Source organism: Desulfitobacterium dichloroeliminans LMG P-21439 (assembly GCF_000243135.2).
GTDB lineage: Bacteria > Bacillota > Desulfitobacteriia > Desulfitobacteriales > Desulfitobacteriaceae > Desulfitobacterium > Desulfitobacterium dichloroeliminans.
In genome coordinates this window covers 1021762-1079432 of record NC_019903.1, presented here as the reverse complement: position 1 = coordinate 1079432, position 57671 = coordinate 1021762, and the positions used below count along the sequence as shown (strand labels likewise).

General features: G+C 44.0%; 56 protein-coding genes, 2 pseudogenes and 1 riboswitch (2 of these 59 only partly in view). Of the genes and pseudogenes, 10 read left to right on the top strand and 48 right to left on the bottom strand.

Translation table 11 applies throughout. The annotated features are described in order from the left end of the window. From cydB to DESDI_RS04900, 19 genes are all read right to left on the bottom strand, one after another. Window positions 1-902, bottom strand: the 5' portion of a protein-coding gene (gene cydB, locus DESDI_RS04990; RefSeq protein ID WP_015261547.1) for a cytochrome d ubiquinol oxidase subunit II. 103 nt of this gene lie to the left of the window's left edge; only the first 902 of its 1005 coding nucleotides appear in the window; it begins with the start codon at window positions 900-902; the stop codon falls past the left edge of the window. Further along, window positions 893-2281: a cytochrome ubiquinol oxidase subunit I gene (locus DESDI_RS04985; RefSeq protein ID WP_015261546.1), complete on the bottom strand. Its 1389-nt coding sequence runs from the start codon at window positions 2279-2281 to the stop codon at window positions 893-895. The genes cydB and DESDI_RS04985 overlap by 10 nt, the downstream gene beginning before the upstream one ends. 108 nt (window positions 2282-2389) lie before the next feature. Next, window positions 2390-3517, bottom strand: a complete 1128-nt coding sequence (cobD, locus tag DESDI_RS04980) for a threonine-phosphate decarboxylase CobD (RefSeq protein WP_015261545.1) — start codon at window positions 3515-3517, stop codon at window positions 2390-2392. After that, window positions 3486-4463 (bottom strand): GHMP family kinase ATP-binding protein, encoded by a 978-nt coding sequence (locus tag DESDI_RS04975; RefSeq protein ID WP_015261544.1) that lies wholly within the window; start codon window positions 4461-4463, stop codon window positions 3486-3488. Before DESDI_RS04975 ends, cobD begins: the two co-directional genes overlap by 32 nt. Further along, a complete protein-coding gene (locus DESDI_RS04970) occupies window positions 4463-5023 on the bottom strand; it encodes a cob(I)yrinic acid a,c-diamide adenosyltransferase (protein WP_015261543.1) in 561 nt (186 codons plus the stop codon). Before DESDI_RS04970 ends, DESDI_RS04975 begins: the two co-directional genes overlap by 1 nt. A 2-nt stretch (window positions 5024-5025) precedes the next feature. Continuing rightward, window positions 5026-6501 (bottom strand): cobyrinic acid a,c-diamide synthase CobB, encoded by a 1476-nt coding sequence (locus tag DESDI_RS04965; protein ID WP_015261542.1) that lies wholly within the window; start codon window positions 6499-6501, stop codon window positions 5026-5028. A 29-nt stretch (window positions 6502-6530) separates the two neighbouring features. After that, a complete protein-coding gene (cbiB, locus tag DESDI_RS04960) occupies window positions 6531-7487 on the bottom strand; it encodes an adenosylcobinamide-phosphate synthase CbiB (protein ID WP_041219277.1) in 957 nt (318 codons plus the stop codon). Between the two features lie 5 nt (window positions 7488-7492). Next, window positions 7493-9064: a cobyric acid synthase gene (locus tag DESDI_RS04955; protein ID WP_015261540.1), complete on the bottom strand. Its 1572-nt coding sequence runs from the start codon at window positions 9062-9064 to the stop codon at window positions 7493-7495. A 32-nt stretch (window positions 9065-9096) separates the two neighbouring features. Continuing rightward, entirely contained in the window at window positions 9097-9735 is a 639-nt protein-coding gene (locus DESDI_RS04950) for a precorrin-8X methylmutase (RefSeq protein ID WP_015261539.1), read from the bottom strand. Beyond that, window positions 9732-10151 carry a sirohydrochlorin chelatase gene (locus DESDI_RS04945; RefSeq protein ID WP_051015663.1) on the bottom strand — a complete coding sequence of 140 codons (420 nt, stop codon included), beginning with the start codon at window positions 10149-10151 and terminating at the stop codon, window positions 9732-9734. The genes DESDI_RS04950 and DESDI_RS04945 overlap by 4 nt, the downstream gene beginning before the upstream one ends. Continuing rightward, window positions 10090-10890: a precorrin-6A reductase gene (gene cobK / locus DESDI_RS04940; protein ID WP_015261537.1), complete on the bottom strand. Its 801-nt coding sequence runs from the start codon at window positions 10888-10890 to the stop codon at window positions 10090-10092. The genes DESDI_RS04945 and cobK overlap by 62 nt, the downstream gene beginning before the upstream one ends. Then, window positions 10887-11573 (bottom strand): precorrin-3B C(17)-methyltransferase, encoded by a 687-nt coding sequence (gene cobJ, locus DESDI_RS04935; RefSeq protein ID WP_015261536.1) that lies wholly within the window; start codon window positions 11571-11573, stop codon window positions 10887-10889. The genes cobK and cobJ overlap by 4 nt, the downstream gene beginning before the upstream one ends. A gap of 26 nt (window positions 11574-11599) precedes the next feature. Beyond that, entirely contained in the window at window positions 11600-12703 is a 1104-nt protein-coding gene (locus DESDI_RS04930; protein ID WP_015261535.1) for a cobalt-precorrin 5A hydrolase, read from the bottom strand. Further along, the gene (cobM, locus tag DESDI_RS04925; protein WP_015261534.1) at window positions 12700-13494 is read right to left on the bottom strand and encodes a precorrin-4 C(11)-methyltransferase; all 795 of its coding nucleotides are present in this window, start codon (window positions 13492-13494) and stop codon (window positions 12700-12702) included. Before cobM ends, DESDI_RS04930 begins: the two co-directional genes overlap by 4 nt. Beyond that, window positions 13478-14224: a precorrin-2 C(20)-methyltransferase gene (cobI, locus tag DESDI_RS04920; protein ID WP_015261533.1), complete on the bottom strand. Its 747-nt coding sequence runs from the start codon at window positions 14222-14224 to the stop codon at window positions 13478-13480. Before cobI ends, cobM begins: the two co-directional genes overlap by 17 nt. 36 nt (window positions 14225-14260) lie before the next feature. After that, window positions 14261-15493, bottom strand: coding sequence for a bifunctional cobalt-precorrin-7 (C(5))-methyltransferase/cobalt-precorrin-6B (C(15))-methyltransferase (locus DESDI_RS04915; protein WP_015261532.1), 1233 nt, complete (start codon window positions 15491-15493; stop codon window positions 14261-14263). A 75-nt stretch (window positions 15494-15568) separates the two neighbouring features. Beyond that, a riboswitch (cobalamin riboswitch) is annotated at window positions 15569-15745 on the bottom strand. A 35-nt stretch (window positions 15746-15780) separates the two neighbouring features. Then, window positions 15781-16926, bottom strand: coding sequence for a cobalt-precorrin-5B (C(1))-methyltransferase CbiD (cbiD, locus tag DESDI_RS04910; RefSeq protein ID WP_015261039.1), 1146 nt, complete (start codon window positions 16924-16926; stop codon window positions 15781-15783). Between the two features lie 44 nt (window positions 16927-16970). Further along, on the bottom strand, window positions 16971-17426 hold the full coding sequence (locus DESDI_RS04905; RefSeq protein ID WP_015261040.1) for a MarR family winged helix-turn-helix transcriptional regulator: 456 nt from the start codon (window positions 17424-17426) through the stop codon (window positions 16971-16973). Between the two features lie 256 nt (window positions 17427-17682). Beyond that, complete coding sequence (locus DESDI_RS04900) at window positions 17683-18945, bottom strand: IS1380-like element ISEcp1 family transposase (RefSeq protein ID WP_000608644.1); 1263 nt, start codon at window positions 18943-18945, stop codon at window positions 17683-17685. Window positions 18946-19246: 301 nt separating this feature from the next. On the opposite strand from DESDI_RS04900, the gene cls reads away from it, so the two are divergent. Then, window positions 19247-20776 carry a cardiolipin synthase gene (gene cls, locus DESDI_RS04895; protein ID WP_015261531.1) on the top strand — a complete coding sequence of 510 codons (1530 nt, stop codon included), beginning with the start codon at window positions 19247-19249 and terminating at the stop codon, window positions 20774-20776. A gap of 92 nt (window positions 20777-20868) precedes the next feature. Here cls and DESDI_RS04890 read toward each other — a convergent pair whose 3' ends face one another. From DESDI_RS04890 to DESDI_RS04825, 14 genes and pseudogenes are all read right to left on the bottom strand, one after another. Continuing rightward, window positions 20869-22281 (bottom strand): 4Fe-4S binding protein, encoded by a 1413-nt coding sequence (locus DESDI_RS04890; protein ID WP_015261530.1) that lies wholly within the window; start codon window positions 22279-22281, stop codon window positions 20869-20871. A 17-nt stretch (window positions 22282-22298) separates the two neighbouring features. Next, window positions 22299-24575: a molybdopterin-dependent oxidoreductase gene (locus tag DESDI_RS04885; RefSeq protein ID WP_015261529.1), complete on the bottom strand. Its 2277-nt coding sequence runs from the start codon at window positions 24573-24575 to the stop codon at window positions 22299-22301. Between the two features lie 33 nt (window positions 24576-24608). After that, the gene (locus DESDI_RS04880) at window positions 24609-24905 is read right to left on the bottom strand and encodes a hypothetical protein (protein ID WP_041219274.1); all 297 of its coding nucleotides are present in this window, start codon (window positions 24903-24905) and stop codon (window positions 24609-24611) included. Window positions 24906-24939: 34 nt separating this feature from the next. Then, entirely contained in the window at window positions 24940-25479 is a 540-nt protein-coding gene (locus DESDI_RS04875) for a 4Fe-4S dicluster domain-containing protein (RefSeq protein ID WP_015261527.1), read from the bottom strand. Window positions 25480-25503: 24 nt separating this feature from the next. Beyond that, a complete protein-coding gene (locus DESDI_RS04870) occupies window positions 25504-25755 on the bottom strand; it encodes a chaperone NapD (RefSeq protein WP_015261526.1) in 252 nt (83 codons plus the stop codon). A 229-nt stretch (window positions 25756-25984) separates the two neighbouring features. After that, the gene (locus tag DESDI_RS04865; RefSeq protein ID WP_015261525.1) at window positions 25985-26689 is read right to left on the bottom strand and encodes a response regulator transcription factor; all 705 of its coding nucleotides are present in this window, start codon (window positions 26687-26689) and stop codon (window positions 25985-25987) included. Next, window positions 26686-28374: an ATP-binding protein gene (locus DESDI_RS04860; RefSeq protein ID WP_015261524.1), complete on the bottom strand. Its 1689-nt coding sequence runs from the start codon at window positions 28372-28374 to the stop codon at window positions 26686-26688. The genes DESDI_RS04865 and DESDI_RS04860 overlap by 4 nt, the downstream gene beginning before the upstream one ends. A gap of 106 nt (window positions 28375-28480) precedes the next feature. After that, entirely contained in the window at window positions 28481-28969 is a 489-nt protein-coding gene (locus DESDI_RS04855; RefSeq protein WP_242825441.1) for an iron reductase, read from the bottom strand. Window positions 28970-29024: 55 nt separating this feature from the next. After that, window positions 29025-29840 carry a dimethyl sulfoxide reductase anchor subunit family protein gene (locus tag DESDI_RS04850; RefSeq protein WP_015261522.1) on the bottom strand — a complete coding sequence of 272 codons (816 nt, stop codon included), beginning with the start codon at window positions 29838-29840 and terminating at the stop codon, window positions 29025-29027. A gap of 193 nt (window positions 29841-30033) precedes the next feature. Beyond that, on the bottom strand, window positions 30034-30873 hold the full coding sequence (locus DESDI_RS04845) for a dimethyl sulfoxide reductase anchor subunit family protein (RefSeq protein ID WP_015261521.1): 840 nt from the start codon (window positions 30871-30873) through the stop codon (window positions 30034-30036). A 2-nt stretch (window positions 30874-30875) separates the two neighbouring features. After that, window positions 30876-31454 (bottom strand): DMSO/selenate family reductase complex B subunit, encoded by a 579-nt coding sequence (locus DESDI_RS04840; protein WP_015261520.1) that lies wholly within the window; start codon window positions 31452-31454, stop codon window positions 30876-30878. Beyond that, entirely contained in the window at window positions 31454-34051 is a 2598-nt protein-coding gene (locus DESDI_RS04835; protein ID WP_015261519.1) for a molybdopterin-dependent oxidoreductase, read from the bottom strand. The genes DESDI_RS04840 and DESDI_RS04835 overlap by 1 nt, the downstream gene beginning before the upstream one ends. A gap of 9 nt (window positions 34052-34060) precedes the next feature. Continuing rightward, window positions 34061-34636 carry a 4Fe-4S dicluster domain-containing protein gene (locus DESDI_RS04830; RefSeq protein WP_015261518.1) on the bottom strand — a complete coding sequence of 192 codons (576 nt, stop codon included), beginning with the start codon at window positions 34634-34636 and terminating at the stop codon, window positions 34061-34063. Between the two features lie 17 nt (window positions 34637-34653). Further along, window positions 34654-35469 (bottom strand): annotated as a pseudogene (locus DESDI_RS04825) (molybdopterin dinucleotide binding domain-containing protein); the annotation flags it as partial. Here DESDI_RS04825 and DESDI_RS04820 point away from each other — a divergent pair. Then, window positions 35468-35692 (top strand): annotated as a pseudogene (locus DESDI_RS04820) (winged helix-turn-helix domain-containing protein); the annotation flags it as partial. The pseudogenes DESDI_RS04825 and DESDI_RS04820 overlap by 2 nt on opposite strands. Before the next feature lie 260 nt (window positions 35693-35952). Here the strand turns inward: DESDI_RS04820 and DESDI_RS04815 are convergent. The 5 genes from DESDI_RS04815 to DESDI_RS04795 form a co-directional block, all read right to left on the bottom strand. Then, on the bottom strand, window positions 35953-36579 hold the full coding sequence (locus tag DESDI_RS04815; RefSeq protein ID WP_015261517.1) for a GyrI-like domain-containing protein: 627 nt from the start codon (window positions 36577-36579) through the stop codon (window positions 35953-35955). Between the two features lie 106 nt (window positions 36580-36685). Further along, a complete protein-coding gene (locus DESDI_RS04810; RefSeq protein WP_015261516.1) occupies window positions 36686-37303 on the bottom strand; it encodes a DUF3786 domain-containing protein in 618 nt (205 codons plus the stop codon). A 93-nt stretch (window positions 37304-37396) separates the two neighbouring features. After that, a complete protein-coding gene (locus tag DESDI_RS04805; RefSeq protein WP_015261515.1) occupies window positions 37397-37849 on the bottom strand; it encodes a hypothetical protein in 453 nt (150 codons plus the stop codon). A 42-nt stretch (window positions 37850-37891) separates the two neighbouring features. After that, complete coding sequence (locus DESDI_RS04800) at window positions 37892-38140, bottom strand: DUF2164 domain-containing protein (RefSeq protein ID WP_015261514.1); 249 nt, start codon at window positions 38138-38140, stop codon at window positions 37892-37894. A gap of 77 nt (window positions 38141-38217) precedes the next feature. After that, complete coding sequence (locus DESDI_RS04795; RefSeq protein WP_015261513.1) at window positions 38218-39288, bottom strand: methionine synthase; 1071 nt, start codon at window positions 39286-39288, stop codon at window positions 38218-38220. A 256-nt stretch (window positions 39289-39544) separates the two neighbouring features. Between DESDI_RS04795 and DESDI_RS04790 the strand changes: the two genes are divergently transcribed. Both DESDI_RS04790 and DESDI_RS04785 read left to right on the top strand, forming a co-directional pair. Continuing rightward, window positions 39545-40666 (top strand): GIY-YIG nuclease family protein, encoded by a 1122-nt coding sequence (locus DESDI_RS04790; protein WP_041219733.1) that lies wholly within the window; start codon window positions 39545-39547, stop codon window positions 40664-40666. Window positions 40667-40732: 66 nt separating this feature from the next. After that, a complete protein-coding gene (locus DESDI_RS04785) occupies window positions 40733-40999 on the top strand; it encodes a DUF1905 domain-containing protein (protein ID WP_015261511.1) in 267 nt (88 codons plus the stop codon). Window positions 41000-41067: 68 nt separating this feature from the next. On the opposite strand, the gene DESDI_RS04780 is transcribed toward DESDI_RS04785, so the two are convergent. The 8 genes from DESDI_RS04780 to DESDI_RS04745 form a co-directional block, all read right to left on the bottom strand. Then, window positions 41068-42528: a catalase gene (locus DESDI_RS04780; protein ID WP_015261510.1), complete on the bottom strand. Its 1461-nt coding sequence runs from the start codon at window positions 42526-42528 to the stop codon at window positions 41068-41070. Between the two features lie 197 nt (window positions 42529-42725). After that, window positions 42726-43505: a phosphate ABC transporter ATP-binding protein PstB gene (gene pstB / locus DESDI_RS04775; protein ID WP_015261509.1), complete on the bottom strand. Its 780-nt coding sequence runs from the start codon at window positions 43503-43505 to the stop codon at window positions 42726-42728. Between the two features lie 14 nt (window positions 43506-43519). Beyond that, window positions 43520-44413, bottom strand: coding sequence for a phosphate ABC transporter permease PstA (gene pstA / locus DESDI_RS04770; RefSeq protein ID WP_015261508.1), 894 nt, complete (start codon window positions 44411-44413; stop codon window positions 43520-43522). Then, window positions 44413-45336, bottom strand: coding sequence for a phosphate ABC transporter permease subunit PstC (gene pstC, locus DESDI_RS04765; RefSeq protein WP_015261507.1), 924 nt, complete (start codon window positions 45334-45336; stop codon window positions 44413-44415). Before pstC ends, pstA begins: the two co-directional genes overlap by 1 nt. A 93-nt stretch (window positions 45337-45429) precedes the next feature. After that, on the bottom strand, window positions 45430-46434 hold the full coding sequence (locus DESDI_RS04760; protein WP_015261506.1) for a PstS family phosphate ABC transporter substrate-binding protein: 1005 nt from the start codon (window positions 46432-46434) through the stop codon (window positions 45430-45432). Between the two features lie 519 nt (window positions 46435-46953). After that, on the bottom strand, window positions 46954-47613 hold the full coding sequence (gene phoU, locus DESDI_RS04755; RefSeq protein ID WP_015261505.1) for a phosphate signaling complex protein PhoU: 660 nt from the start codon (window positions 47611-47613) through the stop codon (window positions 46954-46956). A 102-nt stretch (window positions 47614-47715) separates the two neighbouring features. After that, window positions 47716-48420: a response regulator transcription factor gene (locus DESDI_RS04750; protein ID WP_015261504.1), complete on the bottom strand. Its 705-nt coding sequence runs from the start codon at window positions 48418-48420 to the stop codon at window positions 47716-47718. Between the two features lie 256 nt (window positions 48421-48676). Next, window positions 48677-49270, bottom strand: coding sequence for a superoxide dismutase (locus tag DESDI_RS04745; protein ID WP_041219269.1), 594 nt, complete (start codon window positions 49268-49270; stop codon window positions 48677-48679). Window positions 49271-49591: 321 nt separating this feature from the next. Here DESDI_RS04745 and speD point away from each other — a divergent pair, with 321 nt between their 5' ends. Then, window positions 49592-50422: an adenosylmethionine decarboxylase gene (gene speD / locus DESDI_RS04740; RefSeq protein WP_015261502.1), complete on the top strand. Its 831-nt coding sequence runs from the start codon at window positions 49592-49594 to the stop codon at window positions 50420-50422. A 99-nt stretch (window positions 50423-50521) separates the two neighbouring features. Here speD and DESDI_RS04735 read toward each other — a convergent pair whose 3' ends face one another. Together DESDI_RS04735 and DESDI_RS04730 are read right to left on the bottom strand one after the other, a co-directional pair. Beyond that, the gene (locus tag DESDI_RS04735) at window positions 50522-51502 is read right to left on the bottom strand and encodes a LiaI-LiaF-like domain-containing protein (protein WP_015261501.1); all 981 of its coding nucleotides are present in this window, start codon (window positions 51500-51502) and stop codon (window positions 50522-50524) included. Window position 51503: 1 nt separating this feature from the next. Further along, window positions 51504-51962, bottom strand: coding sequence for a PspC domain-containing protein (locus tag DESDI_RS04730; protein ID WP_015261500.1), 459 nt, complete (start codon window positions 51960-51962; stop codon window positions 51504-51506). A 171-nt stretch (window positions 51963-52133) separates the two neighbouring features. Here DESDI_RS04730 and DESDI_RS04725 point away from each other — a divergent pair, with 171 nt between their 5' ends. From DESDI_RS04725 to DESDI_RS04705, 5 genes are all read left to right on the top strand, one after another. Beyond that, window positions 52134-53099, top strand: a complete 966-nt coding sequence (locus DESDI_RS04725) for a substrate-binding domain-containing protein (protein ID WP_015261499.1) — start codon at window positions 52134-52136, stop codon at window positions 53097-53099. After that, complete coding sequence (locus DESDI_RS04720; protein WP_015261498.1) at window positions 53099-54568, top strand: sensor histidine kinase; 1470 nt, start codon at window positions 53099-53101, stop codon at window positions 54566-54568. The genes DESDI_RS04725 and DESDI_RS04720 overlap by 1 nt, the downstream gene beginning before the upstream one ends. Then, a complete protein-coding gene (locus DESDI_RS04715; RefSeq protein ID WP_015261497.1) occupies window positions 54552-55199 on the top strand; it encodes a response regulator in 648 nt (215 codons plus the stop codon). Before DESDI_RS04720 ends, DESDI_RS04715 begins: the two co-directional genes overlap by 17 nt. A 244-nt stretch (window positions 55200-55443) precedes the next feature. Continuing rightward, window positions 55444-56358 carry an NrfD/PsrC family molybdoenzyme membrane anchor subunit gene (gene nrfD / locus DESDI_RS04710; RefSeq protein WP_015261496.1) on the top strand — a complete coding sequence of 305 codons (915 nt, stop codon included), beginning with the start codon at window positions 55444-55446 and terminating at the stop codon, window positions 56356-56358. 122 nt (window positions 56359-56480) lie between these two features. Continuing rightward, window positions 56481-57671: the start of a molybdopterin-dependent oxidoreductase gene (locus DESDI_RS04705; RefSeq protein WP_015261495.1), read on the top strand. 1341 nt of this gene lie beyond the right edge of the window; the window shows 1191 of its 2532 coding nt (coding positions 1-1191); its start codon is at window positions 56481-56483; its stop codon lies off the right edge, out of view.

The following is a 57671-nucleotide window of genomic DNA, read 5'->3' as shown; positions in this document are numbered from 1 at the left end:
ATAATTTTTAGAGTATAGGGACTTGATGAAGCATTATAGATATTCAGGCTCCACTCTGGATTTAAGTTAGAGACCATAACCCTCGGAAATAAGCCTAGGAATACTGAGATTACTAACGAAGCAATGGTCACCCCGCTGGTGATAAATGCTTTACCGCTCTTTTTCTGATAGGTAAACATCACGGTTAGTATCATGGCCACTGCACAGATGACAATTCCTAAGGTCGCCCCAAGACTTGCATAAAGATCCGTCTGGAAATAGGTCATGACTGCCAAGATCACAAGAACTACCAACGCCGCACCACTTACCGTTTTGGCAATTCCCCACGCCCGTTGAACCATTCCCCCCTCAGTCTTTAAGGTAAGATAGAGAGCCCCGTGCAAGGTAAATAAGAGAAGAGTCGTCAGGCCGCCAATCAGGGTATAGGGTGAAAGCAAATCAAAGAAGGTTCCCACATATTGCATTTCCCCATTGATGGGTACACCCTTAAGTAAATTGGTTACAGCCACTCCCCAAAGAATAGCGTTGAGAAGACTGCCGACAAAAATTCCCACATCCCATGTGGAACGCCAGCGTGGCGAGCGATCGCTACTACGAAACTCAAAGGCTACCCCGCGAATGATCAAGGCCACAAGAATAAAGAAAAGTGCGAGATAAAAACCACTGAAGAGTGTAGCATACCAGTTAGGAAAAGCTGCAAATATGGCACCGCCAGCGGTAATCAACCAGACTTCGTTTCCATCCCAGACAGGGCCAATCGTATTAATGACTATTCTTCGTTCAGAGTCATTTTTACCCATGAAGGGAAGAAGAATCCCCACCCCATAGTCAAAGCCTTCCAAGAAAAAGAAACCTACAAACAATACGGAAATCAGGATAAACCACAAAATGTTTAAGTCCATAATGATGCCCCCTTCCCTACATCTGTGGAGGAATCTTCATCCTCAGCCTCTACAGGCCCCCGTTTGACGAACTTTAGGATCAAATACACATCAGCAATGGCTAAGATACCGTAAAGTAAAGTAAATCCAATCAAACTGGTCCAGATGTATCCTGCCGACACTGCCGTGGAAACCCCATCCGCGGTTTTCTGCAAACCATACACGATCCATGGTTGTCGTCCAGCTTCTGTCATATACCATCCCATCAGATTCGCGAGATAAGGAAGGGGAATCATCCAAGGAAGAAGTCTTAAAAACCAATGGGCATTGGCAAATCGCTTTGTCTTGAACAAAAAGGCACCTACCAAAACAACCAATACCAATAAACTACCCACACCCACCATGATGCGGAATGACCAAAAGAGTGAAGTGACCGGCGGAACATAATTGCCCTCTCCATACTGTTGGACAGCCTCTTCCTGCAAATCGTTAATCCCTTTCACTTCCCCGGTAAAGGTCCCATAGGACATAAAACTGAGCATTCTTGGTACTTTAATTTCAAAACTATTTTCCTTATTTTCATTGTCTACAATGGCTAATAGGCTTAAGCCAGCGGGGTCTTCTGTCTCCCAATGGGCCTCTGTTGCCGCCATTTTCATAGGTTGAGATTCTACTAGATGCATACCTTGTGAGTGACCTATCCCAGTCACACCGAAAACACTAATAATCCCGAATACCAAGGCAAACTTGGCTGAGCGCAGAAAAATATCAGTGTATTGTTTCTTTAAAAGATGATAAGCGCTAATCCCTAGGACAAAAAAGGCTGCTGTGGTAAATCCACTAAGTACGGTATGAGGAAATTGATAGAAAATATGCGGATTGGTTATTAACGCTAAAAAATCCACCATTTCCGCACGACCATTGCGAAGCACATAGCCCACCGGCTCTTGCATAAAAGAGTTGGCAATCAGAATCCACAAAGCTGATAAGTTGCCGGCAATAGCGACGAGCCAAATGCTCAACAAATGGACCTTCTTGGATAGTTTATCCCAGCCAAAGATCCAAACCCCTAAGAATGTCGATTCAATAAAAAATGCTAAGAGAGCTTCAATCGCCAAGGGCGCCCCGAAGATATCCCCCATAAAACGCGAATACTCAGACCAGTTCATCCCGAATTGAAATTCTTGAACTAGTCCTGTAGCCACACCCATGGCAAAGTTAATTAAGAAGAGCTTGCCCCAAAACTTGGTCATTTTCTTGTAGGTCTCATCACCAGTCTTCACATACCAAGTCTCCATGAGCGCAATTAAGACTGCTAATCCTAAGGTGAGCGGGACAAATAAAAAGTGATATGATGTGGTCACCCCAAACTGTAACCTAGATAAGATTAGTTCGCTCAACTTTGTTTCCTCCCATCGCTATCTTTTCTATAACTTTATACAACCCACGTCTTCTTTATACTTATTATAAGTCTAAGCGTTTTGGAAGTCTAGACATTTGTGAACTATTTATTTTACCCTCATCTGGAGGCCTTCCAATAGTGCCTCCATACTTTCTTGCGCTTTAATGGCCACACGGATAAACTCACCGCTAAGGCCTTGGAAATTATCACAGTCTCTGACAAGAATCCCCTTTTGCCCAAGCCTTTGGAGGATTTCCTTTTTCCTAAGCTTTGCTCCCAAACTATCTTTAGCACCTTGCGTATCGAGGATTTCGATCAAGGCAAAATTCACAGTACTAGGATAGACTTCGATACCTGATAACTTTCCTTCCTTTATCCTGCTCTGAAACTCCTTATAAAAAAAGGCCTTACTCTCCCCTAGACGTTCCCTGACTTGCTCAGCATAGCTTTCATCTGTCAAAGCCGCTAGCCCTGCTTCCTCAGCCAAGGCATTCACAGCCCAAGGATCTCTCTGCTTTTTCAGTCGGCCAAGAAGGCTCGGATCAGCAAATATGCACCCTAGGCGGAGTCCCGGTATCGAATAAAACTTGGTTAAGGAATATAACACCAGCAAGTTTGGAAAGTCACTTAAATATTCCTTTCCGGACCAGCGAATTTTATCCTCCAGAAAGTCAACAAAGGATTCATCAAGAACAACCCATGTTTTAGATTTGTGGGCTAAGGCAATTATCGTCTCGAATTGCTCTCTTCTTAAAGAGCTTCCTGTTGGATTATGGGGAGAATTGATAAAAATAAGGTCATTCTCAGCCATTGCTTTTTCCCACGCCCTTTGGGTTTCAGGGCGGTCAAAATCCAGCGAATCCCATCCTTCAACCCCTAGAAAAATCTTGTTTACTTCTGCTCCACAGGCAAGTGCTGCCCGTTCATATTCGCTAAAGGCCGGCTGAGGAATCAGCACTCTCCCAGGCTTTAGGGCGTGCAAAAGCAAAAATATCAATTCCCCTGCCCCATTCCCCAGCAGGATTTCTTCTTCTGTTAAAGAGTAACGTTGAGCCATTTTGCGCCGGAGACGCCTATATTCCGGATCAGGGTAGTGAATAATCGCTTTTAGCGATTGCTCAATTGCCCTCCAGACCGCCTCGGGAGGACCAAAGGCATTGATATTAGCAGACAAATCAGTAAAACTATCTCTGCCATACTGTTCAACAGCTTCTAACAGATTGCCGCCGTGCATCTTCAATTCCCCCTTCCACACCACCATCACAGGTCTGAACCCAATCAACCCTATTAGGACAAAAACGTTGGTGACTTTCTCTAAGAATTTTACTTTGTTCCGCCATGGGAAGTTGTATCGGAAAAACACCCGCTAACAAAGTTCCGCTATGGGCGGTAATGACCCCAAGCCCTCCCCTTGCTTTTACCCAGGCAAGAAACTCTTCAAAAAGCGGCTTGGGATTAATCTCTTGATTGCAGTGAGCACTGATAGTGCTGGCCTTTGCAATCTTTTCCAAATCGTCTTGGGCTAAACCTTCATAGAATAAGGATAGCGCATAACCTATGGCTTGTTCATTCCTTCGATAATGCCCTGACAGCTCTCCTCTGGCGTTGAAAGTTTGGGTGTCAAGAACTCCCCCCCCATCCAGCATTAGCAAGTGTGCCTCAACTCTCGGCCCAAGAGCTCTCATAAAGGACCCGTCCCGATGAGCAAATTCAGTAACTCCGTGAAACATGACCGGATCGCTAGGCTCAATCGCTAAGACCAAATTTGCCAATTCCTCCGGTCCCAAGGAAATACCTAAAGCATGAGCCATAGCACCCACTGCCGCAACCATATCCGCTGTTGAGCTGGCCATGCCTTTACCGACTTGTAATTGAGATTCCATCTGAATCTCTACTACACTTGGGGATAGTTGCCGTCTATTGGCATACTCCCTCACAAACCTTTGTAAGGCCTGGCGCGTCTTCTCTTTACCCTCGGGAAGCTTCCATAGCCAGTCTCCTTCTCCCTGTGCCAAGGGGCTCTCATCCATAGCTTGAGGACCAGCAAAATGAATCTTCGCCCTCGCTTCCACAAACCGGTTTACAGGACAACCGATTAAAAAAGGAATACCTTCTTTAGCCCCTTGAATCCATTCACCACAGGATCCCGGACATCTTGCCCAACCGATTATTCCTTTCATCAGTATTCAATCCCCCTCCGGCTACGTATTCCTGCTTGGAATGGATGCTTTTCCGGCTGAAGTTCCCACCATTCATCCACAATATTAGTTAGGTCCGTGGGCATGTCTCTCCCCGTCAATATCCAATCCAAATCATCTGGGCGTTGTCCCATTATTTCTATCAGTACTTCTAACTCTAAGAACCCTTTATTGAGGGCGTGGCTTACTTCATCAAGAATGACCAAGCTTAAATGAGGATTCCTGATCTGTTCTTTAAGAAACTCAACCCCCTGAGCCACAAGGGGTAAGGCGATATTGGGGTCTCTATTCTGGCGAAAACATTCCCCACACCCAGTACAATGTCGCAAACCCGTCCGGATCATAGCCGACCAGCGACACCCTATCCCGAATTGGATGATAGGTATACCTAAACGACCCAAACCATAGAGTTCTCCCATATAAGTACTTCCCTTTAAAAACTGAATAATTAGTACTTCAACCCCTCGCCCCCGGGCTAAAAGGGCTTCTCCCAAGGCTGAGGTGGTTTTCCCTTTTCCTTTTCCGGTATACACTCGAATCATATTTATACCCCTTGCCTTAGGTACTCTGCCCAGTGTTGCAAAAGCTCAGGATGCCCCGCAAAGTTCAGATGGAGATAGGAAGCGACGATATTATCCCGTGCATAACCATCAAGCCGCAAAGACTCTCCTCCCTTGAGAAGCTCAAAGGCAGAAGACCTACTATTCTCTGCATCTATGTATCTTACCTCGGAATAATGAAATTCATGACCATAGACCCTATTTCCTGCTACCCCTAAAAAATTGTCCTGCTGAAAAACCCCTTCCCGGTAGCCCATTCCTCTTAGCTTCCGAGTCATCTCCGCCGTAATCGGAATAAGATCGGCCATGGGGTAGGTCTTTCCTTCAAAGTCTGTTATTTGTTGACCGAGGTACATATATCCCCCGCACTCGCCATAGATCGTTTTCCCAGAGCGGTGAAACTTCTTCAAGGATTCTAGAAAACTAAGGTTCTGGCTGAGTCTCTCCAAGTGTAACTCAGGGAACCCTCCACCAAAGAAAAGCCCATCTAATCTCTCGGGTAAACCCTGATCCTGTAAAGGGCTAAAGGGGATAACTACAAAACCTAAGTTATTGGCGAGATCAAAGGCATCTTGATAATAAAAGGAAAAGGCCTCATCCCAAGCCACTCCTAAACGCAATTGACGGTCCACTTTTTTGTGTCTTTTATTGCCCTTGCTTGGTGCTGTGTCTTGGATTTCGAGCTTAGCAGGTTTATTAGCATCAACATCTTCCGACACCTTTTCAGGAAATAACGCAATGTTCTGTTCATACACCTTGTCATTTTGCGGTGTTTCCTGCATGATCCTTTGAATCGCATCCAGGTCAATAGTTCGTGAAACAACATCGATTAATTCCTCAAAAAAACCCTCCTGAAAGGCTTTCTCTTGGGAAGGGACCAACCCTAAATGCCTTTCAGGCAAGCGAATTCCCTCTTCTTTCGGCAGTACTCCGAAAATAGGAATCTCAATCTCTTTTAAAGCTTCGCGTAATATATTTTCTTGAGCTGGAGATTTTACCCGATTGAGAATGACTCCAGCAATCCTTAAATCCGGATCAAATGTAGAAAAGCCATGAACCATGGCTGCTACACTGCGTGATAAATTGCCTGCGTCCACAATCAAAACCACTGGTGTGTTGAGGAGCTTGGCAATATCTGCACTGCTCCCATACCCCTTTGTTCCGGATACCCCATCAAATAGCCCCATGACCCCTTCGATGACCACCCAGTGATCTAGCGAACTTCGCAAAAAAACGGGGACAAGCTCTTCCCTAAGCATCCAGCGATCTAAGTTCCGCGACGGACGGCCTGTAGCCAAGGTATGATAACTAGGGTCGATATAATCCGGACCCACCTTATAGGGTTGAACGGGGAGCTCTTTCTGAGCCAGGGCTGCCATGATCCCGGTGGCTATGGTCGTTTTGCCTACCCCACTGTGGGTTCCTGAGATAAGGATCCGTGGGGGCATATGATGGAGCATGTGTTTTCACCTCTTTCTCATGACGGTTATCAATTGATAAACACCGCAACTCCAAATATAATCACAAAACTAATCCAGGTCCCCAGTCGAATTAATTTCTGGCACCGCTCGATATCCTGCCAGGTCAATTCATGCAGGGGATCCCCCATCTCAGCCCGGTGGTGAACTTTTCCGTGATAGATGTTAGTCCCCCCCAGTTGAATTCCCAGTAATCCTGCTACCATACTCTCGGGATTGCCTCCATTTGGGCTGGGATGGGCTTTGGCGTCTCTGCGCCAGATCCTTAGAGCCTGACGAACAGGAAGCTTATAAAACCATCCCGCCAAACCGAGAATGCCAATAGAGAGGCGAGCCGGAATATAATTAGCCCAATCGTCGGTACGGGCCGCGAAGCAACCGAAGTCTTCATAACGCTCATTGCGGTAGCCAATCATAGAATCCAGCGTGCTGACAGCTTTAAAGGCCATGGCCAAGGGAGCACCGCCGAGGAGTAGAAAAAACAGTGGTGAGAGAATTCCATCAACGAAATTCTCTGCCAAGGTCTCGATGGTACCCCTAGCGACTTCTCCTTCTGACAAGTTTGCGGTATCCCTACTGACAAACCAACCGAGCTTATTTCGCGCTCCCTCCAAATTACCTTCCCTTAAAGGTTGAAGTACTTGACTACCAGCCTCAAGGAGAGACTTTCCGGCCAGAGTAGAAGAGATGAGAAGCACTTCGATGATCAAGCCTAAACCGAAGGAGATTTCTTGAGCAACACCGATTAACCCTGCTGTCAAGGCAAAACTCCCTGTCACTAAAATCAGAGTTAAGAGGGCACCCTTAAGGCGGCGCTTCCGGTGATTGCCCTGATTAAAGCGCACTTCATACCAACTAATAATTCTTCCCATAAAAATAACGGGATGGGGCCATTTGGGCGGATCGCCAACGATCTGATCCCAAAGGAATCCCAAGCCAATCGATAGTGGGTACAGTATTAGCATCATAATCGTCATCCCTTTTTCAGACCCATGATAGAACGAATTTTCTCCATATCCATGCTATTTCTTACCCACTCAGCCAATTCATTAAAGGCTTGTTCACGGATAGCCGCCTGTGACAAGGTCTTTCCTACAGGTCGCTGTGCTCCTCTTTTCTCCCAAAGCCATTCTAGAAGAGCGGTCCGCAGTGGGTCATTATCAAATATTCCATGGAGATAGGTTCCAAAGGCACTACCTACTAGTAAGCCATCCCCATAGGTTTCTCCTTGGGCTTCGATTGCAAAGAGGGGCTCCCCCTCCCCTTGGGAACTGCCCATATGGATTTCATAGCCTGTTATCTCTGTCCCTTGGCAGCGTTGGAAGAATAACTCTGTTCCTATAACCTTACCATGACTTTGCACCGTATGTTTATCGATGGCAAATTCCGTCTTCATGGGAAGAATGCCTAGCCCGTTCATTTCCACTAGATCCGATTCTGTACCGAGGGGATCATGAACCACCCTGCCCAGCATTTGATAGCCTCCACAGATGCCAATAATAGGAACATTCTCTCGCCAGAGATCGAGAATCTTCTCTCCCAAACCACTATCCCATACAAAGCGCAGATCGGATAGGGTATTTTTACTCCCAGGAAGAATCACACAATCCGGCTGACCAACTTCTGCTACTTCTCTCACATAGCGCAGGTTGATATCAGGCTCATCTTCGAAAGGATCAAAATCCGTGAAGTTTGACAAATACGGTAGACGTATCACAACAACATCTAAGGCTTCTGCACGGTTTTTCCCCTTGTGGTGTTTGCTATTTTGCTCTTCCAGAACCACAGAGTCTTCCTCCGGGATCTTAAATTGATCATAGAAAGGGACCACTCCCACCACGGGAATTCCAGTTCTTTCTTCGAGAAAATCAAGAGCAGGCTGCAAGAGCTTAATATCTCCCCGGAATTTGTTCATCACGATACCTCGAACCAACTGACGCTCCTCTGGCTCCAGAAGTTCAAGCGTACCCACCACGGAAGCTAACGCTCCTCCCCGATCAATATCTGCTACCAAAAGCACAGGGGCTTGGGCTTCCATCGCCACACGCATATTGACGATATCGTTTTGCTTGAGGTTGACTTCGGCGGGACTTCCTGCCCCTTCGATGACCACGATTTCGTTTTCTTCAAGAAGCTCATGAAGAGCCGTTTCCACGATGGGCCACGTTCTTCTTTGATACTCACCGTGATACTTCAAGGCGGAAAGTGTTCCCTGGGATTTACCGAGTATAATTACCTGGGAGCCGGTATGCCCTGTTGGCTTTAACAACACAGGATTCATACGTACATCAGGCTCTAACCCCGCAGCTTGAGCCTGCACAACCTGGGCTCTGCCCATCTCTCCTCCTGATCGCGTAACAAAGGAATTCAAGGCCATATTTTGTGCCTTAAAAGGAGCTACCTGATAGCCCTCTTGATAGAAAATCCGACAAAAGGCAGCCGCCAAGACGCTTTTCCCCACATTAGACGATGTGCCCTGAATCATCAACCGAGTAGCCTGCTTACTCCTCTGCCTCTCTGCACCGGACGTTTCATTTCCGCTCATCCTCTCACCTCCATCTAAGACTTTCATTAGCTTCAGATCTCTCGTTTTACAGCTAAATAAATCAAAGCATTGACACAGGTTGCCGCTAAGGGACTTCCCCCACGATTCCCGAGGATCGTAATCGAAGGGAGTTCTTGATGCTCTTCCCAGAGGAGGTCTTTAGACTCCTTAGCTCCCACAAAGCCCACCGGAATCCCCACGATCAAGGCCGGCCGTGTTTGGGGATCTTTGGCGAGCTCCAGTACTTCCAGCAAGGCAGTGGGCGCGTTGCCGATGGCCACGATAGCCCCTTTTAACCGCTCTTTGTTCATACGCAAGGCAGCCATGGAACGAGTTATTCCCCATTCAGCCGCCTGAGCCGCCACTTGAAAATCACTAAGGAAGCACTCTACCGTGCTGCCCAACTGGGCTAATTGCTTCTTGGCAATCCCTGCTCTGACCATTTCCACATCGGTTATGACCAAAGCTCCTCGCTTTAAGGCCTCAAGCCCAGCCTCAATGGCCTGAGAATGAATGCGGATGACCGGTTCCAAGGAAGGATCGCCGCTGGTATGGATGCAGCGCTCCACAATCTTTAGCTCCTGTTCAGTCCAATCCAGTTGTAAATGCCCCTGAATGATGCGCATACTCTCACGCTCAATCTGGTGCGGATCCGTTAAAAATTCCTTCATGCCCCTAATGCCTCCCTAATTCTCAGGCTTGCTAACTGGGCAATAACATCATCTGCTCCTAACTCATTGGTAAACACAATCTCAACCTCAGGATATTTTTCCTTAATCTCACAGATCTCTTCATGAACATCGACGGTAACATGCACTCCTCGAAATAAAAAGAGGGGCATAATGATAATCTTCTTCGCGCCTTTGTTAATCTTTGCCAGTACACCTTCAGGTAAGCTGGGGGCTTGATGAGCCATAAACACCGGGGTCACTTCTTCTCCCAAAATATCGCTCACTTTACGAGCCACCTCTAGCAATCCTTGATTCGCCTCTTTCCGACGACTTCCATGTCCTAAAAGAATCAATTCATAATCCAATTGTATCCTCCACCTTTCTGACAAAGTCTCCGATCGTTGTCGGCATGGCATGAGGGTCATTTACATCGGTATTCAGCTCTGCCTGAGCAGAAGCCGGCCGTTCCAAAAGAATAATAGGGATTCCCAACTGCAGACAGGCTTGGACTTTCTCCCCGGTTCCACCGAAGGACCCGCTTTCCTTCGATATAACGACCTCGATTTCCATTTGCTCCCAAAGGGCCTCATTAAACTTACTAGTAAATGGCCCCTGCATGGCAATTATCTGATAGGGTTTCAATCCCGCAGTTTCACATTGGCTTAATACTTGAGCCGTAGGGAGTATCCTAACGAATACCTCACAACCTTGAAAAACAGGCTGTGCCAACCATTCACTGAGATTTTTGCTTCCCGTACTTAAAAAGATGCGTCCGCCCAATTGGGCTGCCCTTTCAGCTGCTTCTTCGAGACTCGATACAAAATAAATAAGCTGATGAGGAGGATACTCTCCTAAAGGACGTTCCCAACGAAAATAGGGTCGCCCACATTCACTGGCAATACGCTGAGCTAAGCCATGAATCTCCTGAGCATAGGGGTGAGTAGCATCAATCAGCGCGCTCATCTCCTGTTCTCTCAGAATCCTCCTTAAGGAATCTTCGTCCAAAGCACCGAAGCGGACCGTAAGTCCTTGCTCTTGCGCAATTTCAGAACCATATTCCGTTAAGGTAGAAACCAACACCTGATAACCTCGCTTCTGGAATGCAGAGGCTAGTTCTCTACCATCCTCCGTCCCGGCCAAGATGAAGAGGTTCATAGCACATATCCCCTGGGAGTAACCATATAAGGACCCACCACGCGGGTATTCGAATTACCAATTATAACTGTGGTCAACATATCAATCGGAGATTGAGTAAACTCTTCTAGGGTCGTGATGACCACTTGGGATTCTCCCCGCAATGCTTCACGGACAATGCCCACGGGAGTGGCTGGGGAACGATATTCCAGCACCGCTTTGCGAACCCATTCAATCTGGTCCTGACGTCCCTTGCTCTTAGGATTATAGATGGCCATGACAAAATCTCCCTCTGCTGCCAGCTTAACGCGCTTCTGGATAACTTCCCAGGGGGTAAGCAAGTCACTGAGACTAAGCACAGCATAATCATGCATCAATGGTGCACCCAACAAAGACGCTGCAGCATTGGCGGCACTGATTCCTGGAATAATCTCCAAAGGGGTATCTAGGGCGTCTTTTTCTTCTAAACATTCAATCAAAATCCCCGCCATACCATAGACCCCAGCATCGCCGCTACTGACCAAAGCAATTCGCTGTCCCTCTAGGGCGATTTCGACAACCTCGCGACAGCGGTCGATCTCCTGCCGCATTCCTGTGGAGACTAACTTTTTCCCGGCAACCCAAGGACGAATCAAATCAATATAGGTTTTATACCCAGCAATTACATCCACTTCGCTCCAGAGATCTAAAACACGCTTTGTCATATGCTCTTCATCCCCGGGGCCAATCCCTACGACAAAAATCTTTCCTTGCTGATGGCCACTGTGACCCCGTTCAGCTTCAGTTTGGGGAGAATCAATTCCCCCTCTTTCGTTCCCAGTAAACTCGCTGCTTCGCATACCCCATCCACTCCAATCATCTCTTTGACATAGTCTGAAGAACTTAGCCTAAACTTTTCATTCAACTCTTGAATCTGCTGGGCTGAAAATGTTCTAAAGGGCACTCCGAGGTGATGGGCTGTCTCAATCAGTCCAGCCTCCTCAGCTTTTAAGTCGATGCTATATAGACCAAGAATGCTCTGAGAAGAAATCCCCAGCTGCCGGAGACTTTGAGCAACGGCTTTGCTAATCTGGTCTAGACTTGCTCCCTTGCGACACCCGACACCGATACTATAAATCCTAGGAATTAGACTTACTGGATGGCTCTTGTCAGTGCACAGATCGATCGGATCCTTTTCCCACTGGCTATCTCGAGGGGTAATCCATAGATGGGCATGTGCCTTTTCTTCATCCTTTACAAAGCAGTAAGCGGCGTCTTGACGAAGCGGATGTTCCTCCTGTAGACAATCCGTCCATACCCGTAGACAACTTTCCTCTAGTAAGATTCGATTGATATATTTTAATCCTGCTAAAGGCTCTATTGCCCAGCCGAACTGCCGCGCATACTCATCAGGTGCGATTAATCCCTGTCCATCAGTGGCTGTCGTCACCACCGGTTGTGCATCAAGCCACTGGGCCACAGTTCTTGTCCAGGCATTTGCTCCCCCTAAATGGCCGGATAACAAAGAGATGACAAACTCCCCCTTTTCATCCAGCACCAAGACTGCCGGGTCCCGATCTTTCCCCTGTAGATAGGGAGCAATCTGCCGAACTACAATCCCTGTAGCCATAATGAAAATCAAAAGCGAGCCGCTCTGCCATATCCTCGGCACGACTTCTTTTAATAGCTCAAAGTAGTGAGGATGCACGGTCTGCGCTCCATCAGTATACTGACCTTTGAGTCGCTGGTTAAGCCATAACTCCGGCTTCAGTGGTTCCTCGTCGGACCATCTCTCCACAATATTGCGAGCTGTGCTGAGGCCTTGACCGGTGAGCGCCACGAGGGCTACTTTCATACCAAATTTCCTTGCCGATACTCATGGGTAAATTCAGGGTCATAGAGCTTTGAACGTGCTCCTTTATCTCTGAGAAAATCCCCCACTAAGATTTGGGCGTGCTTTCGAATCCCTGCCTCTTTGACTCGCTGTTCAATCGTTGCCAAGGTCCCCTCCAGAATCTGTTCATCAGGCCAACTGGCCCGATATACAACGGCGACCGGCGTATTCGGGGGATAACTTTGGCCAAGAGATTCTACCACTTCACCAATCTCCTGCACACTAAGAAAAATCGCCATACTGGCCCGATGCTGTGCCAATAAGGCAAGATCTTCTTTTTCTGGTACAGGAGTTCTTCCGGCTAAACGCGTAAGGATTAAAGTTTGACTGACTTCGGGTAAGGTGAACTCTCTCTTGACAGCTGCCGCGGCAGCGAACACAGAACTTACCCCTGGGATCACCCCATAAGTCATTGCCAAGGCGTCCAACTGTTGCATTTGCTCTTGAATTGCACCATAAACACTGGGATCACCAGTATGTAAGCGCACAACCTTTTCACCCTTGCGTACTCCTTCCGCCATAATAGTGATGGTTTCTTCCAAGGTCAAACTGGCGCTATCAAAAAGAGCAATCCCTTCTCGGCAGTGCTTTAGGATTTCCGGATTGACTAATGATCCCGCATAGATGACTCGGTCAGCTTCTTCAAGTGCCTTTTTGCCTTTCAAGGTAATCAAATCCGGATCTCCAGGGCCTGCTCCTACGAAAAGGACTTGACCCAAGTCAACTTTCACCTGATCAACCAAGATCTTCACTCCTATCCTTCTTGTATAGCACAAGACTTAAATAATCCACTTTCTCTATCACTTCTCCTGGACTAAGCAGACGGATCTCTTCTCCTGTTTGACTGACACGTGTTGCTAAAACAGCTTGCGCTCCTGTCTTCTGAATATGATTAAGTACATCCGGCAGATTTCGTGATACTTTCATCAATACGAGATTAGGGTATTGCTCATACTCTTCTAATCCCTCGATACCTGGTAAAACTATTAAAGGGTCGTCGCCAATGGCTAAGGGCCAGTTTACCCGAGCTGCTGCAGCTGACATCGCAGTGATGCCCGGAATAGTCTCGATCTGATCCGGTTCAAGCTGACTTTTAAGAATCGCCAGCAGGTAACTGTAGGTACTATATAAAGAAGGATCTCCTAAAGTAAGAAAAGCGACCGAATGCCCTAGATCAAGCTCAGCTTTAATTTTCACTGCTGCTTGATGCCAGGCCGCTTGAAGTATTTCTTTATCCGCGGTCATGGGCATCTCCAACTCCAAAATTCTCACCCCAGAAGGGCAGTGGGCTTGTGCTATTTCCCAGGCAACACTTTCCCGCTCCATCTTGGACTTGGGTATGGCTATGACCTGCATCCCTTGCAGGATTTCCACGGCCCGCAGAGTGATTAGGCTCGGATCCCCTGGGCCAACACCCACCCCATACAACTTAGCTTTCCTTGTACTCTGAGGAATTGTTCGTTCATTTTGTTCTTGCTGCATTATGGTTCTCCTCCGTTCTGAAAATTCAATTTCACTCTAGTTAGTTTTCTTCCGCCCTGAGATGATAAATACCGGATTTTGTGCTTGGGCAAGATGAATATCCTTTATCCCCATCCCCTTCCAACGCACTGCTTGAATGGATACCACATCAATATCTTGATAAGCCAAACTTTTCAGGGCTTCCATACCACTAGCCAAGGTCTCTATTGTTACAGCAGTCATTACTACCCTACCCCCCGGTACAAGGGGAGCTTGTTGCAATATCTGTTGAATTTGGCCGTGACTCCCGCCGATAATACACACGTCCATGGGGGGGATACCTTGCAAAGCGACCGGGGCTGCCCCTCGAATCAGCCGAAGATTTCTGATTTGAAATTTTTCTTGATTTAGGAGAATGAGTTCCTGTGCCTCTGGATTCTCCTCGACGGCGTAGACACACCCCCGCTGGGCCAGAAGAGCTGCTTCAATACCGATACTGCCTGTCCCCGCTCCCACATCGAGGATTCTCGTGGAAGCTGTAATCTCGGCCTTCGCCAAAACCTGAATCCGAATTTCACTCTTGGTCATAGGCACATTCCCTCGGATAAACTCCTCATCATTAATACCAAACCCTTTAGGACAGGCAAGAAGCGATGCATCCCCGGCGAGCTTAGTCTCTTCAGGGTAGAGAAGCATCACTGCATTCGTAAAATCCCCTGCTGAGTCCATCAGTTCTTGGGCATCTGTATTTAACCACCTCTCCTCAGGATAAGACAGTGCATTTCCCACAGAAATCCTCGGATTAAATCCATACCTCTGATAGTAACGAGCGACCGCTTGGGGAGTGTTCTCGCCACCGGTCAATATCCCTATGGTTTGCTTAAGATTCAGAGGCAATGAATTCAACGAACGTCCATGGACACTGAGCAGCTCCGCCTCCTGCCAAGGGATTCCAGCACGGGCAAAAGCGAATTGAATCGAGCTGATTCCAGGGAACACTTGAATCTCCTCATGGGGAAATTCTCTCTTTAACAAGGGAAGAAGGCTATAATAACCCGGATCTCCTGAGACCAACACTCCAGCCTGCTTTCCTTGCTCTATCGCTCTTTGTAGCTTTTCTAGGGTCTCTGATAAATTACCACTGATTTGGTATGTATCTCCCTTAAAATCAGGAAATAGCTTGAGCGCCCGAGAGCCACCCAGTAAAACACCGCATTGCTTTACACTGTCTCGGATTGCTGGGGCAACCCACTCTGGCGTTCCCGGACCCATTCCCACGATTCGGATCATCCCTTATCTTCCCTTCCGTATAAAAATAAAAAGAGCCTTGAGCGGCTCTTTTACAACACCCATCGCTCGTAGGTGTGAATATAACAATTCAAGGCAGGTCTCCTGGCTTCCAGTCATCACGCCCCTTCCCTTCCCGGAATTATCTAGTGGGTTATTGAGGGGCACTCATGGTTCACAGTGGCGGGACCGCGCCGGATTTTCACCGACTTCCCTTTTCATCCTCAAAGAGGAACCTTGAACTTTTATTTAATTCTGACTCTTTTCTCTATTCCTTATCCTTGAATTCTCTATTTTTCCCGTAAATCCTGCTTGGCTTCCGGCCAATACCAAAATTCCTTGATAATATCCTCAGCTCGAGCATCCCAAGCAATAATCTCACCATTAAGCAAGGTGAATGCTGTACCCACCAGCAAATCCCCACGAACATGCTCCCGAGCCCGCTCACTTGCCCGATTCGCTAAATGGAAGAGCAAATCGCCCCATCCCTGAGCCAGTACTTCTTCAGCAGCCCCTTCAACTGTAGGAAATTCAGCGAACTTTAGCAATGACTCTTGGGGAACCCCGGCCAGTGCCGCATGTGCCACAAGAATCTCCATGCGAGCATCGGCCACATGGGTATGGGTATGAAATATTCCACCAGCAACTTTAATAAGCTTTCCGATATGGCCCAAAAGTACCACCTTCTCAAACTTGCGATAAGCGGCTTCTTCCAATAAAAAACCCACAAAGTTGCTCATCTGCACAATAGCTTCCTCGGGCACCCTCAGTTGTCCGCTGGCTACCTTAAACCCATAGTTGCCTGGGGTCAAAATAATAGCTTTATGACCATAGCCCATCGCTTGATCCAACTCCGGAAGGATCGAATTCTTAAACGCTTCTTCTGACATCGGGCGAACAATCCCTGTGGTTCCTAAGATAGATATTCCCCCGATGATTCCTAAACGGGGATTGAGAGTCTTTTGGGCAATACTCTCTCCTTCAGGCGCTTCAATCACAACCTGGACTTCTTCCCGAGGAAAAACTTCACGTACAGCCGCTTCAATCATTTGGTGTGGCACAGGATTGATGGCAGGCTCTCCCTGAGGGACTTGAAGTCCCTTTTTGGTGACGACACCTATTCCCCGACCACCGCAGATATGGATTTTTCCTTGGTCGGAAAGGATTCGCACCTGGGCTTGTATTTCTAGACCATGGGTAACGTCCGGATCATCTCCTGCATCCTTTATTATTCCTACCCGCGCCCAATCATTCTCCTTTTCTCTATTGTGAATTGGTAGGGGAAGCTGTTCTCCTCGAGGCAGAGTAATCTCGATCTTCGGACCCGGGTCTATTCCTTGGAGCCATAGACACGCGGCTTTCGCTGCTCCGGCTGCACAGCTTCCTGTGGTATATCCCGTTTTCCAAGAATGCCTTTCCTTCTTCTCTTTTCTCATATCTGCCGTCCTAACTTTCTTGGTATTAGCCTAGTAACTTAAATTTACTTTTGGGAGTCAAATTCATACATTTCTTTAATAAACAACCGCACTTGACCCATGCATTCGGCAAAGCGCTGATATTCCTCTTCACCCTTGGTTTCCAGAAACGCACCACAGCGATGTTCGAGGGCTTTTTCTATCTGAAAAATGGTCTCTTCTCCATGCTTGGTAAGAGCTATTTTTACATAACGCTCATCTTCAGGATCTCGTACACGCCTTAAGAAGCCAGCTGATTCTAATTTCTTACACATTGATGACGCATTACCACTGGAAAGGCCGATGATACTTCCTAAAGTACCTACAGTGTGGGGGCCACCTTCCTTAACTTCAACCAAAATACGAGTTTGCATCAAAGTTAAATCGTATTTTTCAACGATCGGGCGGAAAGCATTGGCCATACTCTCACTAATCGTCCTTAAAAAATCCCAAATCTCATTCTCAAACACCATACTTCTCATCGATACTGCCTCCAAAGCCAAACAAATAACTTCTTTACGCCATATATGTCCTAAATTCCACGTGTGTTTTTTATTAGCTTCAAAAATCACTATTTCACGAAGAATTTAGACTGCTTCTCACACATTGTAACATTATTTACAACCACCTTTCAATCATTTTTGATAAATCATTGATTTCATCTTTGCTGCAATGATACTTAATAAACTCTGCAAGTTATCCACAGAGCAACACTCAATTTTATTGATGATATTCTTATTATACCAGACATTTTTCATACACTCCCTTGTACGGATAGTTTTCCGACAACTTCATGATTACATATCTTGCGGTTTTGATTATTTTTGCTGCAAGAAATACATACTTCAAACGAAAGGTCTTTATTTGCTGTCTGTATTCTGAAGAGTCCAAGGAATCAAACTTGAACAACAAAAATAGGTTATATGAAAGCATCATCATTTGAAACACGGCTTCATTCGCCCAAAATGACTTTAGCAAGAGATGACCCACCGCCATGTCGTATTTGGCTTCTTTGATATAGTTTTCAGCATTACCACGCTTTTCATAGTATATAACTACTTTTTCAGAAAGCAAGGTAGTATTTGTTACAAAGAAAAAGTAGTCGTATTCGGAACCTTCTAAAAGTGATAATTGTGCTCTTTCTTTTTCTGGTTTCAGTACGCGAGATACGACAAATCTTCTGTCTTTTTCCCATTTAACTAATTTTGTATACAGTTCTGTAGTTTCTCTACCTTCTTCTCCTTTAACGAATACAATTGATGAATTCGTTGCTTGTGAGGTGAGTGTAGAATAACTTTTGGCTTTAATTAAATATTTGCATCCAAGAGATTCTATCGTTTCGATAATTTTTTCATCAAAGTAGCCACTATCCATTCGAAATAAAATTTCTAAATCGTCTGATTTGATGTTAGCAACAATTTCTTTGATCATTTCCGCAGCACCGTTTGCAGTGTAAGTATTGCCACTTCTTACAAATCCGGTAACATATGCTTTTAATTCGTCGCAAAATGCAAATTGGATATTGTAGCATCGGTTTCCCAGTTTCTTAGGATTATATCCTTTTGACGCACCTTCTTGATGACCTTCTACGTTAATTACACTACTATCAATATCAATCGTAATGGATGTCAATTTACTTTTAGTGAGCAGTTTTTTAAAGACTTTAAAATTAATGTCTCTAAACATTTGGGTTGTCTTGAAGTTGAAGTTTCCTAGAAACCGTGACACTGTTTCAGGTTCTTTTACGGAAATATCAAACTCGTTGACGAGGGGATCATTTTGAAGTAGCTTTAGACGTTCTAACTTATCAATGCCAATGAAGTGACCGCAGAGCATGGTCTTTATATGATTCATCTTGATTTTATTTGTTGAGTCATTATCAAATACGAGGTCATTTTCAATAAAATCAAAAATCCCATTGCTTTTTGCATTCTCAAGGAGCAGAAAAAGACCTGCATTTGATGTTAGATTCTTAGCTTTGAAATCAATTTTATTAATCATAATTAGAACCCCTTTTTACTACTTTTCTTACTATTATTTTACCATATATCGAGTCATAAAAGCTGATAATTTAACATATTTTTGAGCACTTTTCTTTCACCCAATGGGTGAAAGCTGAATTTCGAAGGAACGCATATTTATCAAGGCTTTGATTATGCTTTTTGAAGTACTGACGTAGAATCTAGGTATGTTATAGTTTATACTTGATTTAGTCAATAGGCCTCAGCCGGGGTCTGACTAGGTTTTCATGCTAAACTATCTAATTCGTCATATACTAATGTAAAGAGGGAGGGAGATAAAAATGAAAAACTTACCCATGTTTTATCGAGTAGCATTTATCGCTTTACTTCTCCTTCTCCAGATCTTTGCCTTGGTTATGATCATTTGGAGATTTAGTAACTTCTTTATCTACTTTTACATATTCAGTTTTTTGTTGAGCATTATTGCTTTGCTTTATATAATGAACCTCAAGACCGATCCCGCTTATAAAATTGCCTGGGTTATCGCAATACTTCTATTCCCCATCTTTGGGGGGCTCTTCTACCTTATGTTTGGTCGCACAAAGCTAAGTAAGCGTAAAAGACGAAAGATGCAAATCGTTAACGATAAGATGATTCAACTTTTGGTTCAAAAGGAAGAAACCATCCAGAAGCTTACGTCCGAAGATTTACGGGCAGCCAATCTTGCACGCTATATCGAAAAGTACTCCTTTTGCCCTGTCTGTCAAAACACTCATTCTGAATATTTTCCAATTGGCGAGAAAATGTATGAACGACTTTTGATAGAATTAGAAACAGCTGAGAAGTTTATTTTCTTAGAATATTTTATAATTGGCGAAGGCCTGTTATGGGATTCCGTACTGGCTATCCTTGAGAAAAAAGTAAAGCAGGGAGTAGATGTACGGGTTCTTTACGATGATGTAGGTAGTCTCTTCAAGTTACCTTTTGGTTATGAAAAGGAACTGGAGGCAAAAGGGATAAAATGCCGCGTCTTTAATCGCCTTATCCCTGTTCTCTCTATTCATATGAACAATCGAGATCATCGTAAAATTGCCGTAATCGATGGAAAAACCGCCTTTACAGGCGGAATTAATCTTTCTGATGAATATATCAATGCCTTTGACCGATTTGGACATTGGAAGGATACTGCCATCCTTATCCAAGGGGAAGCTGTCTTAAATTTTACTGTCATGTTTTTATCCTTATGGGGATATGAGACTGAAACAAATGAGGATTATACTCAATATAAGTCCTATACTGAAGGAGCTACAGCAATCACTTCGGATGGATATGTACAACCCTTCGGGGATAGCCCCTTAGATGATGAACCGCTCGGAGAAACTGTCTATCTCAATCTCATCGCCCAAGCGGAACACTATATCTTTATCAATACCCCTTATCTCATCCTTAATAATAGCATGCTTTCCGCCCTCAGCTCCGCCGCCAAACGGAGCATCGATGTTCGTATCGTTACCCCCTATCGCGGAGATCGCTGGTTTGTTCACTCCATGACTCGTTCCAATTATCGGTTACTGATTGAAAGTGGTGTGAAAATCTATGAATATTCTCCCGGCTTCATCCATGCGAAATCCATTGTTGTTGATGATAGGCACGCTGTAGTCGGTACCATCAATATGGATTATCGAAGTCTTTACTTGCATTTTGAGTGCGGTGTTTATGTCTACAATACTCAGAGTGTTATAGATATTAAAGAAGATTATGTGACAACCCTAGAGCTATGCCAAAACATTACATTAGATGATTGTTACCGGGTTAAGTGGTATCGGCGATTAGGCCGCACAATTCTGCGCATTTTTGCTCCACTGATGTAGGGGCTTATCATACATGTCTTTTCAACATTAACGGGAGCATCTGTAAACTACACTTGTGTAGCTAGAGATGCTCCCGTTTTCTTATTGAAAATCTAATTCAGCTTTTTATCGGACTCGCTCCGATCTTTTCTTTTAATTTCGATAGCCGGGAACTCCATAACACAAACATATTCGCAAATTCCACAGCCAGTGCAAATCTCCGAATCGACCACTGGATATTGAAATCCTTCCATCTTAATTGCCTCATCGCTTAGGGGACAGTTGTTGTAGCAGGTGCGGCATACATCACCCTGATAAGCATAACATAGGTCTTTATCGACCTCGGCAACGCCAATTCTAACCTCCCTCATATCTAAAGGCACAAGAGCTCCGCTTGGGCATACCTCGGGACATTCCATACACAGTGAGCACGGTACTTCGCGAGGAATAAAATAGGGTGTGCCAAGGTTTAACCCTAGGTCGAGATGCGCACTTAGCAATGTCTTATCCGGGCATATTTCAATACATTTGCCACAGCGCAGACATTTTGCTAAAAACTCTTCTTTCCCCACCGCACCCGGTGGCCGAAAAAGCTCAGGGGTAGCAGCCGCAAGAACTTGGGAAGGCTTATAAGCTAAACCTGCCAAGGCAATCAATCCTGCACCTTGCAAAGCATCTCTGCGAGAGAATCCTTGTGAATTAGTAGCAGCAACCACATTTGACTCGATAGCGTTACTTTTCCCAATTTGATTGGCACCTGATTTCAAAGAGAATTGTAAGGCTCCTGTAGGACAAGCATCGATACAACATCCACAGCGAGTGCATAAGGCTGAAACTGAAAAATCACATCCTCCCGAAATCACCTTTTCCAAGCTATCGGCAGTGTAAGCACATGCCTTTGTACATTTATGACATAGGATACACTTGTCAAGATCACAACGGATCTTAATGGGGCTCCAGCGGGCGATTAGGGTATAGAATGCACCGATAGGGCAAACCATCCGACACCAACCTCTTCTAAAGCCCACCAGCTCCATAGCAATAATAATTAAAATGACTAAAGCTTCTAACCCTAATCCAAACAAAAGAGTTCTATAAACGATACCTATAGGTGATAGAGTTTGGAATACCGGAATACCTGCAGCAAAGCTAAGCATTAAAAAGAACGGCAAGGCCCAGTAGTATTGTTTTTGCTCATGTTTCGATTTCCCCTTTAGGGTATCAAGCAGCGCATCAACTTCTTCGATTAAGAATCCCACAGGACATGCCCAAGAGCAGAATACTTTGCCTAGGGCCAGATAAGCACCCACAATCAATAAGGCGCTGACTAAGAAACTAAGCGTCATTGTTTTTGAAGCTAACACTACTTCTAGGAAAGCCAAGGGATCGGTTAGGGTTACTCCCAAAATCCGACTTGAACTCAGTGACCCGATTACTTGGTTAACTGCCATAAGCGGTAAGAGAAAGATTAGGATCATCACTATTTGCACAGCGCGCCGACGCCGATTCCATGAATTCTTAAGCATTGCCCTAATTAACCGCTTTACACTTTTTCAATCTTTACTGCACAAATCTTAAATTCGGGTTCTTTGGAAGCTGCATCAACGGCATCTATCGTTACAGCATTGACCAAGGGATCTGGTTCGAACCAGAGGGCAAAGAGCAGACCGGGTCTTGGTTCTCCTGGTCTTCCTACTTTAACTGAAATTTCAACTTTCCCCCGACGAGAAACCAATCGTACCCTATCCCCCTCTTTGATGCCTAATTCTATGGCATCTTTGGGATTCAACTCCACATATTGCTTCGGTACAGCTTTCATAATCGAGGGACATTTACCCGTCATGGTCATAGTATGCCAGTGTTCAAGAATACGACCGGTAGTAAGATAATATGGGTATTCCTTATCGACTACCTCGGCAGGCCCCAAATAGGGTCTGGCAAAAATTACTGCTTTATGATTCTTTGCAGAATAAAAATCAATTCCTTCCTTCACATACGGATCGTCGGGAGCCACATAACGACGAATAGCACCTTTATTGCCCTGATGATCCTTAACCGGCCACTGGATACCATGAGCCTCTCTTAATTCCGGATAGGTGGCAAGTTCCATATGGGTTCCAGTTGTGCACTTAAGATACTCATTCCAAACATCCTCAGGGGTTTTGAAGGGGAAAAGATCACCATGACCTAAACGATGAGCCAAATCAAGAAGGATATCTAAGTCAGGCTTAGCCTCACCGAGTGGTTCGATGGCTTTGGCCAAGTGTTGGGTGCGGCGATCGGTATTGCCATACACCCCTTCCTTTTCACACCAGAAGGCTGCCGGAAGAACTACATCAGCATACTTGGTGGTAGCGGTCGGATGGAAGGCTTCGGCAACGACCATAAATACCTTTTCAAATCCTTCTTGGTAAGCATTGACATTGGGTAAGGAATGGGCCGGATTAGTACACATCACATATAAACACTTAATCCTTCCATCCCCACAGGCTTTAAATAACTCCATGGTGTGAAGACCGACTTTAGGGCTAATCCGATCGGCGGGCACGCCCCAAAGCTCTGCCATTTCTTTTCTGTGCTTCTCATTAGCAATTACACGATGCCCGGGTAGCAAATGAGACAAGGCTCCGGTTTCTCGGACACTTCCACAGGCACTGGGCTGACCGGTCAAAGAAAAAGGAGTTGAGCCCGGTTTGCAAATCTTGCCGGTAATCAGGTGAAGGTTATGAATGAGATTATTAGCCCAAACGCCGGCGACACGTTGATTAATTCCCATGGTCCACATGGACATTGTATTCTTGCCCTTTTCACCAAACAAGCGTGCAACCTCTCTAATTTGGTCAGCTGGAAGACCTGTTACTTTTTCAGCCTTTTCTGGAGTGAACTCTTTCAGAAAATCCTTATAGGCTTCAAAGGTTATGGCCTCTTTGCCATTAGAAAAGCTAGTGTGCTTGGCGATAAATTCTTCATCAGCCATTCCTTCTTCGATGATAACATTGGCCATGGCGTGGAGTAGAGCCATATCTGTCCCCGGAACAAACTGCATAGAAATATCAGCAATTTCGTGGGAACGATGCCGTCTCGGATCGGCGATGATGATCTTAGTATTGGGGACTTTCTTCTTTTTATCTGTCAACCTTCCAAACAGAACCGGGTGGGCCTCCGCAATATTCGAGCCAATAATAAAGAACACATCCGCATGTTCAAAATCGTCTAGACAACCCATGGGCTCATCGGCCCCAAAGGTAGTTGTATATCCACCTACCGCACTAGCCATGCAAAGTCGTGGGTTTCCATCCACGTTATTGGTACCGATTGCCCCTTTGAAAAGTTTATTGGCAACATATCCTTCTTCCGCCAGCTGCTGCCCGGAACCGTAAAAACCTACAGAATCCGGACCGTTCATTTCGATAGATTCTTTAAATTTCGCGGTAATAAGTTCCATAGCCTCGTCCCAAGTACTTGGCTCTAACTTACCATTCTTACGAATCAAAGGTTTTGTAACCCGTTCATTATGAGTAATAACTTGAGGTAAAAAATACCCTTTTGCACAAAGCAGTCCTTTATTTCCCTCGTTATCGGGATCACCTTTAACAACGGTTACTTTCCCATCCTTCACACCGATAAGTATTCCGCAACCGGTCCCACAGTATCTACAGACAGATTTAACCCATTTATCGACTTCATTTTGTTTGGGTGTACTAGGATTTACATTGCTAGGGTCAACTTGAACAGTCTTTGTTTGGCTAGTACAACCCGTTGCCATCATGGCTGCAGAAATTGCACAGGTTTTAAGAAAGTTTCTCCTACTGAATTCCATGTTCCTACCTCCTTTAAAAAATAGCTTACCTGACTATACGTGACACTGACGGCAGACAGTAAGCTCCGGATGAGGTGTCTTTGGCGCACCGCCAACACCCTCGTTATGACACATAGCGCAATCTTCTCTTCCCTCAATAGCATGGGGAATTTGCACAGGAAAACCTTCTACCGTTGTACTTTCTACTACTGCAGCCCCGGCCTCTTGGCCCCCAACGGGAGCCGATGTATTCGCAGGTTGACTTTCGCAACCGGCTAACATAACTACACTAAGCATTAAAACAAGAAGCGCTAAGAGCAGGACTTTTGACGACTTTTTCGAACTACCCATCATTTTCTCTCCTTATCATTTTTTCTTTCTTCGGTTAACATGAGATAACAGTGATTGCAGAACCTTCTGCAATACATGCCTTGATACATTGACCGCACCCAATGCAGTATTCCGTCCGAATTGTAGGATAGCGAAAATCTCTTAATTCTATGGCCTTTATCCCCAGCGGACAAGCATAAAGGCAAGAGCTGCAAAGCTGGTCATGATAGGCTAAACAGATATCTTGGTGTATTTTTGCCACTCCTATAGAATAAGATTTTTGGGGCCCTCGGTTCTCAAGAACTCCACTAGGGCAAGCTTCAATACACTTCAGACAAAATGTACAAGGCTGTTGATCAGGAACAAGATAAGGTGTTCCAACTAGTATCCCTTGGTCAGGACCGGCAATGTGAATGGCCCCTTCTTCACAAACTGAGCTACACTTTCCGCAGCGTTGACATCCAGCCAGAAAAGCAATTTCCTCCATGGCCCCAGGAGGTCTGATAAGCTGCTTCTTTATCGTTGTATCCTTCATTGTCATCACTAAGTTCCCGACTTTATTAAAAACGGTCCCAAAAAACTCCCTTCGGCCCATGGGTTCATCTTCAACTTGCAGAATTCACACCCCCTTTGCAAGGAAGTCTGCATCCATATGAATGTAGACAGGATAAACTCCCACAACCCCCGGCAATGATTGGATTCCGGTTTCGATAATTTGAACGGAAGCGTTGGCCGACTCGCTTTCAATAACAAGAATGATGTCTCCATTTATAACAGCCTCCACCGAAACCCCTTCAATCTTTTTCAATTGAACGAGAAGCGCGTTCTCCGTGCCGTCCATACATTTTACTAACACGCTGGAAATCACCATAAACTAAACTCCTCACTTATCACTTCATTTTTTACGATGCGATTAATTATTCGATGAGAACCTTTGCACAAGCCCAGTTAACCATAGTCCACCCCCTTTTAACTCTGCCATTAAAACAAAAGAAAAGAAGTACTTGCTATTTTAAATTATAGCAAGTATTTCTTTTCAGGTTGTTAGTCAGTTGTTCACAAATTCTTAACAATATATTAACAAATCGTTAACCACTGGCCTATTCACAATATTTATAGCCTATTCCCCAAACGGTTTGGATATATTGGGGCTTTGATGGATCGCATTCTATCTTTTCACGAAGCTTGCGAATAAATACGGTAATCGTACTTGTATCACTGGCATATTCATCCTCCCACAAATGAGCGAAGAGCTGTTCACGGGTAAATACATGGGCAGGGTGTTCAGCCATAAAGCTGAGTAACTCAAACTCCTTGGGCGTTAAATAAATTGGTTTGCCACGGACAAATACCTCATGGCTTTCACATTTGATTACTAAATCGCCATGACAAATTTCCTTATTTAGTCTTACATTAGGAGGTACCTGTTCTTTGTCAAAGGTTCTACGCAAAAGAGCCTTGATGCGCAATCCCAATTCTACGGGACTAAAAGGCTTCACGAGATAATCATCGGCCCCAAGGTTAAACCCCACACTTTTATCGATAATCTCACCTTTGGCGGAAAGCATGAGAATCGGTACCCGACTCGTCTCTCTGATGGTTTTGCACACCTCATAACCATCAATCAAAGGAAGCATCACATCGAGAATGATTAAATCAGGATTTTCTGATTGAAAACATTCCAAAGCTACTTCCCCATTATCCGCATAAATCAACTCGCAAGCATCCCTCCTTAGGACTTGCTCGACGACTTTATAAATACTCTCTTCGTCATCGACCAATAGAATCTTATAGGCGCACTTCATTCCTTTTCCTCCTTGTGTAGCTTCTCAGTGGGTAACTTTTCAGGGTCTTTGGGTAAATAAACCACAAAAGCACTCCCTTTACTCAGTTCGCTCTCAACCCATATATTTCCTTTATGAAGCATCACCAATTCCTGAGCTAAAGCCAAACCTAGTCCTGTTCCACCATATTTTCGAGAATTAGAACTATCCATTTGGGTAAACCGCTCAAAAATTGCCTCCTGGTCTTCTTTGGGAATACCTATCCCCGTATCGACCACGCGTATGGAAATCCAGTCCTGCTTAGGGGCGTTATCTACATTAATCTCTACGCTGCCTCCTGAAGGTGTGAATTTAATAGCATTCCCCACCAAATTTTCAATCGCCCGCCGAAGTTTCTCCGGATCGGCACGAAGCAAAGAAACTTCAGGTGACAAATTGATCTTCCAGTTGATTCCCTTTTCTTTCGCCAGAGGCGCAATCACACTATCTATCGCCCCCAGAACATCGGCCATATCCACATATTCTAACATCAATTCCTGACGGCCAGCTTCAATCTTTGCTAGATCGAGGATATTATTAATTAATTTCAGGAGATTTTCGCTGTTCTTTTTTATATACTTCAGATTCTGCCGTTCCTGATCCCAATCCGGGGGGATATCCTGCAGCAGTAGATCCGTAAAAGCCATGATGGAGGTTAAAGGAGTCCTTAGCTCATGACTCATGATCGCCAGAATTTCCGATTTATATGTATTGATTTCGCTTAATTTCACATTGGCGGCTTCAAGCTCTTCCTGCTTGATTCTTAAGACATCATTCGCCAATCCTAGTTGCAAGGTCCGTTTCTCTACCTTGCTTTCAAGATTTTGATACATATCCTTCAGTTGATTAGTCATATCCTGGATATGCTCTGCCAGCCCCTTTATTTCGCCCCTAGCCTTAATCTGACTTAAATCAATATCAAATTTACCCTTTCCCACTTGAGCGGTAGCCATCTTTACTTCTCCTAAAGATCGCAGAACAAGGCGGGTGACTAGTAAATACATGGAAACCAGTATGACAGCTATCAATAAAAGCGAAAAAGCTAATTGTCGATAGATATCCGTTTTGATACCCTGCAAGAATAGCTCCATGGGCATAACCAGACTGATGGCGCCACCCAGATCCCCCACTTGATAACCTTCTTTAGGGTGGCCACTGACATCGATTACGCCTCTGGGCTCGCCATGACAAGTAAGGCATTCACTCTTAATCTGGAGAGGGACCATATACCGAAAAACCCGTTTCCCCTCCACGACATCTTCTCCCCAGATCTCTGTAAGTTGAGGTTGCTGGCTAAACGTTTGAATCCCTTGATACTCAAAAACATCCGGGGTATTACGGCTGTCTCGGTAGTCGATTCGAGTCTGCTTGATGGAATAATTGGTGAGTTCGCCAAAAATGTCACCAATCTCCATGCCCACAGCAGCAGGATTAAAATGCTTAAACTCAAAATTTCCCTCAGAATCATAATTGATTCGATCCTGATTTTTTGCTATGACTTCTCGGGTAGCAATCAGTTGTTTCGTAATTACTTGTGCTTTTTCGTGCATCTCCAAGATCGCTTGATCTCTTTGGGTATGATAATCCCAGGCAAAGTTAATAAGCATGATGAACACAACAACAAAAGTAGTGAACATCATAAAGCGATATGTCAGACTATCTCTCATCCCATCAGCTCACTTATCATCTAATACAATCTATATTTCTAAAGTAACATAACCGATACAAGTAATTATAGACAATTATCCCACAGAAAGGAAGACAATGCTTTCCTTACTGGAAATTGATATGAATGATAATCAGTACAGCCAACACAATGGTCATCATTAAATGATTGAAATAAACGGATTTAACTTCTTTACTTTTAGCCATAATGTTTTTGTCCAGACCAGATGTAATTACTAAGCTCATGGGAATTAAGGCTACGGCCCCTGTCACATAATAATTGGGGGATATATTATTCTCTGGCCAGAAGGCTAAGGACAAGAAATACAAGCTATGGTAGATGACGAGTACAAAAGTAATCCATCCAAAACTCATATGCAGGAATTCAAAGATCTTTTTGCCCTTTTTGCTCAATTCCTGGTCTTGGACAAACTCTAAGAATAGAACCTTTAGAACTGCTAGCATAAGAATCCCAGCAATAAAGAAACAGGCAATTCCACCAGCTTGTTTGACAGAGCTTCTGGTCACTGCTGTGATTAATAGGAAAACTACCGATAAAAATAAAGCAAAGAGTATCTTTTGGTATGTTTTTGTCAAGCGGTTAAGGGATAGCACGCAATCACCTCATTAAAGTTAAATCCTATACCATTTCTTAGCTCATGATAGATGCTGCACTACTGTAAAATAAGTAGCGTCCAAGAATCTGTGCGCTAAAGAGTAAGACTAAGCTTAGATAAAACACGGGGCGTAAACCTTTACCTGGATTTTTGTGTCCTTGAAAGCCATAGACCAGAAAAGTAATTCCCCCTATAAAAAGAAAGGTGCAGTAAAGTACAGGAAAGAAGGAATATACCTCCGAGCTAACGATGAAAAACACCCCCTGGACAAGGAGTACTCCCATGGTAAAAAGCGAGAGTCTCCAAAGCAAGGTACGTACTCCTTGATGAGCTGTGAAATCTTTGATTGTGTCCATGAACATTGTGCAGGCTAGGGAGCCTAGGATAATCATTGTGGCAAAGAAACTAATGTAGGTATTAGGAGAGGCCCAGGCGGAAATTGGCGTTGTATAGTAAATACTCGACATACTAAACACTGCGATTAACCCAAAAAAAGAAGTAACCCATCCCAATGTCATACTTGAAGCCCCTCGCCGATAAACCAAAATAGAGATTACCCAGAAAAATAAAAACAACCCACTAAAGACAATTTCCCGGCTTAACCAAGACGTCAGTAAATTGGCTACTGATGCATAGGCCTGCATTGGAGAACCAAGGTGAAATATCGAGATCACTAAGGCAATACACATGAGAGGGCCAACCACCAAGAGGGAACGCCAAGTAAGTTGAGCTATAATATTTGGCTCTGCCCTTTTTGTAAACGTCCTGAGCCCAATGGCGACTACCCAGATTCCTACCGCACATTGAGTTAAAATGCTGAAGATTATTAAAGCCCATTCTCCGTTAGCCATTCGTATTCCTCCTCTTGTTGATGATTATTACTGTCTAATATATCTCGTTGTTTAAGATGATTCTAACAGACAAAGATTTAGAAAACTGTGATATATTTGTGTTTTGTGAAATTATAAAAAGAATCCTACTTTCCAAGATTAAAGAAAGCAGGATTATGAAAGATATTGCACTAGTAGGGTAACTAGAGATTACTTAAGTCAGTCCAATTGTTGAAGCAACCATTCCTGCGTAAAACACATATCTTCCAATGAATTGTCCGCATATCAGGGCCCCGAGTGAAGCGTAGATTAAAATTGAAGATTGTCCCTCCGTCTTTATGGATTTCTGAAGGGTTGGCCAAAGTAGAACCACCGCTCCTCCTAAAACAAGAATCCATTTAAGACTAATCATAACGCTCATTCCACTGAGAATTTCCGCGCTGGCTTGAGCAGCAGAACCCCCAAGACCTAAGGCTATGGCGTAGGGAATAGCTACTGCAGCCTGGAGAATAACGGCAGCTAACACGGCAAATCCGTAAACTTTCTTATCGACACCCTGCAGCTCTTTCAGGCTTAACACTAAGAATAAGAGTGCACCTACCGCTATAGTTGTAGCATAAAAATCCACGAAGGTATTGATTCCCTGCCAGACAGGTACTGAAGATGTCGTATAAAGTTTGCCCATGGAGAACACGGCAATCAGACCAACGCCGCTACCAATCCACCGTAACCCTGCACTCAAAGCTAAAGCATCCGATTTATACCATTGAACCAATGCATAAAGGACGGCAATACCCATAAATAAGCCACTAAATAGAACTTCTCGGCTTAGCCATGAACTACCCAAGTTCAATAGAGAATTCAAGGCGTGGAGAGGTTGACCCAGATGGGCCAAAGAAGCCAGAACCCCAACGATGCTTAATCCAGCAGCAGTTGCAGCTGCACCTTTAAAAGCTTTTCCTTTATATAGCTGATGACTTAGGGTCATAAAAAACATCATCCCAATAGCCGCTTGCATACAAAACGAAAACACCAATAATGCCATATCTCCCATGATTAATCCTCCTTCAACATGAAATCTTTAAGAAGTGCCACAGACTTTGGCTTAATGAGAACAGATGGAGTTGTTTTCGAAGAATTCGGCAACACCGGCAAATCACTGACTGCCTCCGCCCCATATTGTGCTCGTAATTCTTCGAGATCACCCCAATGGATAGCCCGCATCGTACAGGCATCCACACAAGCTGGGTTTTCCCCTGCTTCCACTAAGTCCTTACAAAAATCGCATTTATTGACCCGACCCGTTTCTTCGATGAATTGAGGATGTCCGTAGGGGCAGCTCCAGGTGCAGTAGCGGCAACCGATGCATTTTTCCTTATCATGGGCAACGATACCATTATCGAGCTTATGCATGGCCTGTGTTGGACAACCTTCTACACACTTAGGTTCTTGGCAATGGTTACAACTGATGGACAGATAGTAGATCCAAGGCATAGGGAATTTGCCACCTTCAAACCCCTTGACCTTTCTAAATAAAACACCAGGCTTTAAATCGTTTCGATCATTGCAAGCAATTTGACATGTTTTACAGCCCCCGCAAGCGGTCATATCAAAGTAAAATCCATATTGAGCCATTATTTATCCCCCCCTTGCGCTGCAACAATCCTTTTTGGCCACAAATAATCAGCTTGTAGCTTGCCCTCATACTTTTCTACGTCGACGATACAGGTGTTATAAGCCTGCACCCCTTGACCGGTGGGAAGTCCACCGTTTAACACATTGGTGGCACCCGCCATACAAAGTCCGGTGTCATCATTGACTTCCGCCCAAGCTCCTTGACCCAAGGTAAGGGTTCCTGGCATGATTCTTTCCGTGATATACACGGGTCGAATCACCGCTCCATGTCGGCTGCTGACTTTTACAATGTCTTTTTTGCTGATACCTCGTGCTTGTGCATCCATCGGGTGAATATAGAGTTTGTTTTGGAAAGCCTCTCTTAGCCAGGAGATGTTATCTAAGGAAGAGTGGCTACGACGTGCATAGTGGATCGTGGTCAGCTGAAGCGGGTATTCATTTTTTTCCTTTTTCTCAAAGTTGGCGAAGGTCTCTTCATACCCTTCAGTAACATATTGGTATTTGGCAATAGGTGCTAAGGTATTCCATCCATAAGCATTGATCGTATCTGCTAAGCCTTGACTATGGATCTGGAATTTTCCGCTTTCTGTCTCGAGAGGATTCTTCTCTGGATCCTCAATGAAATCTTTGTAATCAATATATACATACTGGTCTCCAGGTGAACGGGGCACTTGATAGATCCCTTTTTCTTTAAATTCCTTATAGGTAATACGCCCTTCTTGAGGTTTACCTTTCACACCCATCTCTGCGATGTCTTGTGCAGTTATGGTTACAAGCGTCTCGAAACCCGAACCGTCTTCTTTCATTACGGTGCAGCCAGCTAGTTTATTAAAGAGCTTTTGTTCTGGGGAGAGAGGGTCGAATTCAGCAGGGTCTAAGCCTAGTCGCTTTCCAATCTCTCGATACATCCATTCATCATCTTTAGCTTCATACATGGGCTGGGTGATTTGACTGTAGAAAATGAGCATTTCTGGGTTGCCACTTAGGAATCCGCCCACTCTCTCCCACTCTGTAGTTGCCGGAAGTACGATATCAGAGTATTGAGCAGTGGCTGTGAGGAAATGAGCCGAGGTCACCACGAATTCAACTTTGCGGAAGGCTTCAATGCCTTTCATCAAATCCGTGTTTTGATTCAAGGTATTACCCGATCCGATATTCCAGATCATCTTAATATCGCAAGGTTGCTTACCTCGCACACCAGCAGTGTATTCACCATTGATTACGGCATCCCAGGCTTCGTCAATGACGATTCCCTGCCAGTCGGTCTTGAATGGATCTGGCCCTGGGAAGGTCGCTTCTTTATAAATAGGGTTAGTTGACTTTGGACTTTTATCGCCGCCAGCTTTGACGAGAGTTGGTCCCCCATAGCTTTGGGTATTATGCCGATTGTTTGAACAGACGCTGGCACCTGGTTTTCCCACATTACCTGTCATCCAGCCTACCGTCAAGAACGCTTGGCAGAACTGCTCACCCACGGAGGTTCTAGCTGCTGCGGAGGAGCTGGTGAAGGTCATGGGTTTCGTTACTGCAATCTCGTGAGCGAAAGAGCGGATAAGATCCGGATCAGTGCCACAGTGCTCTGAAGCCCATTCTGGAGTTTTCGGCGTGCCATCATAAGTACCTAAAACGTAGTCTTTAAAGTTTTCTTTAGGGTCAGCACCTTCGGGCATATGATCAGTATCAAAGCCTACACAATATTTGTCCAAAAACTCTTGATCATGAAGGTTATTGGTGATCATATAGTGGGCCATCCCTAACAAAAGAGCCGTGTCTGTACCGGGTCTTACTGGAATCCATTGATCAGCAAGGATCTGGGCAGTATCGCTATAGAGAGGATCCACCACAATAAATTTTGCCCCAGCATCTTTAGCCTGTTTAAAGTTATACGCTGGATTACCGGCGCTACTCCATACAGGGTTCGATCCCCACAGAACAATCAGCTTTGAATTTCTTAGGTCCAGTCGGTCATTTGACCCTCTCGAACGATTGCCATTCATGAACTGTTGAGGCTTCGGCCATGCTCCATCAGAAGTGCATCCCCAATAGGTCATAGCTCCGCCGTATGTGTTGAGGGCCGGACCAGTACTTTTGGCAAGAATTGATTGATTGCCATAGTTTTCTTTGACTCGCTTGAGCTCTGAAGCCACATGATCGAGGGCCTCTTCCCAAGAAATTCTCACCCACTCATCCTTACCTCTGAGCTCTTTTTTCCCGCCGTCACCCGGGTTCCAATTCTTTCGTTTCATAGGATATCTCAAGCGATCCGCACCAAAAATCTGCTGGCGTTGGGATCTTCCTCTTGCACAACCCCTTTGTTGTGGGTAATCCGGGGTATCCGGATGGGTATCATCGGTTTTTTGACGGATGACAATACCGTCGACTACCAGAGCTTTGTTAAGACATCGTCCACCGCAGTTATGCCAGCAGGCAGCTGTAATCCATTGACCTTCTTGCGCTGCCGCCTGACCTGCATTGGTCGTGGTTAAGCTATTTCCACATCCCACCAAGGACAGGCTGGCTGCTGCTGCCGCGCTCGCCTTAATGAAACTTCTACGGCTAATCGTTAATTCGTTCGTCTTATCGATAAATCTTGTCATGAGTGGTGTCTATACCTCCTTATACTTAAAGTCTTTTTGCTGGGCAATTGCTTTGGGTTTAATGACCAAAGATGGTTTAGTCCGAGAGGATTCAGCGAGAATCGCTAGATCACTGGTCGTATTACTGTATTTCATTCTCAATTCATCCGTATCTCCCCACTCTATGGCTCGCATGGGACAAGCATCCACACAGACGGGATTTGCCCCCTCGTCGCGCAAGTCCTTACAGCTGTCACACTTGCCCACTTTCCCAAGGTCCTTAATGAATTGGGGTACACCGTAAGGGCATGCCCATGTACAGTAACGACAGCCAATACATTTGTTTTTATCATGTTGGACAGTGCCGTCCTCAGCCACATGCATCGCTCCAGTAGGACAGCCTTCCACACACTTAGGGCTTGCACAATGGTTACACGTTCCAGAATAGTGATAGACACCGGGAGCCGGATAGGCCCCAGTTTCGTAGGTTCTGGCTTGCCTAAATATCGTCCCGACTTTTAAGTCGTTTTTATCCTTGCAGGCGACTTGACACGTTCTACAGCCGATACAGGCCGTCATATCAAAATAGAATCCCAAGTATCCCATGATCTACACACTCCCTTCTAAAAAATGATTCTTTGTGGTTTTTCTACATCCGGAATTAATGGAGCAGCGGTGTATTTCTCGAGGTTCACAACGCAGGTATTCCAGCCTGAGGCGCCTTGACCTGTTGACACTGGACCACACAGAATATTGTCTGCGCCACCCCGATCAATTCCAGTCTTTTCGTCCATATCCACCCAAGAACCATGGGGCAGCCCTATAACGCCTGGCATAAAACGCTGAGTAACCAAGGCAGTTCGTAAAACCTTCCCATGTTGACTGGTCAACATGACCGTATCCCCATCCATAATCCCTAGCTTCATGGCATCATCGGAGTTGATGAATACTGGGTTAGGCCAAGTCTCTCTGAGCCACTGAACATTATCGAAAACCGAGTGCGAACGACGAAGATAATGGGGATTAATAACTTGGAAAGAATAGTCGCCTTTTTCCTTGCTCTTCCAATTACTAAAGGTAGCCTGATACCCTTCAACTGGTGGGATATAGGTTGGGATAGCTTCAATCTTGCTATAGCCCATGTTGTTAATTCTCTTGGCAAGGGCACGAGAATAAATCTCCATTTTGCCGCTTTCCGTTTCCAAAGGATTCGCTAGCGGGTCATCTCTGAAGCTCTTATAAGCGATAAAGCCATAATTGTCCCCAGGTTTCCTCTCTACCTGATAAAGACCTTTTTCCTTGAATTCGTTGAGTGTGATTTGCCCTTCTTGTGGCTCACCCTCTACTCCCCATTCCGCAATGTCAGCAGCTGTGATTGTCACTAAGGGAGTTTTCTTCTTCCCATCGGGCAGAGTCACTTTGCTACCAGCAATCTTATTAACTTCAAAAGAATTTGAACTTCTTTCCTTTATGGCCAATCATCCAGGGCAAGTGTTTACCCGTCAACAGCTCTTTGACAACTTGTGGGAAGAAAAGTATCTCGGAGACTCTGGTACCATCACTGTCTTTATACGGAAAGTTAGGGAAAAAATCGAGTTGGATCCTGGTCGACCCGAATACGTTCTGACTGTTTGGGGTGTAGGTTATAAATTTGCAGGCTAATGAAAAAAAGCCCCCTTGGGCTTATCTTCACATTCCTTTTACGTATTGAGAGCTACACTCTTGATTTCTAGGTAATTAGCCATGAACTCACCTCACGAGGATCTCTCTGAGCTGGTCCATGGGACGCTGACATTCTGTGAACCAAGCCCGCAGAACCTTATTGTAGAGCAGGGGATTTTCGAAACTAAAGTTATGGCCAACACCTTGGACGAAATAACCTTTAGCGTTAGGAATAGTTGAGTTCCTATGGAATCCGCGTTTTAATGGACGGACCTAACCCAATACCTTAGAACCGTTCTTTGTTTCTCCAGATCGACTTTTCTTGCATCAGTCAGATAGATTTCTTTGTGTAGCAAAGTTGTTCTCTCCAGATTGTTATTCTCAATAAATTCTTTCATTAGGGCGAAGCTTCTCGGTTCATCATCATAAGGACCGACATGGAGCATCTGCAGGGATAGTCCTTCTTCCATGGTATCGAAAACGACTTCATCCAGTAATGGGTGAGGTTTCTTTTTTCTCACGCTTTCAAATGCTCTCTCCACCACTTCTTCGGTTACAAAATCCGGCTGTCTGATCATGATAGTATAGACTAACTCATCCTTATTGAGGACATCCAGCTTTCTTCCTTCTTCAGTCAAATCCCATACACCTTCCAAGGGATATACTGTATACTCAAGGTACCCTTCAGGAGTATAGCCTTGCTTAGGCATCATACGGACCGCATAGGCTAAAGAATACAGAACTGCCACCCGTTCTGCAAAATCATCTTGGTTGGGATTACCTTGGCCTCGAATCATAAAGAACTTCTGTTCAGGAACGGAAATAAGTTCAGGCTTTTCTTTAGGGAGATATATTTGCTTTTCCTGTTTTCGCCATTCAACCTTCATTAAATTCTAGTCCCCTTTTCTATACTTCAAATCTCGACTACTGCTTCGCTTTAGGGTGACGAACATCATGTTGTACATACTCTTTCTTAAGCGCCCTAAGTAACGACTAAATCCGAGTTGCCTTCTTATGCAGATGAGTTGCTAGGGAGATACCGAGACCGATAATGCTTTCGCTGTGCAACATGGGCTCTATCGAAGAATCAAAGAGAATTGTGGCATTGGCTTTAACCTCTTCGTCCCCTTCCCAAATGACTACACACACAGGGATTTCCGGAAACGCCTTGAAAACAGCTGAACAATTTCCCATGTGTGCTGGTCGACCTCCTAAGAAGGCTCCCGCAGTTTTTAAGAGCTCAGCCTGATGACCAAAGGCCTTGATTAATGGTGAAATCGCTGTCTTTAGAAAGGCTGAATAAAAAATCATCCCTCCCGGGATTTCCTTGATACTCACCCACCTAGGCTCTAATTCTGATAACGGCTGTGCATAGGCTAAATAATTAAGCACAATGATTGCATCCATTATATTTAGGTGATGTCCATCGGTTTTTCGATAAACTGTTTTATGGTTGCTATCTACTATTAGCTCTTGATCAAAAAATGAGACCACAAATTGCTTTGTATCCCCGTTATAAGATACCGTTCGCATTGAAGTAATCTCTTCAGGTTCTCTATTCTTTATATCCTGCCAGAACTTATCGTAGGCAACTCGGTAATTTGTTTCCACCTTCAACCCCCTCCGATCAATGATTATCATAATAACTTTATACGGACGGTAGTGAGGTTATTTGAGATTAATCTTTACAAGCAAGGGTAACGATTACTTCCCAGGCGACCACTTTAAGACCGGCCAAGGCAAATCTAATGGCTTAATGGCCTTTTTTTCCCCCACATTTTGTACTCTCGCATTGCAAAACCCTTTATCCTCTAACATCATGAGCTGCTTTACTTCAATATCTGAAATACTTCCCGTATAATCCGTTACTCGAATTGATGTAATCCGATCTCCCTCTTTAAAAGTACCTACGATAATATATTTATCATTTTTAATACAGCTTTTAGTATGAGAGTCAATGATAGGCAGCATTTCTATCGTGCCTTCATCGGCAGTCAGTGCTACCCCTTTAAAATGGGCATTTCGACAACCATGTTCTTTGATATACTCAAACGCGCCAGCCGCCCCCATATCCTGAACCGTGGAGGTAATCTCATCAAGTAAGCGGTAGCCTAATGTTCTATGACGTTCTTTAATGACCGCAATAACTCTAATCACGAAAAAACACCTCTTTAATTTAATTTAGCCCTGAATCTTAAGCTAACTTTTAATAATTTCTAATAAATCTTCCGTTCTTTCTCCCATGTATTTGTATGAGTCGTATACTCCTTGATTGTAAATATGAGGCGCTAAATCTTCAAGAAAAAAATCCAAAATAAAGTTTGCTGCCAAATCTCCTAATTCTTCATCTCGTTCTTTTAAGAAATAGTTTTTTATGTCTGACACCATTTTCTCTTTTGTCTCCTTCTCTATCTGAATTTTACATGTTGAATACTTTTTACTGGCCAAGGCCTCTCCTCCTCATTCTTAATGGCATTCATTATACTCTGGTTGCGGGAACGCTGTATTGTGTGAAGTAATACTGTTTAAGTATAAGTCGAGCTTAATTCCTGCAAAAGCCCATAAATTCTTTCTGATAAATCGATACTTAGTGTACCCGTACCACAGCTTGGGGTAAGCATACTCTGACTCCGCAAGCTTTCTTCACTAACTCCTCGCTTGACCAATTCCTTGATATGGGTCTCAAGACGCGCTTTCAGACTTTCAACAGATTCTTGCCAAGCTTTTGTGGAAGTAGGTACAATGCCCCACGATAGAATACCGCCTCGTTGAAGAAACACCTCAAGCTGCTCGGCTAGTACAACCATGCTTGTCATGTATTCATAAGCATCAAAGTTAATTACTTTAATTTTGGAATCAAATAACAAGGTCCAATCCATCCCGGCGCAAACATGAACACCCGGTATCCCACCTTCATTGAGAATCCCTTCAGCAATTTCATTGATATCTCCTATGAGGGTGCCCCGATCCAACGTAAGATAGGTTGATGAACCGTAGCCATAGAGACTGGGGTCATCGATGGACATCAAAACAGGTAATCCAAACTGAGCTAGGATTCTGGTCTGCCAAAGAGCGTGTAGTCTTAAAGACTTAACAAGGATATCCCGTTGAAACTCATCATAGTAAGCAGCTCTGCGATTTTGATCGGTAATTTGCATTCCTAGGGTGACAGGACCGCTTAGCTGACCTTTTAAGATTTGCGCTCCTTGAGGCCCTTTGTGCTTAAGCTCCTTGAAGAATTCATTGAATGCAAATCCTCCTTCGGCAGTGAAGCCGAATCCCTCTAGGGCCTCCTGATTCCCCGATTCGGCTTGGAGATAGCGTTCATAGAAGCTTGCCATACGGTCAGCCCAATCCGGAGCATCTCCCTGGAAGCGAGGGTGTTCAAACCCTTCAATACAACCTGTATCCACGAGCACCTTTAAATATTGTCCGACAAAGGAGCTTTCCGCTCCTAGTCGTGGAAGTTGTGCCCAATGGGGTGCTTTAGGTACAGCTTTCCATACTTGCTCTAAAGCTGTCATGGGATTATCGTACGGTAGACTTCCTACCCCTGTGGCAAGGAAATGCGGTTTCCAACCTTGAGTATCGAACATAGAATTACCTACTTTCTAGGGATATCAGGCTTCTATATAACTTGCGCCGCACCCCATAGGCATGAAAAATAAGTCCCAGGGTGCATCAGGAACTTCGCCTTCTAGGGGAAGTTGTGCTAGCGGAAATCAAACTATCTTGAAGATTCAGATTGCTAATAGCTAAATTATATCTGGTGAGGGAGAATTAGGCAATTCTTTCATACTTGTCGCTTACATTAACTGAAGTTCATTAGGAGGTTGGGATGTCTGAATGCCAATGAACAATAAATCTATATTGAAAGAAAAAGCAAAGTACCTGCCAGAAAAACCTGGTATCTATCTGATGCTGGATTCTTTAGGTAATATTATCTATGTGGGTAAAGCCAAAAACCTCAAGAGCAGAGTCAGCCAATATTTTCGCAAAGCAAAAAATCGGGACCCTAAAGTAGAAGAGATGATTCAATATATCGCGGGTTTTGAGCATCGGGTTTTAGATACGGAGCTGGACGCCCTCCTCGAGGAATGCCGAGCAATTAAAAAAATCAAGCCCCGCTACAATCGGCAAATGAAAAACGACCAAAAGTATGTTTATATCAAAATCCCTGCTGAAACCTTTCCAAGGCCGGAGATTGTACAGGAAAGAAAAGAAGATTCAGCAATCTATTACGGTCCTTTTAATAGCCGCTCTCGAGTTGAAACAGCTATGTTGTACTTAAAGGATAACTTTTTGATCCGCAAGTGTGCCAGCCCAGGTCTGGTCAAAAGGAACAGCGGCTGCCTCTACCAGCAATTGAACACATGTCTCGGAGTATGCACCGCTGGGGTTAGCCCTGAAGAATATATGGTTCATCTACAGGCACTTTGTCGGGTCATTGAAGGACGTGACAAAGAGACCAAGAAGGAAATTAGTAACCAATTAGTGAAGGCTATTGCGGATCTAGACTTCGAGAAAGCAGCTCGTTATCGTGAGTATCAATTAGGGTTGTATTATATACAAGGTCGTCAAAAGTTCCTCAACTCAACGCGATGCAATACAGACCTGCTGGCGCTGGAATTCTTAGATGACAAGAAGGCAACCGCAAAAATATACCTGATCAAAGGAAATAAGCTGCTGGCGAGTAGTGTCATTGATTTTGCTAGGTCTATCAGAGATGGTCATATGCCAACCGGACATAATGCAGATATAAAGCAATTTCTCATATTAGCCCAAGAAAAGCTACTTGCCGACCAAGGAAGCCCTCGATTGCTAACCCAACAGGAAGTGGACGAGGCTCAGATCCTCGATTCCTATCTTCGCAAAGACCGAGTCTTTACCTTTCGCGTCACCCAAAGAGCATTGAGGCAAGATGATTTCATCGAGAAAATGCTTGAGCGGATCGAAAGAACATTCAATCCATAAGTATTTTTCAGCAACCTTATAGCAATTTGACCGATATATTAAATTAGCAATCAGGGAGGTAACTTTATGCGTAAGATCTATGAATTTGAAGCCGAGATCAAAAAAGTACCGGATATCGACGGGGCCTATGTAGAAATTCCCTTCGATGTGAAGGCGGAGTTCGGAAAAGGCCGCGTGGCTGTTACTGCGACTTTCGACGACGAAGTGTATAGAGGAAGTCTAGTCAAAATGGGAACCCCTTGCCATATCATCGGGATTCGCAAAGATATTCGGGCAAAGATTGGCAAACAACCTGGTGACATAACTAAGGTGACCATCCATGAAAGGGATTGAAACAGCAGCGTTAAAAAAGACCTTGTTGGAAAGCTATTCACTTTCCAACAAGGTCTTTTCAATTCTAATTATAGATCTTCTAAGGAAATACCGAGGGCTTCGGCGACACCTTTGCCATAGGCAGGATCAGCTTTTAGGCAATTGCCAATATGACGCAGCTTAACTTCTTTAGAAGCATCTCCCATCGCCCCAGCAGTATTGGAAAAGAGTGCCTTTTGCTGTTCGGGGCTCATCAGGCGGAAAAGCTTACCCGGTTGTGTATAGTAATCATCGTCATCTTCTCTAAAATTCCAACGATCTGCGGCACCATTTAAGGCCTGTGGTGGTTCCTTATATTCCGGTTGTTCCCCCCAGACACCATAGCTATTCGGTTCATAAGAAATCTTGCTGCCGGCATTCCCATCAACACGCATTTGACCGTCCCTATGGAAGCTCGTCACTGGGCATCTAGGCTGATTGACAGGAATCTGATGATGATTTACACCTAGGCGATATCTTTGCGCATCCCCATAAGAAAACAAACGACCTTGAAGCATTTTATCCGGCGAAAACCCGATGCCTGGAACGATATTAGCCGGATTAAAGGCGGCTTGTTCAACATCTGCAAAATAATTCTCTGGATTGCGATTGAGTTCAAAATAACCCACTTCAATCAAGGGGTATTCCCCATGATACCATACTTTTGTAAGGTCAAAGGGATTATAGGGCATCTTAACAGCTTGCTCATCTGTCATCACCTGAATGAACATTTTCCATTTTGGAAAATCTCCGCGCTCGATGCTTTCATAAAGATCACGTTGATGGCTTTCTCGATCTTTCGCAACAATCGCTTCGGCTTCTGCATCTGTATAGTTCTTAATGCCCTGCTGGCAAACCAAATGGAACTTTACCCAGACTCGCTCATTATCAGCATTGATCATGCTGTATGTATGACTGCCAAAACCATGCATATGCCGATAAGAACTAGAAAGGCCTCGATCACTCATGGTAATCGTTACTTGGTGGAGGGCTTCCGGAAGAGATGTCCAGAAATCCCAGTTGGAATTAGCACTCCGCATATTGGTACGGGGGTCCCGCTTGATGGCATGATTTAGGTCTGGGAACTTGAGAGGATCACGGAAGAAAAACACTGGGGTGTTATTACCCACTAGATCCCAGTTACCCTCCTCAGTATAAAATTTCATAGCAAAACCACGTATATCACGTTCAGCGTCTGCAGCCCCTCTTTCACCTGCTACGGTAGAGAAACGCACAAACATATCTGTTTGCTTACCAATTTCCGAGAAGATTTTAGCTTTAGAGTATTTAGTAATATCATGAGTTACTGTAAAGGTTCCAAATGCACCTGAACCTTTGGCATGCATCCGTCTTTCCGGAATGACTTCCCGATCAAAATATGCAAGTTTTTCTAGAAACCAAACATCCTGCAAAAGCATGGGACCTCTTGGGCCGGCGGTTAAAGCGTTCTGATTGTCGGACACTGGGGCTCCAGCAACAGTCGTAAGTTTTTTGTTTTGATCTTCGCTCATACTATACCTCCTTGCTAATTTTTTCGTAAATTAAGTTATTTGAAAAAATGAAATTATTATAAATAAATTATAAGCTATTTTCCATCCGAGTTCAAACACCATTTTGTTATTTTAAGTATAGTTAAAGTTCAAATACGATTTTAACTAAAATTTTAACCCATGAAAATCTACATTTCATGGGTTAAAGCAATGGGCCATTAGCCAATTCTTCCCGTTATATAATCCTCGGTTCGCTTATCTTTAGGGTTAGAGAAAATCTCCGTCGTCTTATCAAATTCGATAAGATCGCCCATGAGGAAGAAAGCTGTTTCGTCAGATATCCTAGCCGCTTGTTGCATCGAGTGCGTTACGATGGCTATGGTGTAGTCTCTCTTTAAACTTTCCATAAGTTCTTCAATCTTATAGGTAGCAATAGGATCGAGTGCCGAAGTGGGTTCATCCATCAATATGACATCAGGTTGCACGGCTAAACATCGAGCGATACACAAGCGCTGTTGCTGACCGCCAGACAGACCGTAGGCATTATCATTTAAGCGATCCTTCACTTCATCCCACAGAGCTGCATCTCTTAAACTCTTCTCGGCGATTTCCATGAGTACTTTCTTATCTTTGATACCATGGATTCTCGGACCATAGACAACATTGGCAAAAACTGACTTCGGAAACGGATTCGGTTTTTGAAAAACCATGCCTACCTTGGTCCGAAGCTCTTCTACTCGCATTGATTTGTCAAAAATATTTTGTCCTTGGTAGATGATTGCACCCGTCGTTTTAACACTTGGGACATTCTCAATCATTCTGTTCAGAGTTTTAATAAACGTCGATTTACCACAACCAGAAGGCCCGATGATTGCGGTCACCTTATTATCTTCAATTCTCAAATTAATATTTTTAAGTGCTTGATTCTCGCCATACCACAAGTTAAGTCCTTTAACATCAAAAACAACATGTTCTTCCTTACTTATTGTATTCGTCAATTAAATTCCTCCTGTTAGAATCTTTGTTGGAATTTGTTTCGAATTAATATCGCGACTGAGTTCATGAGAAACAGTATTATAAGCAAAACGACGACTGTGGCCGCTGCTAGGTTAGCATATTCTGGTTTTAGCACGGCATCCAGAGTCCAGTAATATATTTGAATCGGCAGTATAGTAAAATCATCCATTACCGAAGAGGGAATCTTCATGATCAGTGTCGGGATTCCTAAGACAACCAAAGGAGCCGTTTCGCCGATGGCTCTGGACATTGCCAGAATCGTACCGGTCAAAATCCCCGGCAAGGATACGGGGAGTACAACCTTGCGTATGGTGGTCCATTTATCGGCACCCATAGCATAAGAGGCTTCTCTTAAAAAACCAGGAACAGCTCGAATGGCTTCTTGAGCTGCAACAACTACGATTGGCAACACTAAGAGTGACATGGTAAGTCCCCCAGCTAAAATACTCGAACCCAGATTCATGAGTCTTCCAAACAAGGTTAAGCCGAGGAGTCCAAAGATAACAGAAGGTACACTGGCAAGATTAGAAATGTTAACATTGATAAAATACTGAAGCCTGCCCTTTTTAGCGTATTCCTCCAGATATATGGCTGTGGAGACTCCTAATATCGTCGTTACAGGGATAACAATAAACATCATCATGATAGTGCCAATGATAGCTCCATAAATTCCAGCTTTGTGAGGAAATATCGAAAGATTGCTCGTAAGGAATTGTAAGTCAAGCCAGCCCACACTATCCGCTCCAACTTCGTATAAGAGAACTCCCAACACCAAAATGGAAAATACCGTTGAAAAGGAGAAAATATACTTGAAAATGTTATTTAACATTATTCTTTTCTCAATTAGTTTACTATCGATTTTTACCCTCGGTATTTCTTGACTCATCATCAATACACCTCTCTGTACTTACGGGATATATACTGGGCAAGGAGGTTTATCAGCAAAGTAAAGATAAAGAGCACTAATCCTACAGCATAGAGACTGTAGTACCCTAATGTTCCGCCCCCTGCGTCTCCGCTTGTAAATTCTACAATGTAGGCGGTCATGGTCTGCATGGATTGGGTAATATCAAAAGTAAAATTCTTCGAGCTTCCGCTTGCAATGGTCACAATCATTGTCTCGCCGATAGCTCTCGATACCCCCAAGACAATGGAAGCCATGATGCCTGAAATAGCCGCAGGTACAACTACATTGAAAGTCGTTTCCAACTTTGTCGCTCCCAAACCGAGGGCACCTTCCCTCATGATTTCCGGCACCGAGTTCATGGCATCCTCGGATAAGGAAGCAATCATGGGAATTATCATGATCCCCATCACAATTCCTGGACTCAAGGCATTTTTAGCTTGGAGAGATGGAATCACATTCATGAGCAAGGGAGTAACAAAAGAATAAGCAAAAAAACCATAGACTATGGTTGGGATACCCGCTAAAATCTCCATCATTGGTTTTAAAATTCTGCGCAACTTACTAGAGGCAAATTGGCTTAAATAAATCGCCGCTCCAAGCCCTATCGGCACAGCAACAATCATGGCAATGATGGTCGTCATTAAGGTTCCAGTTATCAAAGGCAAAATGCCATATGAAGGATTTGCACTTAGTGGCGCTAGTTTTGTGCTAAATACTTCCGTCAAGGGGACTGCACTAAAGAATTTCGAAGCATCCACGACCAAGACTGCAATAATACCAAGGGTGGTTATAACAGATACCGATGCCATTAGCAAAAAGAAGCTTGGCATCACCTTGTCAGAAGTCTGTCTTTTTGTTGAAATATTCGTCCGGATTATATCTCTTACCTTTGTTTTATCATCCATATTTTCACCTCTGCGACATTCTTCTGCCGAACCCTAAACTATAGGATGGGAATCCATTGAACTCCCGCCCTATAGTTTAAATGTCTAAATTTTCTACTTAACTGCTTCTAGAACTGCGGTGTACTCTGCATAAACTGATTCAGGCAGGGGAGCAAATCCGTTTTCTGCAGCTAATTTTGCAGCACCTTCAGGGGAAACTACATATTTAGCATAATCAAGTATTTGTGGTTTTTCTTTTGCATAGTTCAGGTTCAAATAAGTGTATACAAGTCTAGTAAATCCAGCATAACCAAGGTCTTCACCGATTGTTCCCAGGCCAGGAGCAACAGGGCCTTGACCGAAGTCAACCGCTACAGCTTGTAATTTATCAGTGTTGCTAGCGTAGTATCCATAGCCAAAGAAAGCAATCGCGTTTTTATCTTGAGAAACCAAGTCAACCAAGGTGGAATATTCTTGTTGTAAGTTAACAGAAGCAACCATATCTTTTTTCTTTAAGATGTTTTCATAGAAAAATTCATAGGTCCCATGATTTTCATTCGGTCCATAGAACTTGACCTCTTCTTTCGGCCAATCGGAACGAATATCAGACCAAAAAACTTTGTCATCTGCCTTCACGGCTTTGGCGGTAAACATCTTAATGACTTCGTCTTTAGTCAATTCTTTAGCCCAAGTGTTGTCCTTATTGATTACAACGGTCAGTCCGTCATAAGCAAGTTTGATTTCCATAACATTGGCGCCCATTTCCAGGCCTTTGGCTTTGAGTTCGTCTACTTCAGAATCTTTAACTTTTCTGGAAGCATCGGACAAATCAGTTTCGCCAGTAATGAACTTTTTAAATCCAGCACTGGATCCTGCGCGTCCGACCTGAACACTGACATCTGGTTGCTTTTCGGTCATATAGTTTTCAGCTATATTGGCCATGAGGGGGAATACAGTACCAGAACCGTCGATGATAACGCTTCCGCTTAGCTTCTCAGCTAGAGCTTCTGCAGGTGGAGTATTTGTCTGATCTTTTGGTGCGCTAGTCTGTCCGCATCCGGCTAAACTAAAAACTAAACCTAAGCTAACGATTGCCGCAAGAACTTTCTTTTTAAACATTAAATAAACCCTCCTAAAATCTAAATACAACTTTTTATAGATTTAAAAAATCAATTATCTACTCACCGTTTGACTATCCATTAAATAATCTAACAATAATCTCTTTGGCTAGAAAATTTTATACCTTCCGTTTACCTACTTCTAGATACTGACTACCCCCTTTTTACTTTGAGAGCGTACCTTGGAACTTTTGCTCCCTCATTCAGCAAACGAAGTATGAGTCTATGACATGAAATTGTACAACTCCTTTGCATAAGCAAAGTATAAGCTCCTATTGTTTTTTGCAGGTTAACTTATTGTAAAGATTAGGTTAATATTTAAATCCAATAGTTAACTTTTAGATACATCGTTGTCGCTTTATAATAAGCGGCAGTTTTTCTGCAACTTAACAGGATGGCTGTTATCACGCGCACACCCTTAATTAATAAGAAAGAGAGCTAATACTTCTACAAAAAAGTTTTAGCTCCCTAATCGAACATACTTTCCATCTATATCTAATCCTTGAAAAAAAGTCACTTTCTAGAGATTAAGATCTGACCTTTTCCCGGTTTCCACGTATACGACTTCTTCGGCGATGTTGGTACAATAATCTCCCATTCTTTCCAGAAAACGTCCAACGAAAATAAGATACGTGGCTTGACTAATCGTTTTAGGGTCTTCCATCATGAACACAAGCAACTCACGGAAGACTTGTGCATAGAGATGATCTACCTCATCATCCATTTTAGCCATGGCTATAGCGGCTTCTGCATCTTCCATCTTATAAGCTTCAATTCCTAAAACAACCATCTGTTGGACAATATCTGCCATTCTCGGCAAATCAACCAAAGGCTTTAGAGCTTTTTGCTCTCCCGTGCGAATCGTATGTTTTGCTATATCAACAGCTAAATCGCCAATTCTCTCCAGATTAATAGATAGCTTAAAAGCAGCAACTATTTTGCGTAAATCCGTAGCCATGGGTTGCTGGGTTGCAATCAAAAGCATACAACTTTCTTCTATCTGTGATTGAATTTCGTTGACTTCTAAATCTCCTGTTACCACTTGATTGGCGAGTTCTAAATCCTGTTTAACCAAAGATTGCATGGAAGCATCCACCCGAGAATTTACTATTTTGCCTAATCTAAATACTTTTTGATTGAGCTCTTCCAAGGAATTATCAAATACATTCCGATTACTCAATTTATGCTCCTCCTTTGATTAAGTTGTGTTACCTGATAACAAGTCCTAGCACTTGTATAGAAGTGCAGGCCATACTATGTTTAAACCATCGAATGTAAAGTTTTAGCCGTTTTTGGTCTTCGATGGACTGCCTTCTAAACGATACCCTACACCCCGTACAGATTCAATAATGGGTGCAACGCCTTTGAGCTTACTCCTCAGATTACTAATATGGACATCGACGGTTCTCGTATCTCCACTGATAGTATATCCCCAAACCTTCTGCAAGAGGTACTCTCGGTTGAATACTTGATTAGGGCGTTTAATAAAAAGATAAAGCAGCTCAAATTCCTTACCCGTAAGTGTTACGTATTCTCCTCTAATCGTTGCCAAATAACTTTCCGGCCAAATCTCTAGATCTCCCCAAGCAAGTGAAATCGGTTCGGGATATAAATTTCGTTTTCCTTCGCGTATCCTCGCTTTGATTCTCGCTAGCAATTCCTGTGTGCTGAATGGTTTGGTGACATAGTCATCAGCACCCAGTTCTAAACCAACTACTTTATCTGTAATTTCATCACGGGCACTCAGCATAATAATGGGTAGGTTTGCCGTCTCGATATTTCCTCGAATAGCCTTACAAACTTCAAAGCCATCCAACTCAGGCAGCATAACGTCCAAGAGAATCAGATCGGGTTTCTCTTTTTTCAGAAACTCCAACGCACTTTTTCCCTCATCAACGGTTTCTACGATATACCCCTCCCGCTCAAGATTAAAAGTGATAAGCTCTTGAATCATCTTATCATCTTCGACGAGTAAAATTTTCACCATGACATCCTCCACTAACATCCCTTAGTCGCGCATAACTTCTTTAGTTTTCATACTCTCATATTATCTGGGTCATGTTAAACTATAATGAAGTTAAGGTTAAGTTACTGTTAAGTTAAGATTACCAAGGCGGGGATGATTTCACATTCAATCCTAAAAAGACCGCATCGATTAATAATATAATAAAAACAGAAAGGATGCCCCTTCAGTTTAAACTGAAAGGGCATCCTTTCTGTTTTTCGAGTCAACGCAGGATAATTTATCTCACCTTAGCAAACCGTTCTTCAACATCCGTCCAGTTGACAAGACTCCACCAAGCTTCTACCCAAGCTGCTCGCTTATTCTGGTATTTAAGATAATAAGCATGCTCCCAGACATCCACCGTCAAAAGTGGCGCTACGCCCCATTGGGTAAGGTTTTGGTGTTTTTCCGCTTGTAATATCTCTAGTTTCTGGAATTCTGGATTCCAGACAAGGACCGCCCAACCTGAGCCTTCAACGGCTACGGCGGCTGCTGAGAATTGGTTCTTAAAACCCTCAAAAGAGTTGAAATCTTGATTGATTCTCGCTGCTAAAGCGTCGCTTGGGGTTCTTCCACCTTGAGGACTCATGTTCATCCAGAACAAGGTGTGCAGTAGGTGACCGGAACCATGGAAGGCCAATTCTCGTTCCCAATGCTTAACTAAGGAGAAATCTCCTTTTTCGCGTGCTTCCGCAAGCTTGGCCTCTGCATTATTTAGCCCGTCCACGTAGGTTTTGTGATGGGCGTCATGATGGAGGCGCACAGTAGCCTCGTCATAAACAGGCTCCAAGGCATTATAGGCATAGGGTAGTTCTGGGAGTTGGTGAGACATCATATTTTCCTCCTTTATTCCTTAACTTTTTTCCAGCTTCTGTCTTATTCTATTATCTTCAATCTCACTGGAAATATTAAATAATAATACTAGCCTCTGCAAGGAACTTGTATTATAGTATTCTTAATGACTAAATCTTAGTTTATCTATTCTTTCCTATAGGAAGATTATCCTTCTTTTTCCTCAAAACCAAAGCATAGTCTCATCATATAATATTAAGTTAGGAATAATTCGTAGGTTTTCTAGGGAAAGTACCATTAGATTCATTGTCTGATTCAGTATATAATTTACTTTTTATAAGCTGTTGGGAGGAAATAGAGATTGGAAGTAAAACCAATAAAAAGGCTAAAGCTCTACGGGTTTAATAATCTTACCAAAACTTTGAGCTTTAATATGTACGATATATGCTATGCTAAAACTCCTGAACATCGCGATGCTTACATCCAATATATTGATGAGGAATATAATGCAGACCGCTTGACCAATATCGCAACTGAGGTAGCCCGTATCGTCGGAGCCACTATCTTAAATATCGCCAAGCAAGATTATGACCCTCAAGGGGCTAGTGTAACGATGCTCATTGCAGAAGAGCATATGGATCCTGAGCATCCGGACGATAATCATCTCGAACGCATGTATACGGGCAAAGAGGTACCTCTACCCGATGCCGTGGTTGCCCACTTGGATAAAAGCCATATCACCGTGCACACCTATCCTGAAAGCCATCCCCACGGCGGAATATCCACTTTCCGAGCGGATATTGATGTCTCCACCTGCGGGCAGATTTCCCCACTGAAGGCCCTTAATTTTCTGATTGAAAGCTTTGGTCCAGATATCGTTGTCGCCGATTATCGAGTTCGTGGATTCACTCGTGATGTTGACGGAAGAAAGGTTTTCATTGACCATAAGATTAATTCTATCCAAAATTACATCAATCGGAAGTATCGAGATATTTACCAGATGATCGATGTCACAGTCTTTCAGGAAAATATCTTCCATACTAAAATGATTATCAAGGACTTCGATCTCGACAACTACCTCTTTGGTACAGCTAAAAAAGAGCTTTCCATCGGTGATAAACGCAAAATCAAGCTAAAGCTCAAAAAGGAAATGTCTGAGATTTTCTATGGTAAGAACATGCCAAGAATTTAGGGCATGAGCTATTATCAGAGCAGGTTAAGCCCCTCGTTTCCAACAACATTGTTGGGAGCGAGGGGCTTTTTTAAGTCGTTATCTTTAGGAAACTGATTGTTACCAGGTTTTGGTTTGTCGAGATTGAGTATCTTCAGTCGAATCTCCCGGTACCGTTAGGCGTTCTAAATTAACTTTTCCGGCAACCATAGAGATATCCATCTCAATCTTCGTTTTAGCATCATTATAATTCGGGGTTACCCAATCCTCTGAGCTTAGGATAAGTCCATCCCCTGCAAAATTTGTTTCACTGGCGATTCCGCTAATATTGATTTTCAAACCTATATTTTCGGGGACCACAAGATCCAACTCGGTAGCTCCTGTACTGAGTTCGACTTTTGTCGTGACCCCAGTGTCTCCAAACCTCAACTGGATATCACTGGCTCCTGAATTGATCTCCAGATCTTCAATCCGCAATCGGCTAAAATCCATGGTTCCGCTCACAGCCCCTGAATTAAGATTCACACGATTATAGAGCACTTGATCCGAAAGGTTCAGCTGGATTTTGCTTTCTCCTGAACCGGTTCTTTTTTCAGAATTGAATTGGACACGTGTAGTATCCCCACTGGTTTTATGAGAAAACTCAGGCTGTCCACTCCCCATGCGCCCTCTCCATGTGTAGGAGCCGTTGACTACTTGATCGGATTGGGACTCTCCTTCGATTCCCTGTACATCCATGGTCACTCCTCCCAAGTTTAGGATGAGCTCAGCCTTCTTTACATTCTCCTCCAAGGGTGCGGAGATTTCTATAAACTGTCCCCCACTTACCTTACCTTGTGGCAGCTTGCTCGTTAAGGAAGGGCTGCTTTGGACAAAGGAATACCCCACAAGAGCAAGCAGAAACACGATAAGGATCGAACTAAAAGGAATACGCTTATTTAGCAACAAAGCAACCCCAGCAAAAATCAAAAGTAAGGGCCAAAGATCAACAACATTGCTCCAAAAATCCCAAGGCAAAAAGCCATACATGTTTGCTAAAAAAACGAGTCCCAAAAGAATTAAAAACAAACCTTTAAACACTGAGTCCACCGCTTGGCGCATCCTAGTCCCTCCTCAAAATGATTCCGATACCCATCAGAATTAAAATCAGAGGCCACATTTTCCCCCAATCGAAGACGTAGGGAAACCATTGGTCCAGGAGAAAAATGACCCCGAGAATCATCAAACCAATTCCGATATACCTCTTCCTATGGGACGGATTGACCGACTTAAGATCGTGAGCAAAGCTCTGGGCCGAACTTCCAATGTCCTGAACACTTTCTTTCATATCATCCACTACATTTCCACCATTGCGATAAGTGGCCCCCGACCGGTAGCTCGGGTTCTCGGGAATCACAACCCAAGCCACGATATAGAGAAGCAGGCCGACTCCCCCCATGAAAAAAGCAAGCAGTACTACTAATCGGATTAAGGTTGAATCGATATCAAAGTACTCAGCTAGTCCCCCACAAACCCCGCCCAGCTTTTTATCAGTTCCTGAGCGGTATAATTTATCTGTCATGTAAATCCCTCCAGGTCTAATTTCTTATACACCCTAGTTACGAAAGATGATGCGTAAATGTTTCAGTTCGTCCACAAAGTTCTTATTTAATCAATTCGAGATTTAGTATGTCTTTTTCTAGCAAATCACTTTATAATAACCTCGTGAAGAGAACGCGAGAGGATGGAAGAAATGACGGATAAGCTTTTTACACGTAGGGAAGCAATCTGGGTCGGAACCCTTAGCCTATTGCAGTTGGGTATCCTTACCTCCGCCTCTGTGGGTTGGTGGGATTTTGAGCCAATAAAAAAACAACCTAACGTAAATTTTGCAAACCTCCATGAACCACCGAAGGAACTAGGAAATAATGGAAACGAACTTCTTCGCATTGCAGTAGCTTCTGTCATTTCCCCTATGGAGAACGTGGATTTGTATGGGGATTTGTTAAATCTACTAGGAGAACGGGTGGACATGCAAGCTCAAATGGTCCAGCGGGAAAATTACTCTGACACCAACCATCTCATTGAAAATGGGGATGTTCAAGTCGCCTTTATATGCTCTGGCGCCCTTCTCGGCAAGGATAAGGCTGAACAAGCTGAACGGATCTTGGTTGCCCCTGAAATAGCAGGTTCATCTAAGTATCGTTCTTATATTATCGTCCCCGCAAACTCCCCCGCCCATTTTCTGAATGATTTGAAAGGACAGACCTTTGCCTATACAGATCCACTCTCCTTCTCTGGGCGCATCGCCCCCCAATATATGTTAAAACAGGCTGGTTACAATCCTTCGTTCTTTTTCAGTAAAACAATATATACCTATAGTCATGATAATTCCATAAAAGCTGTCGCCGAAGGTCTTGTGGAAGGGGCTGCTGTAGACAGTTTAATCTATGACCTCACCTTATCCCGCCGACCTGAGCTTTTAGACAAAATTAAAATAATTGATCAATCAGAAGAAGTGGGGAATCCTCCCGTAGTAGTTTCCTCCCAGATTGATCCAGAACTACGAGCCCGCATTAAGAACGTCCTCCTCACCCTGCACTTGGATGATGAAGGACGTAACGCCTTACGTCTACTACAATTTGATCGATTCGTTCATGCAGATTTGGATCTATATGATCGGGTTTGGGAAATGTCTCGGGAAGTGGGGGCCGGTTAATGACCATCATAAAAAAGTTAATTTATTGGCCACAGTCTGCTCCCATTAAACTAAAAATCATGGGAATTGTTATTCTCTTTGTCTCTCTCCTGGGACTGATCGTCATGATGGAGACTCGCTCCCATATGCAGCAGATTTTAAGGGAGCAATTAGAGCAAAGAGGACGGGCTATCGCCAGTGATGTAGCAGCACGAAGCACCAATCCCATGCTGGTTGGAGATTCCTTTTCCTTATATGAAATCGCTCAGGGCCTTTCTTCTCATTACGAAGATATCCGTTATCTTATGATTTTTGATAAAACTGGCGAACTAGTTATTCATACTTTTGGGGAAGGCATTCCTAGTGGTCTTTTGGATTTGAGGTTCATTCCAGCTAACCTTTCTTATGATGATACTATATCCTTTGACTCGAATGAGGGAGAGATTATCGATGTACTTGTCCCCATCGCCGAGGGAAAAGTGGGCTGGCTGCGACTTGGTATGTCAGAGGTTAGCATCTATAGCAGCATCGACCAATTATCCCAATTGCTCCTTATTACAACTGTTATTATTTCCCTACTAGGAATCTTAGGTGCGATTCTTATCTCTCATCTAGTTACAAAACCCATTCGCGATTTGGCTACCGCCAGCCAGGGAATTGCTCTTGGTGATTACAGTCTTCGAGTATCTACTTATGGTGCAGACGAAATTACCGACTTAGGACACAATTTTAACGCCATGACCACCAGTATTCAAAGTTATGCCAAGGAACGGGAAGCTTTGGTCGAAGAATTACAAGCCAAAGAATCCGTCCGCCAAGAACTACTCAAGAAGGTCATCTCAGCTCAAGAAGATGAACGCAAACGCATTTCTCGAGAGCTTCATGACGAGACCAGCCAAAGCCTAACTTCGCTTATACTCGGCCTAAAGTACCTTAGTGAGCAGGAAGATCTAGAGAAACGCCCAGCGATGGTTTCAGAACTAAAGGATCTTGCTTCCTCTACTTTAAAGGAAGTACACCGTATTGCAGTTGAACTTCGGCCTACAGTTCTTGATGATATGGGTTTGGTTCCAGCTATCGATCGCTTTGTGAACTTCTTCAAACACCAGTACCGTCTTGATGTGGATTTCCATGTACAAAATAAAATCCAAAATCGTTTGCCTAGCGAAATCGAAATTACTCTCTACCGGATTGTCCAAGAGGCCTTAATCAATGTGGCAAAGTATGCTGAAGCTCAAAATGCCAGTATAGTCCTAGAAATTCGGCAGGAATATGTGAATCTCATTGTTGAGGATGATGGAAGGGGCTTCGATGTGGACTTAGTCCTTAAATCTTCGGCAAGTGATAGTCATCTAGGAATTGCCGGCATGCATGAAAGGACTTCGCTCTTGGGTGGTGAGTTTACCATCGAGTCTTCACCTAATCAAGGTACCACAGTGTATGTGCGTATACCTATGGAAAGGAGAGATGTTAATGACTCTTCAAATTAGGCTATTTATCGTAGACGATCACTCAGTTCTCCGTAGTGGACTGAAAATGATTCTTAACTCACAAAAGGATATGATTGTCATCGGGGAAGCAGAGTCAGGAGCCGTTGCTCTCACCAAGGTCAAAACATTAAATCCTGATATTATCTTACTGGATATTTCAATGCCTGATATGAGTGGGCTGGAGGCATTGGAAAAAATCCGGAAGACCTGCTCAGCAAAAGTATTGATGCTTACGATGCATAACGATGAAAAATACTTACAAGAGGCCTTAAAAGCGGGTGCCAATGGTTATGTTCTTAAGCAGGCGGCCGATACAGAGTTACTTCAAGCTATTCGTGAGGTTGCGAAAGGTGAAATTTATCTAGATTCTACCTTGGCTCAAAATCTAGTGAAGTCCATGTACTGCCCCCACAAGGAAACCAAAAACTCCGACTCGCATCTTACTGAACGAGAAAAAGAAGTCCTGCGTTATGTAGCCTTAGGCTACACTAATAAAGAAATCGGCGAATCCCTTTTAGTCAGTGTTAAAACAGTAGAAACTCATAAAGCGCGCATTATGGAAAAGATTCAATGTCAGAAACGCTCAGATCTTGTCCGGTATGCGATAGAAAACGGGTACATCTCTACCTAATATTTTATAAATTATTCAGTCGATTACGAGTCAGGGTTTTCCCTTACTCGTTTTTTGTTTGCTATGAGCTAGAGCCTTGCGGCACCGGAGTCTAACTGCAAAGTGTTTTAGTATTTCTCCAGAACTTACTTTTTAATGTCAGGGTTATTCCTGACTCGTAAGGATTCTCACCGATTTACCTTCTAGCTAGGTTTGTTAAAATCAATAATGAAAGTAATCACAAAATATCAAAGGAGGTCAAGGTATGGAATGGCATGCTCCATGGGACATCCGTGTAACGCTGGATCTGTTCCTCGGTGGGTTGGGAGTCGGATTATTCCTCCTCTCAGCCCTGCTCACAGTCTATGACAAAAATCGTTACCACAAACTTGCGGCAATGGGGGCTTATTTAGCTCCAGTCCTTGTCGGTGGAGGGGTTCTCTTCCTTCTATCCGAGCTTGGTCGACCCACACGCTTTATCTCCACTCTGTACAATTTTAATCCCCAATCCATCACCTCTTGGGGAAGTATTGTCCAAATGCTTTTCGTTATCCTTTCGTTAATCTACGCTTGGCTCTATTTCAAAAATAGCACCTCTAGTTCTCTATTTAAGGGCGTAATGGGATTCGGTTCAGTATTCGCTCTTTTAGTCGGCGGGTATCACGGTCTTTTACTTTCATCCCTTGGACGCCCTCTCTGGGTCGGTGGTATGGTGACAGCACTGTTTCTTGTATCTTCCCTATTAGGTGGCACTGCGCTAATGATTATAATCAAGGAGTTAGGAGTCTCCTTCGGGGTTCCTAAAAACGCCTCTAGCGAAGTAGCCTCTGCTACTGACGGTAAAGGCTTCAATTTCAGCTTCCTAGTGTGTATTCTAAGTGCTCTTCAGCTGATTCTTGTTGTAAGTTGGCAGGTCTCCATGACCCACAGTGGTTTAGAACCAGCGGCTACCTACAGTAATCTTATGGATCAGTATCGTGGATGGTGGATTGGCTTAGTCCTAATCTGTGGTTTGATTCTTCCTTTACTCGGCAGTTTATACTCTTTAATCAAAGACAAGACGGCAGAAATGTCCAAGGGAATGGGGCTAGCGCTTTCCGTCCTCATTATCACTGGCGGATTTACCTTTAAGCATCTTGTTCTTATAGCAGGCCAAATAAAACTACCTTTTCTTTTCTAATTCCCTATTTAACCCTCAATAACTTAATGCATTCACCACATATCAAACATGTAAACTGCTTTAGTTAACGCATTTGGTGAAAAGTCCAATATTCGATTAGAAAATTATGTGAGGTGGACTCAATGAAAATTACACGCAGAAGATTTCTGCAAGCTTCGGCAGCGACCGGGCTCTTAGTTGCTGGGACCACAGGTTTTCCGGCTCTTCAGGCTCTCGCCCAAGGCGAAAATACAGCTCCTAGTGCAGAAGGCAAATGGATGAGTACACTCTGTCAAGGATGTACCACCTGGTGTGCCATACAAGCTTATGTCGTAAATGGCCGAGTGATTAAAGTCAGAGGAAACCCGAACAGTAAAGCCAGTCATGGCAAAATCTGTCCACGTCCTCATCTAGCCATTCAGCAGCTCTATGACCCAGACCGAGTTAAAGTTCCAATGAAACGCACTAACCCCGTAAAAGGACGTAACGAAGATCCCAAATTCGTCCCCATCACTTGGGAGGAAGCTATTGATACTATATCCGATAAGATGATGGAACTTCGCAAAAATAATGAACCTGAAAAATATGTCTTCTTCCGTGGCCGCTACTCCGGTACAACGGATGTCCTCTACGACGCAACCACCAAAGTTTTTGGCTCTCCAAATAATATTTCTCACAGCTCCATCTGTGCAGAAGCCGAAAAATTCGGTCCCTATTATACAGAAGCCTACTGGGATTATCGGGATTACGATTTAGCTGAAACTCGGTATGTCCTCAACTGGGGTGCCGACCCAGTGGCCTCCAATCGCCAAGTTCCACATGTTATGAATATTTGGGGTAATGTCGCAGATCAAGCAACAATCGTTACTATCGACCCCCGTCTTTCCGCCTCCGCTGCGAAGTCTCAAGAGTGGATGCCTGTTATTCCAGGAGAAGATGGGGCTCTGGCTGTCGCTATTGCCTATGTTATCCTCTCGGAAGGGTTATGGAATAAAGACTTTGTGGGTGACTTCAATGATGGAGTTAACCTCTTTAAAAAAGGAGCCATCGTTCCTGTAGAATCCTTCACTGAAAAATATACCTCTGGGATAGTCAAGTGGTGGAATCTAGAGCTGAAGGATCGTACTCCGGAGTGGGCCTCTGAACGAGCAGGTATACCTGCAGATCAAATTTTCCGTGTTGCCCGCGGCTTTGCTAAAGCAGCTCCACGAGCCATCTCTTGGTTATCCCCTGGCTCTTCCATGCAAGTTCGTGGCGCCTATACCACCATGGCTGCTCATGCCCTCAATGGCTTGGTCGGCTCAGTTGAGAATGTGGGAGGCACTTTGAGAGGC

Excerpts from the sequence above, each read along its gene's own strand:
- cobD (WP_015261545.1), bottom strand. The coding sequence starts at position 3,517 with ATGCACGGCGGCAATCTGTTAGAAGCTGTTGAACAGTATGGCAGAGAT.
- DESDI_RS04975 (WP_015261544.1), bottom strand. The coding sequence starts at position 4,463 with ATGAAAGGAATAATCGGTTGGGCAAGATGTCCGGGATCCTGTGGTGAA.
- DESDI_RS04970 (WP_015261543.1), bottom strand. The coding sequence starts at position 5,023 with ATGATTCGAGTGTATACCGGAAAAGGAAAAGGGAAAACCACCTCAGCC.
- DESDI_RS04965 (WP_015261542.1), bottom strand. The coding sequence starts at position 6,501 with ATGCTCCATCATATGCCCCCACGGATCCTTATCTCAGGAACCCACAGT.
- cbiB (WP_041219277.1), bottom strand. The coding sequence starts at position 7,487 with ATGATGCTAATACTGTACCCACTATCGATTGGCTTGGGATTCCTTTGG.
- DESDI_RS04955 (WP_015261540.1), bottom strand. The coding sequence starts at position 9,064 with ATGAGCGGAAATGAAACGTCCGGTGCAGAGAGGCAGAGGAGTAAGCAG.
- DESDI_RS04950 (WP_015261539.1), bottom strand. The coding sequence starts at position 9,735 with ATGAAGGAATTTTTAACGGATCCGCACCAGATTGAGCGTGAGAGTATG.
- DESDI_RS04945 (WP_051015663.1), bottom strand. The coding sequence starts at position 10,151 with ATGCCATGCCGACAACGATCGGAGACTTTGTCAGAAAGGTGGAGGATA.
- cobK (WP_015261537.1), bottom strand. The coding sequence starts at position 10,890 with ATGAACCTCTTCATCTTGGCCGGGACGGAGGATGGTAGAGAACTAGCC.
- cobJ (WP_015261536.1), bottom strand. The coding sequence starts at position 11,573 with ATGACAAAGCGTGTTTTAGATCTCTGGAGCGAAGTGGATGTAATTGCT.
- DESDI_RS04930 (WP_015261535.1), bottom strand. The coding sequence starts at position 12,703 with ATGAAAGTAGCCCTCGTGGCGCTCACCGGTCAAGGCCTCAGCACAGCT.
- cobI (WP_015261533.1), bottom strand. The coding sequence starts at position 14,224 with ATGCAGCAAGAACAAAATGAACGAACAATTCCTCAGAGTACAAGGAAA.
- DESDI_RS04915 (WP_015261532.1), bottom strand. The coding sequence starts at position 15,493 with ATGATCCGAATCGTGGGAATGGGTCCGGGAACGCCAGAGTGGGTTGCC.
- cbiD (WP_015261039.1), bottom strand. The coding sequence starts at position 16,926 with ATGAGAAAAGAGAAGAAGGAAAGGCATTCTTGGAAAACGGGATATACC.
- DESDI_RS04905 (WP_015261040.1), bottom strand. The coding sequence starts at position 17,426 with ATGAGAAGTATGGTGTTTGAGAATGAGATTTGGGATTTTTTAAGGACG.
- DESDI_RS04900 (WP_000608644.1), bottom strand. The coding sequence starts at position 18,945 with ATGATTAATAAAATTGATTTCAAAGCTAAGAATCTAACATCAAATGCA.
- cls (WP_015261531.1), top strand. The coding sequence starts at position 19,247 with ATGAAAAACTTACCCATGTTTTATCGAGTAGCATTTATCGCTTTACTT.
- DESDI_RS04890 (WP_015261530.1), bottom strand. The coding sequence starts at position 22,281 with ATGCTTAAGAATTCATGGAATCGGCGTCGGCGCGCTGTGCAAATAGTG.
- DESDI_RS04885 (WP_015261529.1), bottom strand. The coding sequence starts at position 24,575 with ATGGAATTCAGTAGGAGAAACTTTCTTAAAACCTGTGCAATTTCTGCA.
- DESDI_RS04880 (WP_041219274.1), bottom strand. The coding sequence starts at position 24,905 with ATGGGTAGTTCGAAAAAGTCGTCAAAAGTCCTGCTCTTAGCGCTTCTT.
- DESDI_RS04875 (WP_015261527.1), bottom strand. The coding sequence starts at position 25,479 with ATGGGCCGAAGGGAGTTTTTTGGGACCGTTTTTAATAAAGTCGGGAAC.
- DESDI_RS04870 (WP_015261526.1), bottom strand. The coding sequence starts at position 25,755 with ATGGTGATTTCCAGCGTGTTAGTAAAATGTATGGACGGCACGGAGAAC.
- DESDI_RS04865 (WP_015261525.1), bottom strand. The coding sequence starts at position 26,689 with ATGAAGTGCGCCTATAAGATTCTATTGGTCGATGACGAAGAGAGTATT.
- DESDI_RS04860 (WP_015261524.1), bottom strand. The coding sequence starts at position 28,374 with ATGAGAGATAGTCTGACATATCGCTTTATGATGTTCACTACTTTTGTT.
- DESDI_RS04850 (WP_015261522.1), bottom strand. The coding sequence starts at position 29,840 with ATGGCTAACGGAGAATGGGCTTTAATAATCTTCAGCATTTTAACTCAA.
- DESDI_RS04845 (WP_015261521.1), bottom strand. The coding sequence starts at position 30,873 with ATGGGAGATATGGCATTATTGGTGTTTTCGTTTTGTATGCAAGCGGCT.
- DESDI_RS04840 (WP_015261520.1), bottom strand. The coding sequence starts at position 31,454 with ATGGCTCAATATGGATTTTACTTTGATATGACCGCTTGCGGGGGCTGT.
- DESDI_RS04835 (WP_015261519.1), bottom strand. The coding sequence starts at position 34,051 with ATGACAAGATTTATCGATAAGACGAACGAATTAACGATTAGCCGTAGA.
- DESDI_RS04830 (WP_015261518.1), bottom strand. The coding sequence starts at position 34,636 with ATGGGATACTTGGGATTCTATTTTGATATGACGGCCTGTATCGGCTGT.
- DESDI_RS04815 (WP_015261517.1), bottom strand. The coding sequence starts at position 36,579 with ATGAAGGTTGAATGGCGAAAACAGGAAAAGCAAATATATCTCCCTAAA.
- DESDI_RS04795 (WP_015261513.1), bottom strand. The coding sequence starts at position 39,288 with ATGTTCGATACTCAAGGTTGGAAACCGCATTTCCTTGCCACAGGGGTA.
- DESDI_RS04790 (WP_041219733.1), top strand. The coding sequence starts at position 39,545 with ATGAACAATAAATCTATATTGAAAGAAAAAGCAAAGTACCTGCCAGAA.
- DESDI_RS04785 (WP_015261511.1), top strand. The coding sequence starts at position 40,733 with ATGCGTAAGATCTATGAATTTGAAGCCGAGATCAAAAAAGTACCGGAT.
- DESDI_RS04780 (WP_015261510.1), bottom strand. The coding sequence starts at position 42,528 with ATGAGCGAAGATCAAAACAAAAAACTTACGACTGTTGCTGGAGCCCCA.
- pstA (WP_015261508.1), bottom strand. The coding sequence starts at position 44,413 with ATGATGAGTCAAGAAATACCGAGGGTAAAAATCGATAGTAAACTAATT.
- pstC (WP_015261507.1), bottom strand. The coding sequence starts at position 45,336 with ATGGATGATAAAACAAAGGTAAGAGATATAATCCGGACGAATATTTCA.
- DESDI_RS04760 (WP_015261506.1), bottom strand. The coding sequence starts at position 46,434 with ATGTTTAAAAAGAAAGTTCTTGCGGCAATCGTTAGCTTAGGTTTAGTT.
- DESDI_RS04750 (WP_015261504.1), bottom strand. The coding sequence starts at position 48,420 with ATGGTGAAAATTTTACTCGTCGAAGATGATAAGATGATTCAAGAGCTT.
- DESDI_RS04745 (WP_041219269.1), bottom strand. The coding sequence starts at position 49,270 with ATGTCTCACCAACTCCCAGAACTACCCTATGCCTATAATGCCTTGGAG.
- DESDI_RS04735 (WP_015261501.1), bottom strand. The coding sequence starts at position 51,502 with ATGCGCCAAGCGGTGGACTCAGTGTTTAAAGGTTTGTTTTTAATTCTT.
- DESDI_RS04730 (WP_015261500.1), bottom strand. The coding sequence starts at position 51,962 with ATGACAGATAAATTATACCGCTCAGGAACTGATAAAAAGCTGGGCGGG.
- DESDI_RS04725 (WP_015261499.1), top strand. The coding sequence starts at position 52,134 with ATGACGGATAAGCTTTTTACACGTAGGGAAGCAATCTGGGTCGGAACC.
- DESDI_RS04720 (WP_015261498.1), top strand. The coding sequence starts at position 53,099 with ATGACCATCATAAAAAAGTTAATTTATTGGCCACAGTCTGCTCCCATT.
- DESDI_RS04715 (WP_015261497.1), top strand. The coding sequence starts at position 54,552 with ATGACTCTTCAAATTAGGCTATTTATCGTAGACGATCACTCAGTTCTC.
- nrfD (WP_015261496.1), top strand. The coding sequence starts at position 55,444 with ATGGAATGGCATGCTCCATGGGACATCCGTGTAACGCTGGATCTGTTC.